This window comes from Novosphingobium sp. MBES04, from assembly GCF_000813185.1.
GTDB lineage: Bacteria > Pseudomonadota > Alphaproteobacteria > Sphingomonadales > Sphingomonadaceae > Novosphingobium > Novosphingobium decolorationis.
In genome coordinates this window covers 2,118,135-2,173,173 of the sequence record NZ_DF850488.1, presented here as the reverse complement: position 1 = coordinate 2,173,173, position 55,039 = coordinate 2,118,135, and the positions used below count along the sequence as shown (strand labels likewise).

The following is a 55,039-nucleotide window of genomic DNA, read 5'->3' as shown; positions in this document are numbered from 1 at the left end:
CGCTTGTTGGTGGCGAGCGGCTTGCCCGCCTCGACGCCAAAGCCGTTGACGATGTTGAGGACGCCTGCGGGCAGGATGTCGGCGATCATCTCGGCGAGCACGAGGATCGACATCGGGGTCTGCTCGGCGGGCTTGAGCACCACGCAGTTGCCCGCCGCCAGCGCTGGAGCAAGCTTCCAGGCCGCCATCAGCAGCGGGAAGTTCCACGGGATGATCTGGCCCACGACGCCCAGCGGCTCGTGGAAGTGATAGGCGACGGTGTCGTGGTCGATCTCGCCGATCGAGCCTTCCTGCGCACGCACGCAGGCCGCGAAGTAGCGGAAGTGGTCGATCGCCAGCGGCACGTCGGCCGCGGTCGTCTCGCGGATCGGCTTGCCGTTGTCGATGGTTTCGACCAGCGCCAACTTGTCGAGGTTGGCTTCCAGCCGGTCGGCGATTTTCAGCAGCGTGTTGGAGCGCTCGGTCGAGGAGGCTTTCCCCCAGGCGTCCTTCGCCGCGTGCGCGGCATCGAGCGCGAGCTCGATGTCCTCGGCCGTACCGCGCGCCACCTGGCACACCACCTGTCCGGTGACGGGCGAGACATTGTCGAAGTACTGCCCTTTCACGGGCGCGACCCATTTGCCGCCGATGAAATTGTCGAACTTGTCCCGGATCAGCGATTCACCCGAGAACTTGCTCATGGCCTGCTCCAGCATCCCCATATCTCCAAACGTGACCACATCGCTCTTGCGCGATTTTTCGAAGGCCACATTGGGCCGCAGGGCCGCCAGAGCCAATTGTACCATGGGACGATAGACCTTGGTCGGGGATCGGAGGGACCGGCGAACCAATGGATCCATTTTCATGTCGAAACAAATCCTCGCCCGCAAGAAACCGCCGCTCTTCTGGAAAACCGGGCAAGCGCCCCTTGCCTCCCCCCACCCGCATTTGCCAATAGCTCCCGTGAGCGCGAATATCGTCATCGGCGACGGGCCACACGGCCAGCCGACAGAGATCGACATCAAGGAACTTCTGGCGACCCGCCTGCTTGTGCAGGGCAATTCCGGGTCCGGGAAGTCGCATCTGCTGCGCCGCCTGCTCGAAGAGAGCGCCAGCCTTGTCCAGCAGATCGTGATCGACCCCGAAGGCGACTTCGTCAGCCTGGCCGAGGAATTCGGCCACGTCGTGATCGACGGCGCGGCCTATGGCGAGGCCGAGATCGTCAAGCTCGGCGCACGCATCCGCCAGCACCGCGCCTCGGTCGTGCTCGCGCTCGACGAGCTGGAAATCGACAGCCAGATGAAGTGCGCGGCCCAGTTCCTCAACGCCCTGTTCGATGCCCCGCGCGACCAGTGGTACCCCGCGCTCGTCGTCGTCGACGAGGCGCAGATGTTCGCCCCCGCCGCGGCGGGCGAAGTCTCCGAAGAGGCGCGCCGCATTTCGCTGGGCGCGATGACCAACCTCATGTGCCGTGGGCGCAAGCGCGGCCTGGCCGGCGTCATCGCGACGCAGCGCCTTGCCAAGCTCGCCAAGAACGTGGCCGCCGAGGCTTCCAACTTCCTGATGGGCCGCACCTTCCTTGACATCGACATGGCCCGCGCGGCGGACCTGCTGGGCATGGAGCGCCGCCAGGCCGAGGAAATCCGTGACCTGGGACGCGGCCAGTTCCTCGGGCTTGGCCCTGCGATCTCACGCCGCCCGGTCAAGACGCAGATCGGTTCGGTCAAGACCGGTGCCAAGTCGGTGACGCCCGGCCTCATGCCGCTCCCTGAAGCCTCCACCGAGGACATGCGCGAGCTGCTCCACGACAACCTGCACGTCGAGCCGGAAAAGCCCGACTTCGTGCGGCCCGTGCGCCGCCGCATGGAAATGGAGGAGCTCGACCAGAGCATCGCGTCGGGCCCCGCCGCCGAGGCCCTGCCCCCGCGCCCCGAACGCCCCGAGCCCGAGCCCGAGGAAAACCGCGCCGCCATGCTCGAAATCCTGAACGCGATGGCGCGCGACGAGGACAGCCTGTTCCAGTCCTCGACCACACTGTTCCAGGACTTCACGATCCGCTGCCGGATGAAGGGCATCTCGGTGCGCAGCCTTGATGCAACGATGTTCCGCCGGGGCTTTGCCGCCGCCGTCGCAGGAATCGAGGACCCTGAGGACGAACGCTGGTTCGACCTTGTGAACCTGGCCAAGCACGTCCCCGACGACGCGCTCGCCCCGTTCTACGTCATCGCCCGCGCAGCGATGGACAACGAACCGTGCCCCGACGATGACCGGCTCGCCAAGATCTACGGCACCAGTTCGCCGCGCCGCATCCAGCGCCTGCTCGATTACCTCGAAAAGGACGGGCTGATCGTGGTGCGCACCGACTTTGCGGGCAAGCGCTCGGTCGGCGTGCCCGATCTGGGCGTGACAACCGCCGCCGTCGAGGCGTAAAAGCCCTCCACATGGCCGAGATCGTCAACCTTCGCATGGCCCGCAAGGCGAAGGCCCGCGCCGATGCCCGCGCGCAGGCCGAGGAAGCGCGCGCGCGCCACGGCGCCACCAAGGCAACGCGCGAGAAGACATCGGCGGAGATCGCCCGGCTGGAGCGCACTGTCGAGGGCGCCCGCCGCGAAAAGGACACCGACTGATGCGATCGACCTACCTCGAGGCGACCGTGCGCCTCTACCACCTGAGCGATGCGATGGAGGGCGGCGCGGCCGAAACGCTGTTCTACGGTAGTTTGACGCAGGCCATGCAGATCGCCGCGCAGCAGGACGAGGCGACGCAGGAAGGCCTGTTCATCGCGACCGACAACGATGTCGTTGCCTATCTCGACCTGCTGGAAGGTTGAACGATATTTCAAGGGGCCATCGCCCCTTGACCCCAGAATCGGGAACCTCACCATTCTCAACCAACGCCGCGCGCGAAAGGTGGGGTAGACAGTTCGGGGAGCCCGAGGGCGATGGCCCTCGGAAACCTTTCTTCTACCTGCCCCACCCCGCAGGTGCCTCGGTGGCCGTGCGCGGTGGGACAGGCAGTTCGCAAGGACCGGCGATTGCCGATCTATCGGGTTCTTAGAAGCGCGCCTGCAGGCCGCCTGCGACATAGCCGTCGCCCACGTTCACCTTGGCATCGAGCATCGGCATGACCGGCATCGAGGCGGTACCGTAGGCCCGCACCGAATCGCCCATGTAGCGCGCGCCCACGCCCAGCGTGACCATCGGCAAGCTGTAGCTGGCTTCCACGCGGCCATAAGCCTTGAGGCCGGTGCCGTCGCAATGGTCGTCGTTCACCGCGACATCGTCGATGCGGCGGTAGCACACGCCATCGTCCGAGGTGTAGCGCGGGTGGTCCTTGTCGTAGATGAAGGCGCCGACCGAGGGCGTCACGGCGAAGCCGCCGTCGCGCAGGATCGGGTAGCCCACACCCAGTTCGCCGCCCCACTGGCCCTTCCACTTGGCGACATTCGCCTCGGCGGTGACCTGCGCCGCAGCGGGCGAGGCGGCCAGCAGCGATCCACCCAGGGCTGCAGCGGCTAGGGCGAGGATGTGGCGGTGCGACATGGTTCGTATCCTTTTCGGGTATGCACAAAGAGGCACACACGGCCTCCCCCGCGCATGCAGGCGGCCCTGTTGCGCATAGCGCCCCGCAGCGACAAGCAGGGCGCACGCAGCCCGTCCCGCCACCCCGTCACCTCACCGCTATCCCGTACAAAAAACGCGCCGGACCGTGGGTTTAGGTAGGGGCAAAGCCCCGGTCAGGCCATTGCGTCGAGCGCGTCGCCCACCGGCGTATCGCCATCGGTCAATTCCAGGATCACGCGCGAGAGCTGCGGGCGTTCCAGAATCCCGGCCAGAACCTGCGCCACGTGATCGCGCGACACATTGCCATAGGGCAGCGCAAGGCCCAGCGCGATCTTGCCATCGCCGCCCTCGGAACTGAGCGTGCCCGGACGCACGATCACCCAGTCGAGATCGCTCTGCGAGAGGTGCGCGTCGGTCAGCTTCTTGATGCGCATGTAGTTCTCGAGCCCTTCCTTGGGCTCGGCATCGCGCCCTGCCTCGGGAAAGGCCGAGACGAGGAGGAAGCGCGTGGCCCCCGCCTTGCGCGCGGCTGCGACGGCCTTGACCAGCCCGTCACCATCGACCGCCTGGGTGAGGTCGTAGCCCGCCCCGCCCGCGCCGGCCGAGAAGACCACCGCATCGGCGCTATCCATAAGCTCGGCCAGCTCATCGACGCTGAGCGCGGTGATGTCGCCCGCCACCGGCTTGGCGCCCTTGTCGGCGAGGATCTGCGCCTGTTCGCTCTTGCGGTGCATGGCCAGCGGCACATGGCCGGCCTCGGCCAGCAGGGGGACGAGACGCGAGCCGACCTTGCCGGCGGCACCGATGATGAAGACGTTCATGGTATTCGTTCCTGTTCTGGTGCGACAGGCAGGCGCAGCACGCCTGCCTTTTTCCGTATCCTTGCCAACCCATGTCGGAGCGCGGTGTTCCGATGACAACCATCTGGGGCGACGCGATTTCCCCTCTTGCGCCGGGTCGCGATGCCTGGCCACGCAACAGGAAGTTCCCCCCGCGCCATTGTCTCTTGGGCCCGCTTGCCATAACCGGCACCGAGAATGACACGGCTCGACCCCTTTCTGACCCAGGCCCTCGCGCGGATCGACACGGCCGGGCAGCGCCGCACCTTGCGCCCCGCCCATCTCGAAGGCGCAGGCCGGATCGTGCGCGCGGAGCGTACTCTCGTCGACTTCTCCAGCAACGATTACCTGGGGCTGGCCCGCCACCCCGAACTGCGCGCGCGCGCCATCGCCTGGACCCAGCGCCTCGGCACCGGATCGGGCGCCTCGCGCCTCGTCACGGGTACCAGCGCCGAGCAGCTGGCGCTGGAGGCGCAGATTGCCCGCTTCAAGCACACCGAGGCCGCACTGGTCTTTGCGAGCGGCTGGCAGGCCAATGCCACTGTCATCCCCGCGCTGCTGGCCGCCGTGCCGGGCTGCGTGGTCTTCACCGACCGGCTGATCCACGCCTCGATGCACGCAGGGCTGGCGAGCGCGGGCGTGCGCCAGGTGCGCTTTCGCCACAACGATCTCGACCACCTCGAAACGCTGCTGGAAAGCAAGGGCCGCGAGGCACCCGCACGCCTGATCCTGACCGAGAGCGTGTTCTCGATGGACGGCGACCGTGCCGACCTTGCTCGCCTCGCCGACATCGCGCAGCGCCACGAGGCCGCGCTCTACGTCGACGAGGCCCACGCGACCGGCGTGCTGGGTCCGGGCGGCGCGGGCCTCACCGGCGAGGTGCCCGGGCGCATCGATCTTGTCATGGGGACCTTCAGCAAGGCGCTCGGCGGCTTTGGCGCTTATGTCGCAGGCTCGCGTGTCCTCATCGACTACCTCGTCAACGCGGCGAGCGGCTTCATCTTCACCACCGCGCCGCCGCCTGCGGTGCTCGGCGCCATCGACGCCGCGCTCGACCTCGTGCCCTCCCTGGACGCCGAGCGCGCGCATCTGGCCGCTCTGGGCGACCGGCTGCGCGAAGGGCTCAGCGCGCTCGGGCTCGACTGCGGTGCCTCCAGCACGCAGATCGTGCCGGCCGTGATCGGCCCGGAAGCCGAGACTCTCGCGCTCTCGGCCCGGCTCGATACGGCCGGGTTCCTCGTCTCGGCGATCCGCCCGCCCACCGTTCCCCCCGGGTCCAGCCGCCTGCGCATCGCGCTGCGCGCCGCCCATTCTTTTGACGACATCGACGCGCTGCTGACAGCGCTCAAGGACGCCTTGTGAACCTTCTCTTCGCCCATGGCTGGGGCTTTGACGCCGCCTTCTGGGAGCCGCTCGCCGCCCTCCTGCCCGAGCACGCGCACGTGATCGACGACCGCGGCTATTTCGGCGCGCCCACCCCGACGGAAATCGAAGGCCCCTGCCTTGCCGTGACGCACAGCTTCGGCACCATGCGCGTTCTTTCCGACCCGCCGCCGGGCCTTGTCGGCATCGTCGCCTTCAACGGCTTCGACCGCTTCAGCGCGCGCACCGGCCGGGTGGGTGTTCCGGTGCGCGTGATCGACCGCATGCTGCGCCGCTTCACCCAGAGCCCCGAGACCGTGCTCGCCGAATTTCGCGCGACCTGCGGCGATACGGCGCCGGTGCCCACGCCCGTCCCTGATCCCCTGCGCGAAGACCTGCTACGCCTGCGCGACGGCGAATGCCCGACGCCTGCCGTCCCGCTCACGTCGGTCCAGGGCCGCGCCGATCCGCTCCTTGCGCGCGAGATGTGTGAGAGCGTCTTTCCACGCGGCGAAGTGCGCCGGGTAAGCCATGCAGGCGGCCATCTCCTCCCGGTCGAGGACCCGGCCTTCTGCGCCGAGACGGTGCGCGCCATGGTCGGCGCGCGGGTCGCCTGAGTCTGGCCTTGCGCGTCCCCCGCGACCAGATCGCCCGCGCCTTTTCGGGCGCCCACGGCTACGAGGCCCATGCGCCGATCCAGCGCGAGGTCGCCCGCGCACTGGCGACCCGCATCGCCGCGCTGGATCTGCCCTGTGACCTTCGCGGCCTGGAAATCGGCTGTGGCACCGGCTTCCTGACCCGCGAACTGCAGGCCGCCCACGTCACCGGGGACTGGCTCGTCACCGACCTTTCGCCCGACATGCTCGCACGCTGCCGCGCGGCCCTGGGCGAGAGATCCGGCCACCGTTTCGCCCCGCTCGACGGTGAGACCGGAACACCCGAGGGCGGCCCCTTCGACCTTCTCTGCTCCAGTCTGGCCCTGCAGTGGTTTACCGATGCGCCCGCAGCGCTTGCCCGGATGGCCGGATGGCTGGCGCCGGGCGGCCATCTTGTCGTCACCACGCTGGGGCCCGCGACATTTGCCGAGTGGCGCGCCGCGCACGAAGCGCTCGGCCTCACGCCTGGCACCCCCGCCTTTCTCCCGCCCGAAGCTTATACGCAGCTTCCCGGAGCCGACGTCACCGTCACGCACCACGTCCAGCGCAGCGCGGACGCGCGCGCCTTCCTGCGCAGCGTCAAGGCGATCGGTGCAGGCACCGCGCATGCCGCCCACACGCCGCTCACCCCTACGCAACTTCGCGAGGTCATGGCGCAATTCGACATTAACGGATCCACGGCCACCTACGAAGTCGTGACGATCCACCTGACCCGCCCCTCGATCCGGACAAGGTGATTGTACCGATGACCGACCTGCCTTCCGCCCGCCACACCCTGATCGTCACCGGCACCGACACCGAAATCGGCAAGACGGTCTTTGCCGCCGCGCTGGCCGGCGCCCTTGGCGCGCATTACTGGAAGCCGGTGCAGGCCGGCGTCGAGCCCGAGGACGCATTTGGCGAGACCGACGCGCTGCGCGTCGCAGGGCTGGCCCGGCTGGCGCGCGAAAAGATCCTGCCCGAGGCCTATCGCCTGGCCACCCCCTGCTCGCCCCACCTCGCCGCCGAGATCGACGGGGTGGAGATCGACCCGGCAGGTCTGGCGCTCCCCGCCGTGTCCGGCCCGCTGGTGGTCGAGGGCGCGGGCGGCGTCCACGTCCCCATCTCGCGGCGCGAAACCTACGCCGACCAGTTCGTGCGCTGGCGCGCGCCGGTGATCCTGGTCGCCCGCACGCAGCTGGGCACGATCAACCACACGCTGCTCTCGCTCGAAGCGCTGCGCGCCCGCGCTATCCCTGTGCTCGGGGTTGCCTTCGTGGGCGAGGAAGTGAAGGACAGCGAGGACATCATCTGCGCCATGAGCGGCGCGAAGCGGCTGGGCCGCCTGCCGCGCCTCGATCCGCTCAGCCCCGAGGCGCTGGCCGCCGCCTTCGCCGCGAACTTCAACCTGGAGGACTTCGCCCCATGAGCACGCCCCCCACATCGTCGATCTGGCACCCCTTCACCCAGCACGGCCTGGGCGAGCCGATCCCCGAAGTCACCCGCGCGCAGGGTGCGGTCCTGCACCTTGCCGACGGGCGCTCCATGATCGATGCGATCTCGTCCTGGTGGGTGACGACGCACGGGCACTGCAACCCCAGGATCATGGCCGCGATCGCCGAGCAGGCGGGCAAGCTCGACCAGATGATCTTTGCAGGCTGGACCCACGGCCCCGCCGAGGAGGTCGCCCGAGGTCTTCGCGAGATCGTGCCCGAGAGCCTGACGCGCGTGTTCTTCTCCGATTCCGGATCGACCAGCGTCGAGGTCGCCCTCAAGATGGCGCTCGGCTACTGGCACTGGCAGGGTGAGGCGCGCTCGCGCATCCTCGTCATGGAACACTCCTACCACGGCGACACCATCGGGGCGATGTCGGTGGGCGAACGCGGCGTGTTCAACCAGCCCTACGACCCGCTGCTCTTCGATGTCGGGCGCATTCCCTTCCCGGCCACAGGCTGCGAAGACGCCACGCTCGAAGCGCTCGAACGCTACTGCGCGATGGGCAACACCGCCGCGCTGATCGTCGAGCCGCTGGTACTGGGGGCTGGCGGCATGCTGTTCTACAGCGCCGACGTGCTGGCCCAGATGCGCGCGATTTGTGCACGGCACGGCGTGCTCTTCATCGCCGACGAGGTCATGACCGGATGGGGCCGCACCGGCACGCTGCTTGCCTGCGAACAGGCAGGTATCGAACCCGACATCCTGTGCCTCTCCAAGGGCCTGACGGGGGGCGCGGTGCCGCTTGCGGTGACGATGGCGAGCGAGGCGATCTACGAGGCGCACCTCTCCACCGACCGCGCGCGCATGTTCTTCCACTCCTCCAGCTACACCGCCAATCCGCTCGCCTGCGCCGCAGCTGCCGCGAACCTGGCGATCTGGCGCGAGGAACCGGTGCGCGAACGCATCGCGCAGCTGAGCGCCAGCCAGGCATCCTGGCTCGACAAGCTGGGGCAGGTCTACCACTTCGACAACGCACGAAGCCTCGGCACGATTGCCGCGCTCGACCTCAAGAGCGACGGGGCAACGGGCTACATGAACGACCTGGCGCCCCGGCTCATGGCCTTCTTCCGCGAACGCGGCGTGCTGCTGCGCCCGCTCGGGAACACGGTCTACGTGATGCCGCCCTATGGCATCACCGACGAGGAACTTGCCACCGTGTGGGACGCCATCGGTGAGGCCGTCCTGAGCTTCTGAAGCCTGGAAATCGGGCCGCGGGACAAGAAGAAGGATGATTCCGAGGGCCATCGCCCTCGGGCTCCCCATAATGTCGACCTCACCTCCCGCGCGCGGCCCTGGCTGAGTAAGGTGAGGTCGCCGATTTTGGGGTCAAGGGGCGATGGCCCCTTGAAAAAGACTTCCTTCTTGCCCCTTGGTCTTCAGCTCTCCGCCTGACGCAGCAGGCCGGATACGGGGATCGCGACGCTTGCACCTCCGGCCAGGGCCTCACCCTTGAATGTCGCCTCCGCGCCATCAGCTGACGTCACGGTGATCGCATCGCCGTTGCGGCGGAAGGTCAGGTCCTCACCGGCCAGGCTGGTGATCGTGACCGAACCCTCATCGCTGCGCCCGATTGCCCCTTCGATGTCACGGGGCGTGAGATAGCCGGGAAGCAGGTGCTGCTTGAGGAGCGCGGCCATGGCCGCTTCGTCCTCGCCCTCCATGAGGGCCTTGCCCGCTTCGCCCAGCGCGGCGAAGCTGGCGTCGTCGGGCGCCAGCAGGGTGTAGCTGGCGTTGCCCTCGAAGATACCCGCAAGGCCGGTATCGTCCAGCGCGTCGGCCACGGTCTCCATGCCGTCTGTATCGTCCAGGAGTTCGGGCACGGGGTCCGAAGCGGGCTCGGCCAGCACGGCCGCACCGGTTTCATCGGACGCCGGGGTCTCGCCCGAGCAGCCGGCCAAAGCGAGCCCGCAGGCCCCGATCAGCGTGAGCGTCCCGGCCCGAAGGCCCGAGGCGCGGTGCAAAATCTGTGTCATCTTGGGGTCTCTCCTGGGGGTCTCAGACGAGCAGTTCGATGGCGGCCTGAACCAGGCGCGAGGTCGGATCGAGCTGGTAGATGTAGCCGTCGCTGTAGCGGTAGAGCGCGTCGGGCGTGTCATAATACTGGTCGCGATAGCCGTAGGGGACGTTGTAGACGTCATAGCCGCGCGGCATCGGCTGGCCGACCGCGATGTCGCTGCCCATCAGCAGCCCCGCGATCGAATCGATGCGCGAGGAACCTGGGTTCACGCGGTAGAGCGTATCGTCGTAGTAGCGGTACGAATTGCCGCCCCCCAGGCCATAGTAGCTGTTGTAGTAGTCCGGCATCGCCACGCTGTCGTAGGTCCCCGGCCAGACGTTGCCGATCGCCAGCGCGCCCGCGAGCAGCGGGATGTAGTCGAGGATCGACGAACCCGATCCCGTGCGCACCATGTAACCATCAAGGTAACGGTAGTTGCCGCCCCGGTTGAAGCCGCTCCAGTACCAGTCGGGGCGCGACCACGAATAGCGCGGTCCCCGGTCGAGCCCGGGCGGGGTGCAGCCGTTGTACTTCTTGGCGAGGCCGGGTGGGCAGCCGTCGTAGACCCGGCGCCGGTCGATCTGCCCCCAGTCGATTGTGCGATCCCGCGTCAGCACGCGCACACGATCGTTGGTGGGCACGATGAAATCGCGTCCGCCCGGCCCGCTGTAGCTCACGCGGCGGATGTCGCCACGCTCGGGCCGATGGACCACGTTGGAAGGGTGGGCATTGCCGCGCAGCCGCGCGTTGCTGTTGCCGTTACCCGGCGCACCAGCCATGGGCGGGGCCTTGCCGTTACCCCCGCCGTTGCCATTCCCGTTCCCGCGCGCAGGGCCATTGCCCGGTCCCTTTGCGACCGCTCTGCCCTTGCCGTTACCATTGCCATTGCCCGGTGCGCCGCGGCCCTTGTCTTGCGGCCCCTTGTCGGCGCGGGCGTGCTGCGGACCGCCACCGGGCCCTTTCGCGCTGCCATTGCCGGGGCCGTTGCCACCGCCTTTACCGTTGCCTGCGCCGCGGTCGGGACCGCCGCCCCGGTTCTGGGCCTTGGCCGGACCTCCGCCCTTGTTGCCGCCCTTGTTGCCGGGGCCGCCGCCGCCATTGCCGCCGCCGTTACCCCGTTCCTGCGCGGCAGGAGGGCCACCGCCGTTGCCGCCGTTGTTGCCCTTCCCGTTGCCATTCCCGGGCTGGGCGAGCGCCGCGCCCGCCACGAGGGCGAACCCCGCAACCGTTCCGGCCAAAATCGTTTGCGCCTGCCGCATCGAAAATCTCCTTTCGGGGCCTTTCAACGCGGCAATCGCCGTGCCTGTTCCCCGCAAGGTCGCGATGCACGCGCGCCCCTGGCCCACTCCCTACCCCGAAACGGCATGCAAAAAGGGCGCCCGGATTGCTCCAGGCGCCCCACTCGGCGAACCGATTTGCCCCTCCCCGCGAAGGGGAGGGAAATGCGCGATCAGGCGCTGTAGTACATGTCGAACTCGACCGCCGAGGGCGTGGTTTCCCAGCGCAGCACTTCGGGCCACTTGAGTTCGAGGTAGGCTTCGACCTGGTCGGCGGTGAACACGTCGCCTTCGAGCAGGAACGCGTAGTCGGCCTGCAGGGCTTCGAGAGCCTCACGCAGCGAGCCGCACACGGTCGGAACTTCGGCGAGCTCTGCCGGCGGCAGGTCGTAGAGGTTCTTGTCCATGGCTTCGCCGGGGTGGATCTTGTTCTTGATGCCGTCGAGGCCTGCCATCAGCAGCGCCGAGTAGCACAGGTAGGGGTTGGCCATCGCGTCGGGGAAACGGAATTCCACGCGCTTCGACTTGGTGCCCGCACCGTAGGGGATGCGGCACGAGGCCGAACGGTTGCGCGCCGAGTAGGCAAGCAGAACCGGAGCTTCGTAACCCGGGACCAGGCGCTTGTAGCTGTTGGTGGTCGGGTTGGTGAAGGCGTTGAGCGCCTTGGCGTGCTTCACGACACCGCCGATGAAGTACAAGCAGGTCTCCGAGAGGCCAGCGTAGCCGTTGCCCGCGAAGGTGTTGTCGCCGTCGTTCCAGATCGAGATGTGCGTGTGCATGCCCGAACCGTTGTCGGTCTGGATCGGCTTGGGCATGAAGGTGGCCGACTTGCCGTAGGCCTGCGCAACCATCTGCACGACATACTTGTAGATCTGCATGCGGTCAGCGGTGGTGGTCAGCGTGCCGAAGGTCAGGCCGAGCTCGTGCTGGGCAGCCGCCACTTCGTGGTGGTGCTTGTCGCAGGGCAGGCCCATTTCGAGCATGGTGGTGACCATCTCGGCGCGGATGTCCGAGCAGCTGTCGACCGGAGCGACGGGGAAGTAGCCGCCCTTGGCGCGCGGACGGTGGCCCAGGTTGCCGGTGTCGTAGTCGCGGCCGGTGTTGGTCGGCAGCTCGACGTCGTCGATCTTGAAGCCGTTGCCGTCGTAGCCGTCGTAGAACTTCACGTCGTCGAACATGAAGAACTCGGCCTCGGGGCCGACGAACACGGTGTCGCCGAAACCGGCCGACTTGACGAAGGCTTCTGCGCGCTTCGCGGTCGAGCGCGGGTCACGGGCGTAGAGTTCGCCGTTCGAGGGCTCGACGATGTCGCAGAACACGATCAGCATCGGGCTGGCCGAGAACGGGTCGGTGTAGACGGCTTCGAGGTCGGGCTTGAGGATCATGTCCGACTCGTTGATCGTCTTCCAGCCCTCGATCGAGGAACCGTCGAACATCAGGCCGTCTTCGAGCTCGTCTTCACCCAGGACGCCCGCACACATCGTCAGGTGCTGCCACTTGCCCTTGGGATCGGTGAAGCGCAGATCAACCCATTCGATCTCCTCGTCCTTGATCTTGGCAAGGACGTCCTTTGCAGTAGCCATATGTGTGGTTCTCCAATCTTACTTTTCCGCCTCGGGAAAAGGCATAGGGGTGGATGCGCTGTCCGGGAACGCGCCGGGCCCCCTGCCGGTAGCTTTCCCGAGTATCCGACCGGCGAACCGGCCCAGAATGGTTATGCCCGGAGCCAGATGGCTCGGACGGTGTGGTTCGTGGCGCTCACAGAGCCTCGTCGTCGCGCTCTCCGGTGCGGATGCGGATCGCGGTCTCGACGGGAACGACGAAGATCTTGCCGTCGCCGATGCGTCCGGTCTGTGCCGCATCGGCAATGGCTTCGACCACCCGCTCGGCCAGCGTATCCGAAACGACGACTTCCAGCTTCACCTTGGGCAGGAAATCGACGACGTATTCCGCGCCGCGGTAGAGTTCGGTGTGTCCCTTCTGACGGCCAAAGCCCTTGGCTTCGGTCACGGTGATCCCGGATACGCCCACTTCGTGCAGCGCCTCCTTGACCTCGTCGAGCTTGAAGGGCTTGATGATAGCTTCGATCTTCTTCACGCCTGACTGGACCTTCTTGCCTTTGCGCCCGGACTGCATTCACGAGGATCCCGTCCGGGACCCAGATTCCTCGCTGCCGATCCTAACAAGAATCGTGCCATTGGATATCATACAGTCGTAGGACAACTGCGCAGGCGCGAAAAGACCGGATTTGCATGATTTGCCCTGCAAGGGTGGCTTTTTCGCAAAGTTTTAACAGCAAGGCCAGCAAGAGTGTGTGCAAGTTTCGGGCAATCGCTGCCTGAAAATTGTGCAATCGCACATCGTCGCAAAGAGAGGGGCGCTCGGCGCACGCACGTGCCCCCGGCACCAGCGCGTACGAAGGTTAACGCGCAGAGCCTTGTCGGCCCGCACGAGATGCTCTTTTTCCGGAAAGTCCCGAAGGACCCGGCGCCGATATCAGAGACGCAAGGCCGCGGTCTCGTCGAGACCGGCCATGATGTTGAGGTTCTGCACAGCCGCCCCGCTCGCCCCCTTGCCCAGGTTGTCGAGCATGGCGGCCATGCGTGCCTGGCTGCCATCCGCCGAGCCAAAGACACGCAGGGTGAGCGCGTCGCTCGGCTCCATCGCGCTGCGCAGGAGCAGTTCGCCCGGCTCTTCGTCGAGCACCGAGACGACCGGGCTACCGGCATAGAAGTCGGCCAGCGCGGCGCGCAGGGTATCGGCGCTCCCCGCCTTGTCCATCATCGCAAGGTGCAGCGGCACTTCGACCAGCATGCCCCGGTGCGCAGGCACCACGGCAGGCGCGAAGACGGGATCGTGCGCGATGCCCGAGTGCGCCTTCATCTCGGGCAGGTGCTTGTGGCCCATGGCCAGACCATAGGCACGAAAGGCAATGTCGCCCTCGTCCTCGAAGCGCGCGATGAGCGCCTTGCCGCCGCCCGAATAGCCCGAGACCGCATGGCAGACATAGGGCCAGTCGGCGGGCAGCAGCCCTGCGCGCACGAGCGGCGCGACGAGGCTGAGGAAGCCGGTGGGGTAACAGCCCGGGTTGCTGACGAAGCGCGCGCCCGCGATCGTCTCATGCCCGACAAGCTCAGGAAAGCCGTAGGCCCAGCCGGGTGCGGTGCGGTGCGCCGAAGAGGCGTCGATCACGCGCGTGGTGTCATTGCGGATCATCGCAACGGCGGCCTTTGCGGCCTCGTCGGGCAGGCACAGGATCACGAAGTCCGCATCGTTGAGCGCCTCGGCGCGCGCGGCATCGTCCTTGCGGCGCGCATCATCGAGAATGACCAGCTCGAACTCCGGGCGGGCGCCCAGACGATCGGCGATCTCAAGGCCCGTGGTTCCGGCCGCGCCGTCGATGAAGACCGTCTGTGCCATCTGCGCTTATTCTCCTGCCTGCGGCGCTTCGATCTGGTCGAGCGCCACGTAACCGACAAGGCCGTCCTCACCGATCTGGCCCCAGCTCCAGACGCCTGCAATGTCGAGCACGTTGAAGACCGCGCCATCGTCCAGCGCAGCCAGAACCTCGCCCGTCGTGGTGGGCGCCGAGACCAGCTGCGCGCCCGCCTTCGCGGTGTAGGCCACCGGCACCGCGTAGTGCGGCACGAAGCACAGACCCGCGAGCTTGATGTGCGCAAGATCGCCGCGCACCGGCAGACAGCCCGGTTCGGCGGTTACCGAAGGGCCGGTCATCGCCAGCATGCCGTCAAGCGGGAGGGTGCGTGTATAAGTGTCGTGTTCGGTCACGTTGAGGCCATCGGTGAAACGGAAGATTGGGGCGCTTATCCCGCTCATCGCAAATACGCAAGTTTCACAGGGCCCGCAGGGCAAATCGCCCTATGCCGGGCTTTACTACGGAGGCAATCGGACATGGGGTTCTGCTCTCCTTCGTTGCGCGAGGTCACACGCCTGATTGAAAAGAAGATGGTGCGGCCAACACCCCGAAGGCGCAAACCCGAAAAGGGCAAGAACGGAAGAAGGGGAACTTTTCCAAGGGCCATCGCCCCTTGACCCCGGAACTGGTGACCTCAACGGTCTCGGCAAGCTCGGCGCGAGAGCCTTGAGGTTTCGGGTATGGGGAGCCCGAGGGCGATGGCCCTCGGATACATCATTTTTGGAATACTATGCTTTTCCAAGCGCCCCCGGAAACCACGCACAAGTCGGGGGCCGCATGTCCAGTCATGCGGCCCCCTCCCTCACGCAGGGACGCGTGGCCCGGCGCTTTCGAAGAGCGCCGGGCGGTTCGGTCAGGTTCAGATCGCGAGTTCGGCTTCGACCGAGCGCAGCTTGATACGGGCAAGCGCGAGGTTGGCCTGCTTGCGGTCGAGCAGCAGGTAGGCGAACAGGCCCGCGCCCGAATCGTCAGTGAGCGGGCGGATCAGCTGGTAGTGCTCGCCCAGCGTGATGAGCATGTCCTCGACCGGGTCGTTGAGCTTGAGCAGGTCCTGCACGTTCATCTGCGCACGCATCACCTCGCTGCTGCCCGCCGCGGCAAGATCGAGGTCCCCGCCGTCGCGCATTTCGCCGACGGTCGCGATGGTCATGCCGCTCGCGCTGTCGACGAGTGCTGCGGCGATGGCGCCGTTGATGGTCATGAGTTCGGCGAGCTTGGCTTCGAAATCCATGGTGTAAATCCTTGAAAGCTGTGTCTCGGCCCGGCTGCGCGCACTCTCAGGGGCAGCGCTCGGCGCGAGAGATGGTTCGATAGGGAAAAGGTCGGGCCCGAGCGTCTCAGGCGGCAACCGTGTTGAGCGAGAGAATCGTATCGAGGCTGCGCTGGAGCTCGGCGCTCTCGAAGGCCACGACGCCGCCTGCGAAGGCTTCGGCGGTATCGTGAAGCCCCGCCAGTTCGTCGACAAGACCCGCCAGCGCGTCGTCGAGGACCGGGAGAAGGGCTTCCATTTCATGGCGAATGTCCGACTTCTCGATCAGGCTGCGCCACTTGCGCAGCAACAGGGTAGTGACCTTGAGCGTGCTCTCGGTGGCCTTGATCTGCGCCGCCATGTGCCGGGCCTGGTCGCGGTCATCGTCGAGGCTGGTGTGCATCGAATCGATCCCGTTCTCGAGCGCCTGGACCAGCGTCTGGGTGGCCGCGCTCGACGTTTCCGGGTCCTCGCGCCCGTCGATCGTGTCGGCGGCGAAGCGGCAGACCGATTCGGCCTGAAGCTGCGCAATGCTGACAGAGGCGCGCAGGCCGTGGCGCTGGACGCAGGTCTGATCGACCGCATCGAGCACGCCCTGCATGGTTGCCGCGACCTTGTGGCACTGGTCCTCCAGCGCCGGGGCGGCCTTGGCGACGTGCGGCTCGACCTTGGCATTGCCGGTGACGACGAAGCGCGCGTTGGCAACCGCCTCTTCCAGCCGCCCCAGGCTATGGACCGCCTTGGCGACCCGCGCGTCGAGCGCTTCAGCCAGATGGTCGGCGTTGGCGAGTGCGTCTGCCAGCGTACGCACCTGCCCCTCGATCGCGGCCCCCGCGTCGAGCAGCGCGCGCGCGCCGCCGGTCGCGGACGGACGGGTCGGAATGGTGACGCCGGCCTGGAAGCGCAGCTCCAGCTCGCGCGGGAGAAAGGCGTTCTGGAACGCCTCGTAGCTTGGGTACCCCAGCTTCTCGAGTTCGGCGAGGATCACCTCTTCGCCGATACGCGCCGCGCGGCCCGCGCTCTCGCCCTGCGCCATGGCCTGAACCTCGGCCTCGCGGGCGGCTTCGTAGACGGTGTGGACCGCATCGCGAATGCCCAGGTCGATCGGGCGCGCGCGCACCGAGATATAGCCCTTGCCCAGCGGCGAGACGGTCGCCAGCGCCCAGTAGCTGCTGCCGTCACCCGCCAGATTGAAGACGTAGCCGCTGAACGCGCGGCGGGCCCCGATCGTCTCCCACATCAGGCGGAAGACACCGCCCGGCATGTCGGGATGGCGGATGAGGTTGTGCGGCGCGCCGATCAGATCTTTGCGTTCAAGACGCGCCATTTCGACGAACACCTGGTTCGCCTGCTCGATGACCCCCTTGGAATCGGTCGTCGAGAAGAACAGGTCATCGAGGGCGACCTCGTGGAATGCTCCTGTCGGTTCGAATGTCATGGATGGCTCCTTGTCCCTGCGTGTTGGACACGCGGGGACTAATCCGAATCGCCATCCCCTGACTTTGATCTCACATAACTAACGATGCGGTAACCACGTCTGGAAACATCTGATAAACAGAGAGTTACACGCCGTTAACCGGCCTCCTCATAGCGGTTGCGGAGCATTTTCCAGGCCGCGCGAAGACCGAGCGCCGCACCGCCCTTGCTGCGGCCGGGCTTGGCCGAAGGGCGCCATGCGAAGGTGTCGAAGTGGACCCAGTCCACGCCCTTGGGCACGAAACGGTCGAGGAACAGCGCGGCCGTGGTGGAACCTGCAAAGCCCCCGCCGGAACCTGCGTTGTTGATATCGGCAATGTCCGACTTCATGTACTCGCGGTACCCTTCGTGAAGCGGCAGGCGCCAGCAGGCATCGTCGGTGGCGATTCCCGCTTCAAGCAGGGCATTGGCCGTGGCATCCTCGCGCGCGAAGAGCGCGGGCAGGTCCGGGCCCAGCGCCACGCGTGCAGCCCCCGTCAGCGTCGCAAAATCGATCACCAGTTCGGGCTCGTTCTCGCCCGCGCGTGCCAGCGCATCGCCCAGGACAAGGCGCCCTTCCGCGTCGGTGTTGCCAATCTCGACCGAGATCCCCGCGCGCGACTTCAGGATGTCACCCGGTCGGAAGCTGTTGCCCGCAATCGCGTTCTCGACCGCCGGGACCAGCAGATGCAGACGGACCGGCAGCTGCGCCTGCATGATGAGGCGCGCCAGAGCGAGGGCGTGGGCCGCGCCGCCCATGTCCTTCTTCATCAGCAGCATGCCCGCACTCGGCTTCACGTCGAGACCACCCGAATCGAAGCACACGCCCTTGCCCACGATGGCAATGCGCGGGTGCCTGGGGTTGCCCCATTCCAGCTCGATCATGCGCGGCGCATGGCTGCGCGCCGCGGCACGCCCCACGGCGTGGACCATCGGAAAATCATGTTCGAGCATGTCGCCCCGGGTCACGCGGATCTCGGCGCGATAGGCCTTGTGCAGGTTCTCCGCCTCGGCCTCGAGCTGGGCAGGTCCCATGTCCTCGGCGGGCGTGTTGACAAGGTCGCGCACCAGCATGACCGCCTCGGCTTCGGCGAGGATCGGCTCGATCGCCTTGACCTCGCTCGTGAGGAGCACGCGCGGGCCCTCTTCCTTGGGTTCGGAGACGTAACGGTCGAAGCGGTACTGGCCCGTGACCCAGCCGAACATCGCCGCGCCCGGCTCGCCGCCGATGCGGCGGTAGGTGCCTGCGGGCAGCGTCTCGGCCAGCCTGGCCATGCACCAGCTGGAAAGCTTGCCGGCATCGGCGACACCGGCAACGGCCATCCAGCCCTCGCCGTCGGGAAGAATGGCATGGCTGCCCGCATCGCCCTCGAAACGCTGCGCCTCGAGCGCGGTGCGCTGGGCGGCGTTGAGCCCCTTGCGGAAGGCGTCGAGACCGTCCTTGTCGACGAGGTGGAGGGAAACCGCGTTCTGGCCGCGGTCGGGCTGGATCAATGCGTTCTTGTCGCTCATGGCGCTTATCTAGACCGCAGGTCCGGCAAAGGGCAATTGCCCAATGCGCGCCCGGCCGTGCGGAGTCCCCCCAACCCCCACTTCGCAGGCGCGCGTGGTTCCCCGCGCGCCAACGCTCAGGCTGGATTCAGGTCGCCGCGTGCTTCATGGTCCCTCTTCAGCGCCTTACGGGGCACTACAAACACCGGACAGGGATTAAGGACGATGCGCGCGAAGCTGGCACTGGGATGCGCCGGAGCACTGGCACTGATGGCCGGCGGATGCAGCGGGGCCGCGGCCCCGGACGCAGGTGGAACGGCAAGCCCGCCCACGGCCTCGGACACCGCGGCCCCGTCCGCGCCGCAGGACGAGGCCAGCGCCTCCGCGCCCGAGGTGGACGATCCCACCGTCGATGTCGCGGACCTCAACCTCGAGGAAGACACCGACTCGTACGAATTCCAGTTCTCCTACCCGGCGAAGGCCGCGGCCATCCCCGAACTCAGGTCCTGGTTCGAGGCGCGCCGCAGCGCGGCACGGGCCGAGCTTGCAAGCGCGTCCAGGCGCGACCGCGAGGAGGCGGAGAAAAGCGGCTATCCATTTCACCCCCACAGCTTCGGGGCGAACTGGCAGGTGGTGACCGACCTGCCCGACTGGCTCTCGCTGTCTTCGGAGTTCTACACCTTTACCGGCGGCGCCCACGGCATGAGCGGCTTCGATGCCCGTGTCTGGAACCGCAAGACCGCAACGCTCCAGCGCGCGACCGACCTCTTCACCAGCCCCGAGGCGCTTTCGGGCGCCCTGCGCACGCGCTTCTGCAAGGCGCTCGATGACAAGCGCATCGAGAGGCGCGGCGGCCCGCTCGACCCCGAGGGCACCTTCAGCGAGTGCATCGATCCCGTGCGCCAGACGGTGCTGCTCGGCTCCTCCAACGGCGCCACCTTCGACCGCATCGGCTTCCAGATCGCGCCTTACGAGGCCGGCCCCTACGCCGAGGGCAGCTACGAGATCACCCTGCCCGTCGACGGCGCCGTGATGCGCGCGCTCAAACCGCAGTACCGCGCCAGTTTTTCGATACCGGACTGAGATCTTCTCGCATTTCGCGCCCCCTCCCGCTATGGGAGGGGCATGACCGAATACCAGACTGTGGAACCTGACGACCAAGCCGTCCTTCGCGACGGCACCATCAAGCTGCATGGCGCAGAAGCGTTCGAAGGCATGCGCAAGGCCGGACGACTCGCCGCCGAGATCCTCGACGAGATCGCCGACATGGTGCAGCCGGGCGTGACCACCGCCGCGATCGACGACAAGGTGCGCGAGATGACCCTCGATGCGGGTGCCGTTCCCGCAACGCTCGGCTACCGCGGCTACCAGCATTCGTGCTGCATCTCGATCAACCACGTGGTGTGCCACGGCATCCCGTCGGACAAGACGCTCAAGGACGGCGACATCCTCAACATCGACGTGACCCCGCTGCTCGACGGCTGGCACGGCGATTCCAGCCGCATGTACTTCTCGGGTGAGCCCTCGCTCAAGGCGCGCCGCCTGGTCGAGGTGACCTACGAGTGCCTGATGATCGGCATCGAACAGGCCAAGCCGGGCAACCACATCGGCGACATCGGCGCGGCCATCCAGCAGTACGCCGAATCGCACCGCTACGGCGTCGTGCGCGAGTTCTGCGGGCATGGCCTGGGCCGTCTGTTCCACGATGCGCCCGAAGTCGTCCACGCCGCGCGCGCGGGCACCGGCGCGGAAATTCACCCGGGCATGCTCTTCACCATCGAGCCGATGATCAACCTGGGCAAGCCGGCGGTGAAGCTTCTCAACGACGGCTGGACCGCGGTGACCCGCGACAAGTCGCTCTCGGCCCAGTTCGAGCACTCGATCGGCATTACCGAGGATGGCTGCGAGATCTTCACGCTGAGCCCGCGCGAACGCCACAAGCCGCCCTACGCCTGAGGCGGGCCTTCGGCGGCCTGTGCGCCGCCGACCAGGAACACCACGTAGCCGCGAAACCCCGCCCCGGCCTCCAGGCCAGGTGGGGCGCGCCACGCGCCGCCCTCGACCAGCCCGATGCGGTAGGCAGGCGAAGGCGCTCGAGCGAGGCCAGGTAGCGTTCGTAGCCGGGAATCGTCGCGCGGCCCTGGTAGGTCTGCACCACGATTTCATCGACGCAGTCGGCGAGGCTGGAGAGCGCATCCGCCGCACCTCCCGCGCTCCAGTCCATCAACCCGGTGATCCCCAGCTTGAAGCGCGCGGGCAGGCGCGCGCGCAAGCCTTCGAGAAACTGCGCGTACCCGGCAAGCCCGTGCGTCGCAGCGTCGAAATCGATCTGCAGGCCCTCCACCGCATTGCCCGCCGCGGCCCAGCGGGTGAGCTGGCCCAGCACCGCTGTGTAGAGCCTCTCCTCCCAGTCGAGCCGCTCGACCCGCACGCTCATCCACACGCGCGGCCCCGTCACGCGGGGAACCGCGCGCAAGGGGACGTAGCCGCTGAGGCGTGTGGCGCGTACTTCGCCCGCCAGCAGGTAGACCCGCGACGCCTCCCCCAGCCAGGGCGGAGGTGCGACGCCCGCCCACAGGAAGAAGGCGTCGTAGTCGCGCGCGCGGAGAGGGCCGTCCCGGCGTGTCCCGCAGGCCACCAGTGCGAACGCCGCCACGCCAGCGCCCAACAGCGCGCGGCGGCTTACCAGTAGAACTTGAGCTTGGTCGCCCATCGGCTCTTGGGGTACTCGCGCTTGAGGCGCTGGAACCAGGCCTTGCGCTGGCTTTCCGGGACATCGGCAGTGCTGCACGAATTGTTGCCCGAGGGCGCGTAGCACATGACCGAGCGGTAGAGCGCATAGGCGCGCTCGTCCGCACTTGCGCGCGAACCCGCCAGCACCTGCGCATAGATCGCCGCGCGGTCCGTCATTTCGCCTGCAAAGCGCGACGGCGTGCCGCCCAGTTCCTCGCGCCCGCGCCAGCGCTCACCCGCCATGTAGCTGTCGAAATCGTTGAGCCGGTAGAAGTCGCCAAGACACAGGAGTGCGCCCGGATCGGACGCATCGCGCGCCAGGTCCTGCGCCGTTTGGGCCAGCGCCGGGCAGGCGAAATCCTGCTGCCAGCGCCCGTGCGTGAAGCTGCCGAGCGGCACTGCGCGGGCCGCATCGCGCAGCCATCCCCCGATCCAGCCCTCGCGCGCAGCCCCCTGCGGCACCAACGCCCGGTCTCGCCCAAAGTCAGCAAAGTGCCCGCGCGTCAGGTCCTTGTAGAGGAGCGTCATCGCCGCGACCTCGCGTTCCAGCCTACTCGTGCCTGCCTTCGCCTGCGCGCGCAGGATCGCCCCGTCGGCGACATGTTCCAGGAGAATGGCCCGGATCTCGGGCACCTGCACGGGGCTCTTCGCGGCAAAGACCTTCGCCAGTTCGCCGCTGCGCTCCCAGTGGTGGGCAAGCGCAAGTTCGACCGCCGGACGCTGGAAACGCGGGTCCGCGCCCTTCGCCAGTTGCTCCCAGAAGCCCACCGCGTTGGCATCGCCCAAGGCCTCCAGCGCAAGCCCGCGCAGCATCTGCGCGCTGAAGGCCAGCGGCGTGTACTGCCCCTTGCGCGCATCGTCGGGCAGGAGCTTCAGGACGGCGGCATAGTCGCGCTGGACATGGAAGGCCTGCGCGGCCTGGAGATAGGTGTAGAGCTTGGGATGCCCGGCAAAGTGCGGCGCCTGCGCAGCAAGTTCCGCCGCCTCCAGACGCGCAGTGCGGCGTTCGGACATCACCGGCTCACTCGCACGCAAGCGCAAAAGGTCCCAGGTCGCGAGGCTCAGCGCGCTGTCGATGTCCCCGTCCCCGGCCACCTCGAAGAAGAGCTTGGTGTCGATTTCCTCGATCAGGTGGGCCGCTGCGGGATCCGCGGCGCTCTCCCGCGCCAGCAGCGCACCATAGGCGCGGGACAGCTCGGGCCGCTGGCCGCGCAGCCAGAAGGCCCGGCGCGTGAGCCCCCGCGCGGAGGCCACGTAGCGTCCCTCGGGATAGCTGCGCAGGTAATCTTCAAGCGCGGCCTGTCCCTGCGCGGCCAGCGCGGCATCGGTCTTCGTGTTGTCGTACCAGCCCCATTCGTCGATGGCGGGCACCTGCGCGGCGGCGAGCGCGGTGCGCGCCTGCATGTAGCGCGCGGTCTCGGCCACCCAGCCCTGCCCGCTGTCTTCGAGCCCCGCGAAAGTGGCCCGCGCAGAGCCGAAGTCCTCGGCGTAGAAGGCCCGCGCGCCCTTCAGGTAGGCCAGATAATCGCGCCCTGCCGGGCTGGTGACGGAGGCCGGCCAGGAGGGCTCCTCCCGCGTCCCGTCACACGCCGCCTTCAGGTTGGTGCGCGCGCTGACAAGCGCCCCGCGTTCGGCCTCGGGAATGGATGGCGTGCCGGCCAGGGCGGCGGCGAAAGCCTCGCCACCACTCGCCAGGGTCTGGCACAAGGTGCCGCTGTAGGCGGGCAGTGGCCAGGTCTCTTCCTCGGCCTGCACGCCGGGCCAGAAAGCGCTGCGCATGGCGTCCCAGGTCAGGAAGACATGGCCGAGCGGCGCGGTTTCCCAGGAGTTCACGGGCGTGCCGGCCTGCTTCGGGATACCGCCCCCTGCCTCCATCATCAGCCAGGCCAGGTTGGTACGGGTATCGTTGCGGGCCGAGAGGAAGGGAACGCCGGCGCACTCGTAATCGGAGAGGCCCAGGCGCCAGCTTGGCGTGCAGCCGAAGTCCCCGCTTGCCCCCGCCCCGCTCGCCAACCCCAGCGCCAGTGCCATCCCGGTGGCCATTGCCAGGGCCCTGCGCCCACTCGATCCCCGCATGGTATTCTTGCCCCTACCTGCCTGCCTGGTGTCCCCACTCGGGCAGATACCCTGCCCGGAGCCCCCCTCACAAGTCCATAGGACAAAAGAAAAGGCCCCGCTTTCGCAGGGCCTTTCCAGGTTTGTTCGGACAGCTCCGAGGTGCTGATCAGTCTTCCTTGAGGAAGGCGGGCATGTGGCCCGGATCGCCACCCTCGTTGCCACCGCGCGGACCGCGGTCGCGACCGCCATCACGGCCACCACGGCGCGGGCCACGGCGATCGCCGCCACGGCCACCGCCGTCACGATCACCGCGCGGCGCCTTGGGCGGACGGGTGTCTTCCAGCTCTTCGCCGGTTTCCTGGTCGACGACGCGCATCGAGAGGCGGACCTTGCCACGGTTGTCGATCTCGAGGACCTTGACCTTGACTTCCTGGCCTTCCTTGACGACGTCGGTCGGCTTTTCGACGCGCTCGTTCTTCATTTCGGAGACGTGGACGAGGCCGTCCTTGCCACCCATGAAGTTCACGAAGGCACCGAAGTCGACGATGTTGACGACCTTGCCGTTGTAGATCTTGCCGACTTCGGCTTCCTCGACGATGCCCTGGATCCAGGCCTTGGCGGCCTCGATCTGGTTGATGTCCGAGGAGGAGATCTTGATCACGCCTTCATCGTCGATGTCGACCTTGGCGCCGGTCTCGGCGACGATCTCGCGGATGACCTTGCCGCCGGTGCCGATGACGTCACGGATCTTCGACTTGTCGATCTGGATCGTCTCGATGCGCGGCGCGTGGGCCGAAAGCTCGGTGCGGGCCGAACCCAGAGCCTTGGTCATTTCACCCAGGATGTGCGCGCGGCCGGCCTTGGCCTGCTCGAGCGCCTTGCCCATGATTTCCTTGGTGATGCCGGCGATCTTGATGTCCATCTGCATCGTGGTGATGCCGTTCTCGGTGCCTGCGACCTTGAAGTCCATGTCGCCGAGGTGATCCTCGTCGCCCAGGATGTCCGAGAGAACCGCGAAGTCATCGCCTTCGAGGATCAGGCCCATGGCGATGCCCGAAACCGGACGTGCCAGCGGAACGCCCGCGTCCATCATCGAGAGGCAGCCGCCGCAGATCGTCGCCATCGAGGACGAACCGTTCGACTCGGTGATGTCCGAGAGGATGCGGATGGTGTAGGGGAAGTCTTCCTTGGCGGGCAGCACCGGGTGCAGCGCGCGCCATGCCAGCTTGCCGTGGCCGATTTCGCGGCGGCCCGGCGCGCCGAAGCGGCCCACTTCACCGACCGAGTAGGGCGGGAAGTTGTAGTGCAGCATGAACGACGAATACGACAGGCCTTCGAGGCCGTCGATCATCTGCTCGGCGTCCTTGGTGCCCAGCGTCGTGGTGCAGATCGCCTGCGTTTCACCGCGGGTGAACAGCGCCGAACCGTGGGTGCGCGGCAGGAAGCCGACCATCGATTCGATCGGGCGGACCTGGTCGAGCTTGCGGCCGTCGATACGGGTGCCGTCCTTGAGGATGGCGCCGCGAACGATCTCGGCTTCGAGCTTCTTCATGGTCTTGATGGCGACCATCTGGGTCTGCGCCGATTCCTCGCCGAAAGCTTCCTTGGCCTTGGCGCGCGCCGCGTTGAGCGCGTTCGAACGGGCCGACTTGTCGGTCAGCTTGTAGGCGGCGGCAACGTCCTTGCCGACGGCCTTCTTGAGCTTCGCCTTGATGTCGGCGGTGTTGTCCGACAGGTCGATTTCCCAAGGCTCCTTGGCGGCCTGCTCGGCAAGGTCGATGACCAGGTCGACGACCTTCTTGCACTCGTCATGCGCGAACATGACGGCGCCCAGCATCTCGTCCTCGGTCAACTCCTTGGCTTCCGATTCGACCATCATCACGGCGTTGCCGGTGGCGGCGACGACGAGGTCGAGGCGGCCGTTCTCGAGCGCGGCGGTCTGCTTGGGGTTGAGCGTGTATTCGCCATCCTCGAAGCCGACGCGGCACGCGCCGATCGGGCCCATGAAGGGCACGCCCGAGATGGTGAGCGCAGCCGAAGCGGCGATCATCGCAACGATGTCGGCCTCGGTTTCGCCGTCATAGCTCAGAACCTGGCAGATGACGTTGATTTCGTTGTAGAAACCTTCGGGGAACAGCGGGCGCACCGGACGGTCGATCAGGCGGCTGGTCAGCGTTTCCTTTTCGGTCGCGCCGCGCTCACGCTTGAAGAAGCCGCCGGGGATACGGCCCGCCGACGAGAACTTTTCCTGGTAGTGCACGGTCAGCGGGAAGAAGTCCTGGCCTTCCTTCACCGACTTGGCGGCGGTCACCGCGCAGAGCACCACGGTTTCGCCGTAGGTGGCGAGAACGGCACCGTCCGCCTGGCGGGCGATGCGGCCGGTTTCGAGAGTGAGGGTCTTGCCGCCCCACTCCATCGATACGGTCTTGACGTCGAACATAGAATATTCCTCAGCCCGCCGGCCCTATTGCCTGCGGGATTTACTGCCGGGGATGCCGTCCCGGTCCGGTACGGGGCCTGTCATGCCCCGAAGGCCCCTCGCCGGATTGCGAGGATACCTGTCTATTTCGGTGCCCGGGCCGGCCATCCGGCCCCGGCGGGGTCTTCCTTAGCATAACGGGGAACGCAGGTGGATAGGTCCCGTACGCCGGCCGGAAATATGAAACGGCCCGCCAGAGGCGGGCCGAAACATTTGGCTGTTACTTACGCAGACCCAGCTTCTGGATCAGGTCGTTGTAACGCTGCACGTCCTTCTTCTTGAGGTAGGCCAGCAGCGAACGACGCTTGTTGACCATGGCGAGAAGACCGCGACGCGAGTGGTTGTCCTTGTGGTGAGCCTTGAAGTGCTCGGTCAGGTTGCGGATACGCTCGGTGAGGATCGCGACCTGAACTTCCGGAGATCCGGTGTCACCCGAAACGCGGGCGTTGTCCGTAATGATTTCCGTCTTCTTTTCGGCAGTAACCGTCATGTCATTCACTCCGCGACATCTGTGAGGTTGAACCCCCGGACCACGCGGACTTCGCCGTGTGAAAGCTCCACCAGCGCGACCGGAATGGTTTCCAGCCGTGCCCAGTAGAGCCCGTCATCCTGGGGCATCCCGGTCAGAACGCGGCCCTGTCGGACCGCCCTTGCCTGCTCCGGGTCGAGGTCGATGGCCGGGATGTCGTCCAGCCCCGCCTCCAGCGGCAAGAGTAACTGCTCAAGAGGCGCGCCCTTACCGACTTCGTTCAATTTGTCCAGCGAAATCGCCCCCGAGAGGTCGAAGGGCCCGGCCTTGATCCGGCGCAGCATCGTCACCGTGCCGCAGCTTCCCAGCGCGTGCGCGATGTCGCGCGCGAGGCTGCGGATATAGGTGCCCTTGGAGACCTGCGCCTGCAAGGTCACCCCGTCACTGGCATCGAAGCCATGGATCTCAAGGGCATGGATCGTCACCTCGCGCGACTTAAGGGTGACTTCCTCGCCCGCGCGCGCCAGATCATAGGCGCGCTTGCCGTCGACCTTGAGCGCGGAATAGGCGGGCGGGACCTGGGTGATGGGGCCTGTGAACTGCGGCAGGACCGCCGCCAGCTCCTCGGCGCTGGGCAGGACATCGCTCGTCGCGATCACCTTGCCCTCGGCATCGAGGGTGTCGGTCTCCTCGCCGAAGCGCAGGGTGAAGAGGTAGGTCTTGTCCGCATCGAGCATCCGGCCCGTCAGCTTGGTCGCCTCGCCCAGCGCAATGGGAAGGACGCCGGAGGCCAGCGGATCGAGCGTGCCGCCATGGCCGACCTTGACCCCGCCCTTGAGCTTCACGTTGAAGCCCGCCTCGCGCAGGTTGCGCTTGACCGCGGCGACGGCCTGCGTGGAGCCCAGCTCCACCGGCTTGTCGAGAATGATCCAGCCATGGGGCATCAGCGCACCTTACCAAAGAGAAGTCGGGAGTTGGTCGTCATGGCGCCCCAAGAGGCAATGCACGCGGGCTTGTCAACACGGGCGGACGGCCACGCCAAGCCCGACTGGCTACGCATTGGCGTGGTCCGCAGGGATCTGACCCGAACAGCGCGGCGCCTAGCTATCGCCCGATGTCCGCCGGGTATCTGGAAAGTTGAGGCTGCGCGTGTCCCGTATCGCGCCCGCGTGCGCATCAACGATGACAAAGCGCGCGTCCTCGACGCTGTCCCAGATAATCGCACTGAAAAGAGAATCGTCCAGTTTCTGCACGGTGTCGAGCGCGTCCACGGACTTCGCGATCACATGCCTGTCCAGCTCGGGAAAAGCGATGAAGACGATGTCGAAGACGGGCCTGTCCTGGCGCATCCCGGTCTTGACCAGAGCCACGCGCCCGAGTTCGCCGACACCCCTTTCACCATAGACAGACGCGTTCGTGTCGTCTGTGATCCTTGCGATCTTGCCCGAAGACATGGCCACGTACCGGACGTTTCGGACCGCTTCGGGATCATCTGGCGATCTGGACTTGTAGACCGTGATTGTCCCCTGTGAGGTTTCGAACTCTTCTCCGGCGGGCGATGTCGCGCTCGCCGTGTCCCACGGCTCCTCAATCAACTCCCCTTGCGTCGAATTCCACCATGCGACAGCAATCGCGCCGAGGAAAACCAGGCCGCATGTGAGGAAAACGGCCAGTGCAACCTGGTTGTAAATCTGGAGAAAGTGCTTCGCTCTCATCGCCTGTCCATTCCAAGATGACCGGAATGAACTTGTGACCCACTGCCCAAATGACGGCAAGGGGTCGGCACCGTACCTTCAAGTTCTTCTGCGCAGGCAGAAGTCAAACGTGCAGATACAGTGGGCCACGGACGATCGCGCCAGGATTCGCGCCCTTCAATCCCGCAATTCTTCGCAAAACCCCGAACCGACGCCTCAGTCGCGCGAAATGGCGGTCATCCCGTCCTTGCCCATCGTGGTGCCGAGGCCCTCTTCCTTGCGGGGATTGCAACCGCATCGGCGATGAGGCGGTCCTGGTCTTCAGGAGCCATGCGCTCCCACCCGGCGCGGCCCAGCTTTTCAAGCGGGCGGTAGCGCACCTTGTACTGCATGCGCGCCGAGCCTTCGACCCAGTAACCGAGGTAGACATAACCCAGCCCCATCTCCACCGAGCGGCGGATGTGGTCGAGGATGATGAAGTTGCCCAGTCCCTTGCGCGGGCTTTGCGGGTCATAGAAGCTGTAGATCATCGACAGCCCGTCGCACTGGCGGTCGGTCAGGCAGGCGCCGACAAGGCGGCCCGGCGTCACCCCGTCCTCGGACGGTTCGCGGTATTCCACGACGTAGCTGGTGACAGGGGTATGCTCGACCATGTCGGCGTAGTCGATCTCGTCCATCGCGGTCATCCCGCCTTCGGGGTGACGTTCGGCGAGATAGGCCTGGAGCAGTTCGAACTGCTCGCTGGTGGACCAGGGGCGGCAGACGGTGACGACCAGATCGTCGTTCGCCTTGAGCGCGCGCTTCTGCGAAGAGGAGGCGGCGAATTCGCTGGCGACCACGCGCACCGAGATGCAGGCGCTGCAGTCGATGCAGGAGGGACGATAGGCGACGGTCTGGCTGCGGCGAAAGCCGATGCGGCTGAGCGCATCGTTGAGCGAATCCGCGTGCGGCCCCTTGAGCTCCGTGAACACCTTGCGCTCGCTCCGGCCCGGCAGATAGGGGCACGGCGCGGGGCTGGTCACGAAGAAGCGGGGAAATCGAACCGGTGCCGTCACGGGGGCGCTGCGTCCTCTTGTTTCTTACCTGCGTGGTCGATCAAGGCACCACGGCGGCCCCTTGTTCCGGCAAATATGCCGAAGCGTATCCGCCGTTGAAAGTGTTTTAACCACAAAAGTGGCGCAAGCGCCCCCGGGATCGCGCGAAATTCACGCCATCCCGGAGCCTTGTCCCGGATCGGGCCGGGTATCACCCCAAGTATTCACACCCAGGTGGCCGTGCGAGGCCAGGCGTTCACCCCGGCGAAAGTCCGGACGCGAAGTTCAGTCGGTCTCGACCCGGCGCACTTCGTAGCCCTCGCGGTGAAGCGCGGCGATCAGCGCGTCGAGCTGCGCCGAATCGCGCGCTTCGCACTCGATCTCGGTCACCAGCCCCTTGGCGGGAAGATGCGTGAAGATGCGCTGGTGGAAGACCTCGATGATGTTGACGTTCTGCTCGTGGAACACCTTGGCGACCTTGAACAGCGCGCCCGCACGGTCCTGCAGGCCGATGCGCAGGCGAGCAAGACGGCCCGAACGGGCCAGGTCGCGCAGCAGCACGTTGGCGAGCAGGCGCGTGTCGATGTTGCCGCCCGACAGCACGATGCCGACCTTGCGGCCCTTGAACAGGTCGCGGTTGTCCATCAGCGCGGCCAGGCCACAGGCGCCCGCGCCCTCGACCAGCGTCTTCTCGATCTGGAGGAGCAGCGCCAGCGCGCTCTCGATCTTGGGCTCGCTCACCAGCAGGATGTCGTCGAGCAGACCCTTCAGCGTGCGCGAGGTGAACGCGCCGGGCGAAAACACCGCGATGCCCTCGGCCAGCGTGTCACCGCCGATCGGCAGGTTCATGCCCTTGAGGGCGTTATACATCGAAGGGTAGAGCTGCGCCTCGACGCCGTAGATCTTCATCTCGGGCCTCAGCGCGCGCGCGGCCGTGCCCATCCCGGAACTGAGGCCGCCCCCGCCGATCGGCACGACCAGCGTGTCGAGATCGGGCACGTCTTCCAGCATCTCCAGCGCCACGGTGCCCTGCCCGGCCGCGACGTGCGGATCGTCGAAGGGGTGAACGAAGGTGTAGCCGTGCTCGGCCTCCAGCTTGCGCGCGTGGGCATAGGCGTCGTCGAAACTCTCGCCTTCCAGCACCACCTTGCCGCCCACGCTCTCGGTCTGCATGACTTTCACGAGCGGAGTCGTGCGCGGCATGACGATGGTGACCGGGATGCCCAGGCGCGTGCCGTGGTAGCTCAGCCCCTGCGCGTGGTTGCCCGCCGAGGCCGCGATCACGCCGCGGCTCTTGCGCTCCTCGCTCAGCTGCATGAGCGCGTTGAGCGCGCCGCGCTCCTTATAAGATGCGGTAAACTGGTGATTTTCGAACTTGAGCCAAATATCGGCGCCGGTAATCTCGCTGAGCGTCTGGCTGCGCATCGTGGGCGTACGGACAATATTGCCCGAAATGCGCCCCGATGCCGCGCGGACATCATCGAGGGTCAGGACCGCGTCTGCGGCCGTTTCGGCAGGCTTCGATACAGGCTGTTCCATCCGGGGGCGCCTAAAGGAATTACCGGGGAATTGAAAGGCGGCAAAGGGCCGCCTATCCTCTCGACTGGGCGCAGCGCCGTCGCACGACGGTTTGCATTTGGCCAAAACACGTTAAGGACAAGGCCATGACCGAACAGATGAGTGATGCACACGCCGAAGAGCCGCAGACCGGCGCGGAGACCACGCCGGAGCGGCCTCCCGTGGAACCGCGCAAGGTCTCCTTCATCGGCCTTGGGGTGATGGGCGGCGAAATCGCGCGGCACATTGCCGAAGCGGGCCATGAACTGACGATCTACAACCGCTCCCCCGACCGGCTCAAGCGCTGGCAGGAGGAGAACCCGGGCCTTGCCTCGCGCGTCGCGGCCAACCCCGCGCACGCCGCGCTCGACGCCGATGTGGTGATCACGTGCGTGGGCAACGACGATGATCTGGCCGACGTCGTGCTCGGCCCCAACGGGGCCTTTCGCACGATGCGCAAGGGCTCGACCTTCATCGACCACACCACCGTCTCGGCGCGCATCGCCCGCCAGATCTCGGTGGAAGCGCGCGACCTCCAGATCCAGTGTGTCGACGCGCCGATGACCGGCTCGCAGATCGGCGCCGAACAGGGCACGCTCACGCTCATGTGCGGCGGGCGGGATGCGGCCATCGAGGCCGCCCGCCCTGTCATGGAGGCCTACTCCAGCCGTATCGTCCACGTCGGCAAGGCGGGCGCGGGGCAGACCGCGAAGATGGCCTGTCAGATCTGCATCGCGGGCAACATCGCGGCCCTTGCCGAAGCGGTCCGCTTCGCGCAGGCCTCCCACCTCGACATGGACAAGGTCTACGAGGCAATCTCGGGCGGCGCAGCGCAGTCCTGGCAGATGGACAACCGCTGGTCCTCGATGGACGCGGACGAATTCGACTTCGGCTTCGCCATCGACTGGATGCGCAAGGACCTGGGGCTCAGCCTCGAGGAAGGCCGGGGCCTTGGCGTCTCGCTCCCCGTCGCGGGCCTCGTCGACCAGTTCTTCGCCGAGATCCAGGCGATGGGCGGGGGACGTCTCGACACCAGCGCCATCGTCAAGCGGCTGCCGAGGAAAAGCCGTCCGTGACATTCGCTCGCCGTGCGGTTCTGACCGCGATGCTGGGAACGGCGCTCGTCGCCGTGCCCGCCGAAGCCCGCAAGAAGAAGAAGGCCGAGGAGGTCGAAAAGCCGGTCCCCGGCACGCTCATCGACAACATTGAAGGGCTCTCGCCCGACGGCAAGGGCGGGATCGAGCACTTCGACGGCTTCCTGATCGCGCCGGACGGCCACGTCGCCGAGGTCTACCACGAGGGCGAGAAGCGCCCCAAGTACGCCGACTACCGCCTCGACGGCGAGGGCCAGGTGGTGGTCCCGGGCATGATCGACGCGCACACGCACGTCATGATGCTGGGCTTTTCCAAGCTGACCCTCGACCTGTCCTCCACACACTCGCTCGACGAGGCGCTCGCGCGCATCGCGGCCTGGACCGCCGCCCACCCCGAAGCGCCCTGGATCCTGGGCACGGGCTGGAACGAGGTCGAGTGGGGTCTGGGCCGTCTACCTACCGCCGCCGAACTCGACCGCGTCACCGGCGGCAAGCCTGCCTGGCTGACCCGCATCGACGCGCACGGGGGCTGGGCCAACACCGCCGCGCTCGAAGCGGCAGGCATCACCGCCAAGACCAAGGACCCCAAGGGCGGACGCATCGCGCGCACCGCCTCGGGCGCGCCGGAGGGCGTTCTTGTCGATGCGGCCGCCAAGCTGGTCGCGGCCAAGCTCCCCGCCCCGCGTCCCGAGGACCGCGACGCTGCGCTCGCCGAAGCCCAGCTCGATTTCCTCAGGAACGGGGTCACGGCGGTTGCCGACATGGGCACCAGCATCGAGGACTGGCAGGCGTTCCGCCGCGCGGGCGACACCGGACGGCTGCGCGTGCGCATCGTCTCCTACGCCGATTCGATTGCCAACATGGAGCTGATCGGCGGGCCCGGCCCCTCGGCCTGGGTCTACGACGACCGCCTACGCCTCAGCGGCGTGAAGCTGTTCCTCGATGGCGCGCTCGGCTCGCGCGGGGCCTGGCTCAAGCAGCCCTACGCCGACGATCCCGAAACACGCGGCCTGCCGCTTCTCTCGCAGACCCAGCTTTCCAACATGATGAGCCGCGCCGCGCTCGACCACTTCCAGGTCGCGGTCCACGCCATTGGCGACGAGGCCAACGCGGTCGTGCTCGACGCGCTCGAGGAACTGTCCTCGACCTACACCGGCGACCGGCGCTGGCGCATCGAACACGCGCAGATCCTCGATCCCGCCGACATCGCGCGCTTTGCCGCGCACGGCACCATTGCCTCGATGCAACCCCAGCACGAGGCGAGCGACCGCGCCATGGCCGAAGCGCGCCTGGGCCCAGCGCGCCTGTCCGGAGCCTATGCCTGGAAGTCGCTTGCCGATGCAGGGGCCACGCTCGCCTTTGGCTCGGACACGCCTGTCGAACCCGCGCGCCCCTTCACCGGCATGGCGGTTGCCGTGACCCGGCAGGGCGCGGACGGCCAGCCCTTGGGCGGCTGGCAACCGCAGGAGACGATCTCACGCGAAGCGGCGCTCACCGCCTACACCACAGGCGCGGCCTACGCGATGTTCGCCGAGGATCGCCTGGGGCGCATCGCCAAGGGCTACCGCGCGGACTTCCTGTTCGTGGACAAGGACCCGATGACGGTCAGCCCCGAGGCCCTGCGTGACCTCACGGTCAAGGAAACCTGGATCGGCGGCCAGCAGGCCTGGGCGGCGGAAGAGAGCGCGAAAAGCGAAGAAGCGCTGCGGCCCGAAGAAGAGGACGGCCAGGAAGGGCGGTAGTGCGAAGTTTATTTTCAAGGGGCCATCGCCCCTTGACCCCAAACTCGGCGACCTCACCGATCTCGGCCAGGGCAGCGGGCGCGACGTAAGCTCGGCAGTTCGGGGAGCCCGAGGGCAATGGCCCTCGGAATAACTCTCTTGGACCTCTGGAACGCTTACTCCGCCGCAGCCTCGACCGGATCATCTTGCGCGACCTTCGCATCGCGGCGTTCGGTGAACCACATGAGCAGCAGCGTGCCTTCGAAGAGGAGCAGCAGCGGCACCGCGAGGAGGACCTGCGAGATCACGTCGGGCGGGGTCGCGATCGCGGCGACCACGAAGATCCCGACGATGACGTAGCGGCGTGCGGCCACGGCCTGGACGCGACTGACGATCCCGGCGCGGTTGAGCAGCATCAGCAGCACGGGCAGCAGGAAGCTGATGCCGAAGGCGAGGATGAACTGCATCACGAGCGAGAGGTAGTCGCCCGTCCCAGGGAGCGCCTCGAGCTTGAGCCCGCCTGCACTGCCCTGGAAGCCCAGGAAGAAGTGGAAGGCGGTGGGCATCACCACGTAGTAGGCCAGCGCCGCGCCCATCGTGAACAGGATCGGGGTGGCGATCAGGAACGGCAGGAAGGCCTTCTTTTCCTTGGCGTAGAGGCCCGGTGCGATGAAGGCCCAGATCTGGTTGGCGATCACCGGGAAGCTGAAGAAGAAGGCGGCGAAGACCGCGATCTTCACTTCCACGAAGAAGGCTTCGTAGAGCTTGGTGTAGATCAGCTTGCCCTCGCCCGCCGGGAAGGCGGCGGTCAGCGGGCGGACCAGGAAGCCGAAGATGTCGTCGGCAAAATAGAAGCAGATGCCGAAGGCAACGCCAAAGGCCAGGAACGCGCGCACCAGGCGCGCGCGCAGTTCGACGAGGTGATCGAGCAGGGGAGCCTGCGAATCGTCGATGTCGGAAATCTTGAAGGCCATGGCGCGAATGCTCGATCAGGACGCGGGGCGGGCCGGGTCGGAGGCCGGCACGGGTTGGGGCTCGGACGTGGTTTCCGGCGCAGAGACTTCGCCAGAGGGCGTGGAGGCCGGCTCGGGCGCGGGCAGCGCCTCGGGCTCTGCCGGGGCGTCACCCTCGACGTTGTTCGCCTTTTCCGCGTCGGTCTTGGCCTTGCGCGGCGCTTCCATGTCCTCGGCGGTCGGCAGCTTGGGGGCCGCCTTCATGATCGCCTCGTTCTGTTCGCGCCACTTCTGCTCCATCTCCTCGAGCTCGGCTTCGCGTACCATCGCGTCGATCCCGGCGCGGAAGTGCCCCGTGACCTTGCGCAACTTGCCGATCCAGCGGCCAGCCGTGCGCATCGCCAGGGGCATGTCCTTGGGCCCGATGACGACGACCGCCACGATGACGACCATCAGGAGTTCCGTGGCTCCGATATCCAGCATAGCCGTATCCGGCCGTCAGGCTCAGGCCTGGTCGCTCTTGGTGGTTTCGCTCGCGCTGGGCGCGGGGTCGGCCGAGGTGATCTGCGCGGGCTTGGCGTCCGACTTGGCGGGCTTGGCCTCGTCCTCGTCCTCGTTCATGCCCTGCTTGAAGCTCTTGATGCCCTTGCCGAAGTCACCCATGATTTCGGAGACCTTGCCGCGACCGAACAGCACGAGCACGATCACCAGGACAATCAGCCAGTGCCAGATCGAGAAGCTACCCATTATCCCAACTCCAAAAATACGTGCGACCGATTCCGGCCCTTCACGGGTCATCTAGGCGTTTTCCAACTAAGTTGAAAGCCTGTCATCGTTTAGACCCGGTTCGGTCGCAGGACGGTCACCTTCTTGGGTTTCCGCTGAAATTCCGGGTCGCAATGCATCCTCTACCATAGCATCATCGACCGCTTCGAGCAGCCCCGCGGCGCGTAATTCGTCAAGTCCTGGCAATTCCTTGCGCGAAGACAGTCCGAAATGCGCCAGGAATGCGTCGGTCGTGGCGTAGATCACGGGCCGGCCGGGCACTTCGCGGCGCCCCGCCGTGCGCACCCAGCCCGCCTCGATCAGCACGTCGAGCGTCCCCTTGGCGGTCTGCACGCCGCGGATCGCCTCGATCTCGGCGCGGCTGACGGGCTCGTGGTAGGCCACGATGGCCAGGACCTCGGTTGCCGCGCGCGAGAGGCGGCGCACCTCCTCCTTCTCGCGGCGCAGGAGGTGGGCCAGGTCGGGTGCTGTCTCGAAGTGCCAGTGGCGCCCCCGCTCAACAAGCTGGATGCCGCGCCCCTGATAATGCGCCTGGAGCGCCTTAAGCGCCGGACGCACCTCGCCATCGCCCAGGTGCCGGGAGATCTGCTCGGCCGTCATCGGCGCCTCGGCGGCGAACAGCGTCGCCTCGACCGCGCGTTCCATATCGTCGGGCACAGGACTATCCGGCGCGCTCATGTCGACAGCGCCCGCACCTGGAGCGGCCCGAAGACGCTCTCCTGCACCAGTTCGACCTTGCCCGCCTTGGCCAGTTCGAGCGCGGCGACGAAGCTGGAGGCGAGCGCGGACTTGCGCAGCTGCGGATCGGCCCAGTCCTCCTTGCAAGGGGGCACGAATTCGCGCAGTTCCATCCAGTCGAGGGCAACGCCCACCATCGCCGAGACCCGCGCAATCGCGCTGTCGAGGCTCATCACCATGCGCTCGCGCACGAGATGGACGGCGGGCTGCGCGCGCAGCTTCACATCGCCATAGGCCCGCACGAGGTCGAGCCAGGAACACTGCCAGGCGTTGCGTTTCTCCACGCGCAGCCCCTCGGGCGCACCGCGCGGAAAAACGTCGCGCCCCAACCGGTCACGCCCCATCAGCCGGGCCGCCGCCTCGCGCATGGCGCCCAGGCGCTGGAGACGCAGTTGCAGGCGCATCGCCAGTTCCTCGGGGCTGGGATCGGGCTGTTCCTCCTTGGGCAGCAGCAAGGACGACTTGAGATAGGCGAGCCAGGCCGCCATCACGAGGTAGTCCGCCGCGATTTCCAGACGCATCTCGCCCGCCGTGTCGATGTAATCGAGATAGGCATCGACGAGTTCGAGGATGGAAATGCGGCGCAGGTCCACCTTCTGGCGCCGCGCGAGATCGAGCAGGAGGTCCAGCGGCCCTTCCCAGCCCTCGATCTCGATGTAGAGCGCCTGGCGGCGCTGCTCGGCGGGCGAGACCGCGTCCCACACCGCCTCGGCTTCGCCCAGCGCGATGCCGGGGTCACGCCCAACCGGATCACGCGGGCCCGATCCGCGGGGCTCGCCGCGCGAAGGCGCAGGTTCGCCGTCCCCGGCCACGCCTCAGGCGACGCCCTGCGCCAAAAGCGCCTCGCGCCGGGCAACGAGCGCGGCGTGATCGCCGGTCCCCGCACCTTCGGGGCAGGAGGCCATGGCCCTCTCCAGCCGCGCACGGGCTTCGGGCGTGATTGCAGGCAGTGCCTTCGCGATCCCGACCATGTCGTCCATCTTCGCCCAGCAGTTGAGCGCGATGTCGCAGCCCGCCGCAATGGCGCGCGCCGCGCGTTCGGGCACCGAGCCCGAAAGCGCCTCCATGTCGAGATCGTCGGTCAGGAGCAGACCATCGAAGCCGATGCGCCCACGGATGATCTCCTGCACCACGAAGGGTGAGAGCGTGCCCGGATTGTCCGCATCCCATGCGGTGTAGCGCACGTGCGCGGTCATGCCGATGGGCGCGTGCGCCAGCGTGCGGAAGGGGCGCAGGTCCGCCTCCAGCTCCTCTGCGCTGGCGGTGACGGTGGGCAGCTCCTTGTGGCTGTCGGCCAGAGCGCGTCCGTGGCCGGGGATGTGCTTGATACAGCCCACCACGCCCGCGCGCGCCAGCCCGTCGAGCGTTGCGCGGCCAAGCGCGGCCACGCGCATCGGATCATGGCCAAAGGCGCGGTCACCGATGACATCGTGCGCGCCTGCCTGGCGCACGTCGAGCGAGGGGTGGCAATCGACCGTGATGCCCGCTTGCGCAAGATCGAGCCCGAGCGCTTCGCCGTTGGCGCGCGCCGCCTCGATCGCGGTGGCGGGCGCGTGATCGTACACGCGGTCAAACACCTCGCCCGGCGGATAGGCGGGCCAGACCGGCGGCTTCATGCGCGCGACGCGCCCGCCTTCCTGGTCGATGCAGATGAAGAGATCCTCGCGGCCATGCAGATCGCGCAGCGCATCGGTCAGCGCGCGCAGCTGGGCGCGGTCGGCGACATTGCGCCCGAAGAGGATGTAGCCGGCCGGATCGGCGTCGCGGAAGAAGGCGGCTTCATCCGCCGTGAGGACGTGCCCCGAAAGGCCGAAAATCGCAGGAACCATGCCGATTTATCGCCCAATCCGCGCGCGCAGGCAAGCAAGGCCCACGCACGATGTGTGGACGAGCGCGAGGCGGATACGCCGCCCCCGCCCCCCGCGATGCTCCGCTCAGTTCTTGACCTGGCAGGCCAGACCTGCGCCGCGCATGTTCGCGCAGAGCGCTCTGGCCGCCTTGAGATCGCCCGGCACCGCCTGGAGACGGTAGACCGTGCCGATGTCGGCCTGGCCCTGCACCACACGGTGGTTCATCTCGCCAAAGGGCGCGTACTGGCCCTTCAGCGTCTGCCAGCCCTTCTCCGCCCCTTCGCGCGAGGTGTAGGCGCCGACCTGGACACCCACGCCGCTCGGTGCGGCGGGCTCTTCGGCCTTGGCGGCAGGCGCGGGCTTGGGATTGGATTGGGGCTGGGCCGCGGCGGCACTGGGCTCTTCGTCCTCCAGGCCACCGAAGCCGGGCTGGGGAAGTTCCTCCTCGGCGATCTGGGGGGTGCGCGACTCGCCTTCGGCCACCGCGAAGCTGGTGTCGCCGGTACCGCTCACGACTTCGCCGCCGGGATTCTCGGGACGGGTCTTGTAGGGTTCCTCGGGCGCCTCGATCACGCCGCCATCGGCGACGAGTTCCTCACCCGAACGCCCGGCGAGCGCCCACAGGATACCGCCGCCCAGAAGCGCAATCGCCACGAGCGCGGCCAGCAGCAGGATCGTGGTCTGGCCCATCCCGCCGCGTTCGTCCTCGTAGTCCTCATCGTCGCCTTCGAGCCAGGGCAGGCGCATCTCGCCATCGCCCAGGTCCAGCTCGCCAGCGCTCTCGGACGCAGCAGGAGCGGCCGTGCCGAAACTCGCCGCCACACCTGCAGCCGGGGCGGCGCCGGGCATGGGGAAGGGATCGTGCTCCTCGCCGAAGGTATCCGGAGCGAAGGGATCCGGACCGAAGGGGTCGGGTTCGGCACCGGGCGTCTGGGGATCGGTGCCCAGGCCATTGGCCGAGGTCCAGGCCCCTCCCGCACCTGCGCCCGCACCCAGGCCAGATCCATTTGCCGCGGACATGCCGTCCTCAGTCCTGTCCGAAGCCCCATGCGTCATAAATCACATTTCCTCCACGGCCTCGACGCCCAGAAGCGCCAGGCCGTTGCGAATGATCTGCCCCACCTGCACGGCCAGGAACAGCCGCGCGGATGTAAGGTTAACGTCCGATGCGTTAACAATCCGCTTTTCCGGACTGTCGTTACCCAGGTTATAATACCCATGGAACGCGGCCGCCAGATCGTGGAGGTAGAAGGCCACGCGGTGCGGTTCACGCGCGGCGGCGGCCGCCTCGATCACGCGCGGGAACTGCGCGAGCAGCTTGGCCAGCTCCAGATCGTCCTCGCCCAGCAGCGCGACGTGCTCGGCCGAAGCGACGGTGTCGAGATCGGCCTTGGCCTTGCGCAGGATCGACTGGATGCGCGCGTGGGCGTACTGGACGTAGAAGACCGGGTTGTCCTTGCTCGTCTCCACCACCTTGGCGAAGTCGAAGTCCATCTGCGCGTCGGGCTTGCGGGTGAGCATGGTGAAGCGCACCACGTCCTTGCCCACTTCCTCGACCATGTCGGCGATGGTGATGAAGTTGCCCGAACGCTTGGACATCTTCACCGGCTCGCCGTCGCGCAGGAGCTGGACCATCTGCACCAGCTTGATCTCGAAGGGAGTCGCCTCGCCTTCTGCCCCCGTCATCGCCTTGACCGCGGCCTTGATGCGCTTGACCGTCCCTGCGTGGTCCGCGCCCCAGATGTCGACGAGCGCGTCGGCACTCTGCGCCTTCTGGAAGTGGTAGGCGAGGTCGGCGCCAAAGTAGGTCCAGGTCCCGTCCGACTTCTTGATCGGGCGGTCCTGATCGTCGCCGAACTGGGTCGACTTGAACAGCGGCAGCTCAACCGGCTCCCAGTCCTCGGGCGTCTTGCCCTTGGGCGCTTCGAGAACGCCGTCGTAGACAAGGCCCTTGGAACGCAGCCACGCCTCGGCCTCGTCGGGCTTGCCGCTCGCCTGCAGCTCGGCTTCCGAGCTGAACACGTCGTGGCGGATGCCCAGCTGGGCAAGGTCGGCGCGGATCATGTCCATCATCGCGGCGACCGCCTTGACGCGGAACAGGGCCAGCCACTCGGCCTCGGGCGCCTCGGCGTACTGGTCGCCGAACTCTTCGGCGAGCTTCGCGCCGACGGGCTTGAGGTAATCCCCCGGGTAGAGCCCCTCGGGGATCACCGCCTCGCCAAGGCCAAGCGCCTCGCGGTAGCGGATGTGCGCCGAACGGGCGAGGACCTGCACCTGCGCGCCCGCGTCGTTGACGTAGTATTCCTTGATGACCTTGTGGCCCGCGTATTCGAGCAGGGTCGCCAGCGCATCGCCGACCACCGCGCCGCGGCAGTGGCCCATGTGCATGGGGCCGGTCGGGTTGGCCGAGACGTACTCGACGTTGACCGTGCTGCCCCCGCCCAGGGTCGAGCGGCCGTAGTCGGCGCCCAGCGCGGCCATCGCGCCCAACTCGTCGATCCACGCGGCAGGTGCCAGGCGCAGGTTGATGAAGCCCGGTCCCGCGATCTCGGCAGAGGTCACCGCATCGAGCTTCGAAAGCTCGGCGACGAGCGCCTCGGCAAGGTCGCGCGGCTTCATCTTGGCAGGCTTGGCCAGGACCATCGCCGCGTTGGTGGCGAGGTCCCCGTGGGAGGGATCACGCGGCGGCTCGACCGTGATCGCGCTTCGCTTCAGTTCGCCCGGCAAGGTTCCGGCGGCTTCCAGCGCGTCGAGTGCGGTCGAAAGGTGGCCTGCAAAGGCGGCGTAAAGGGTCTGGATCGTGGTCATGATGGCGCGCGGATAGCCCAAGTTTGCGAAAAGGGGAACAGGCCGTAGCGCCCCGATCCGCGCGCGGCCGCCCGTCCCACGAAAAAAGGCAGGCATCCCAAAGGACGCCTGCCTGTTCCCTGTCTCCCGACCCGCCGGAATCAGAGGGGCAAAGGCGGGGAGAGACAGCCGGGAGACGCAGCGGCCTCCCGGTCCATGCGGCCCGGCAGGGCCGCAACAACGCATCACGCCATCACGGATTGCCGGTTGCGGCCGACTGGATGCGCTGCATGAGGGTCGTGTCGCTGCGCGAGGCGACCGCGATCTGGTTGAACTTCTCAGGGGACAGGCCCGAGCTCTGGACGGCGCCAGCCATCTTGGTCTGCTTTTCCTCGGCCGAGACCGCGGTGTCCTTCTGGATGTTCTGGATGCTGACCGCGGCGGTGGCGAACTGCTTCACCTCCTGGTCGCTGAAATCCGCGCTCGAGGCCGCTGCGCCGGGCGCCTGCTGGGGGGCAGATTGCGGAGCGCTCTGGGCCTGGACGGCACCGCCGGTTGCGACGGCGCCAAGGGCTGCGGTGCCCGCGAGGGCAAGCTTCATGCGGTTCATGTCGTTCTCCGATCGTTTTCGTCACGTTCGAGCCTCAATCTCGGCACGCGGGCCCTCGATGCAAGCGCGCACCTGACGCCGCGTGGCTCTCCAGAGACAAAACGAAGCCGTTGACAAACAGGCAACAAATTGCGCTGGCAGGCCGTTCTCCAGCCGCGACGAAAGCAAGCAGGACAAGACTCGTTCATGGGGCCATCGCCCCGTGACCCCAGAATCGGCAACCTCCCGCATCTCAGCAAAGGCCGGGCGCGATCTCAGCAAAGGCCGGGCGCGAAAGGTGAGCCAGATAGTATGGGGAGCCCGAGGGCGATGGCCCTCGGAACTCTCCTTCGGATTGGCTAAGGCGTCCATTCCCGGCGCGACTCGCGCCCCATCCAGAGCCCTGCCCCGATGATCGTACGCAACACCCCCAGCTTCCGCGATGTATTGATCGCCACACGCGGCTCCATCCTGCCGCAGATCCTGCGTCCGCTCCTGGTGGTGCTGGCGGCCTCGGCGATAGCGTGCTGATCGGACAGGCCGCGCCGTCCTGGCTGGCCCCGCTCCACGCGATGCCCTTCACGCTGATCGGCCTTTCGCTCTCCATCTTCATGAGCTTTCGCAACACGGTGTGCTACAACCGCTGGTGGGAAGGCCGCCAGCTGTGGGGCCGCCTGATCGTCGCCGCGCGCAGTTTCGCGCGCCAGACGCGACGCTGGAGCGCGCGCACGCCGCCCCGCTGCTCGAAACGCTGGCGGGCTTCACCGCGGGGCTGGCCGCACGCTTGCGCGAGGAGGACGAGGTCGCCGCCATTGCCCGCCACGCCGCGCGCGACGCGGAGTGGACGGGCGCCCCCAACCCCACAGACGCCGTCCTGCGCGCGGTCGGCATGGGCTGCCGCGCGCTTGCCGACGCGCGCGCGATCGATGCGATCCACTACTCGGTCCTCGAAACCCAGCTCAGCGAGATGGCCTCGGTCCAGGGCGGGTGTGAGCGGATCAAGGCGACGCCGGTGCCCTTTTCCTATTCGCTGCTGCTCCACCGCACGGCGTATGCCTTTTGCCTGCTGCTGCCCTTCGCACTGGTCCCGCAGCTGGGCCTATGGGCGCCCTTCCCGGCCTTCCTCGTCGCCTACGCCTTCTTCGGCCTTGATGCGCTGGGTGACCAGCTGAGCGATCCCTTCGGCCGCGACGAGAACGACCTGCCGCTTGCCGCCATGGTCCGCACCATCGAGCGCGACCTCCTCCACGCCGCCGGTCACCACGACCTGCCCCCTGTCCTCGAACCGGACGGCTATGTGCTGACCTGAAGTGCCCTGCCCACCTGGTGCATCCTTTCGGCCACACCCCCGGCAAAAGAAATTGTGATGAAAATCGATTAACTACTCTTTTGCCGAGACGACGCCATAGCCCGACCACGAAGATCTCATGTCGAGATTTTCCTGAATCGGGGGCTCTTCCATTGAAACGCATCGCAACGACTTTCTTCCTGGCTTCGGTATTGGCCTCCACGGCGCACGCTCAGGACACCGATATGGGGGATGCCTCCAGGTCACCCCTGGCAACGCAGGCCGCACCTGCCCTCCTTCCTGCGACCCCGGCGACGCGCAACGCCGTCCTTCGCGCGGGAACCCCCATCCAGCTCCGCCTGCTTGAAGAGATCACCACCAAGAAGAAGGTCGCCAAGGTCGGCCAGCGCTTCCAGCTGGAGGTTGCCGCCCCCGTCGAGATCAATGGCGTCCAGGTCATTCCGGCGGGGTCTCCCGCGTGGGGCGAGCTCACGAGCGTGCGGAACAAGGGCATGTGGGGCAAGTCGGGCAAGCTGGAAGCCCGGCTCCTGTACTTGCGCGTCGACGGGCGCCAGATCCGCCTGACCGGGAACTTCGATGACAAGGGCGTCACCGGAACGGCCGGGGTAGTCGGGGCCATCGCGCTCGTGCCCGTGGCCGGTTTCTTCATGACCGGGACCAGCGCCGTTCTTCCCATGGGCGGCCAGGTGGGCGGCTTCATCGACGAAGACGTCGAACTTGCCTTCGCCGCGCAGCCTGTCGCCCCCCTCCAGGTCCCCATGACCCAGGGCGGCGAGACAGGTGCTGACGAACCGGCCCTCGACGCCGCGACAGTCCCCGTTTCCTGAAACCCTAGCCCGCCGGGAGCGCCCTTGCGTGCCGCTCCCGGCACCTCCCCCTCTTCAAAACCCGCGCAAAGGCGTGTAACGGCGCGCCATGTCCCATTCCGCGCCCCCACCTGCGAATCCGAAGACCTACCGGGTCAAGAGCTTTGGCTGCCAGATGAACGTCTACGACGGCGATCGCATGGCCGAACTCCTGGCCGAGCAGGGGATCACCCCCGCGCCCGAGGGCGAGGATGCCGACCTCGTCGTCCTCAACACCTGCCACATCCGTGAAAAGGCCGCCGAAAAGGTCTATTCCGACATTGGCCGCCTGCGCCGTGAGGATGGCTCCTCGCCGCTGATCGCGGTCGCGGGCTGCGTCGCGCAGGCCGAGGGCGAGGAGATCATGGCGCGCGCCCCTGCCGTGAAGATGGTCGTCGGCCCGCAGGCCTACCACCGCCTCCCCGACATGGTGAAGGCGGCCTCAGAAGGTCGGCGCATGACCGACACGGACATGCCCGCCGAGACCAAGTTCGACGCGCTGCCCAAGCGCCGCCGCTCCGGGCCCACCGCGTTCCTCACCGTGCAAGAAGGGTGCGACAAGTTCTGCACCTACTGCGTGGTGCCCTATACCCGCGGCGCGGAAATCTCCCGCCCGCACGCCGACCTCATCGAGGAGGCCAAGCGCCTTGTCGAGGCTGGAGCGCGCGAGATCACGCTGCTGGGCCAGAACGTCAACGCCTGGACCGGCGCAAACGCGAAGGGGCAGAGCGTCGGGCTCGACGGCCTCATCCGCGAGCTGGCCGAGATCCCCGATCTGGCCCGCATCCGCTACACCACCAGCCACCCCAACGACATGACCCAGGGCCTGATCGAGGCGCACGGCGATGTCGCCAAGCTCATGCCCTTCCTGCACCTTCCCGTGCAGTCGGGCAGCGACCGCGTACTCAAAGCGATGAACCGCGCGCACCAGGTCGAAAAGTACCTCACGATCCTGGAAGAGGTGCGCAAGGCACGCCCCGACATCGCGCTTTCGGGCGACTTCATCGTCGGCTTCCCCGGCGAGACCGACGCCGAGTTCGAGGAAACGCTCGGGCTGGTCGATACGGTCGGCTACGCGCAGTGCTTCAGCTTCAAGTATTCGCCGCGCCCGGGCACCCCGGCCGCGACGATGGGCGAGCAGGTCCCCATGCCCGTCATGGACGAGCGCCTGAAGCGCCTGCAGACAGCGCTCAACCGCGACCAGTACGCCTTCAACACCGCCTCTGTCGGCAAGACCTGCGAGGTCCTCGTCGAGCGGCGTGGCAAGCACCCGGGCCAATGGCTGGGCAAGTCGCCCTGGCTGCAGTCGGTCCACTTCACGGGCGATGTCGCCGTGGGCGATGTCGTCACCGTCGAACTGGTCGAAGCCGGGCCCAACTCGATCGCGGGTGCGCTGAAGGTCCCGGCCTCGGCCTGACCCTGCGACCATGACCGCCATGCCGAGGGGCGCCGACGCGCGCCAGCCGCTCGTGCTCGTCCCGGGCCTGTCGTGCGACGAGACCTTGTGGGCCGCGCAGGTCGAGGGGCTTGCCGATGTCGCCGCGCCCATGATCGGCGACACGCTGCACGACGACAGCCTGCCCGCGATGGCACGCCGAATCCTCGCTGCGGCCCCGCCGCGCTTCGCGCTCGCAGGGTTCTCGATGGGCGGCTACGTGGCGATGGAAATCTGGCGCCAGGCCCCCGAACGGATCAGCCGCATCGCCTTTCTCGACACCAGCGCGGGCGCGGACGATGCCGACGCCGCGCGGCTGCGCCAGGCCGCGATCACCACCGCGCGCAAGCGCAGCCTGGAGGCGGTGCTGCGCGGCAGCCTGCGACGGCTCGTCCATCCCGACACGGAGCGCGCCACGGCCGAAGCGGTCGTCGCAATGGCGCTTGGCGTCGGACTGGAGACCTACGCCAACCAGCAGCGCGCGATCATGGCCCGCCCCGATTCGCGCGCCGACCTTGCCCGGATCAATGTTCCAGCCCTGGTGCTGGCGGGCGCGCAGGACAAGCTGACGCCGCCCGAGCGCGCGCGCGACATTGCCGCCCACACGCCCGGTGCGCGGCTCGAACTCGTGGAGCAATGCGGCCACATGGCGCCGATGGAACAGGGCGCGGCGGTCACCGCGCACCTGCGCGACTGGCTCGCCGCCTGACGCGCCAGCTCTGGCCCCGCCTCAGGGCCCCGATTCAGGGCTGCGCGTCGGCGTCCTCACCCTCGGGCGGATTGAGATCGTCGGGCGTGATGAGCACGGTGCCCATGCCTGCCGCCTCGTCCATCCCGTCGCTCGTCGGGTTGGAAGCGTAGCGCGTTCCATCGAAAGGCACGCGGCGGATCCCCGCGGCCATGCCCCCGCCCGAAACCGAAACGGCAAGGTCGCGCCAGCCGTTGGTCGTGCTGTCGAGCACACCGACGGGGAGCTGCACCACCGAAAGATCGCCCACGATCCGGAAGCTGTCGCCCTCGGGCTTGAGCACGAGCAGGTTGCACCCACCCGTCCCGCACATCATTGCCCCGCTGGCATAGGCCAGCACTTCCTCGGTGCCATCGCCATCGAGGTCCATTTTCGCGCTATTGACGTGCACCACGCCGAGATCGCCGCCCAGTTCGTCCTCGACGTAGTTCTGCACGAAGGCCTCGGGATCCGCGACGAGCGCGTCGGACGCCCCCGCACTGGCCGTCGCGCTCGGCTCTCCGGCGGGCGGCGCATCGCCCTTGCAGCCCGCGAGCGCCAGAGCGAGGGCGAGCGCTGCCACGGGAACACCCTTGCGCGCGAGACCGAGACGAGCCGACGGAGCGGCGGACGAAGCCACGAGAGATTGGTACATGGCGTGCAGGCTATCGGCCCTGTGCGGCCCGGGCAAGCACACCCGCGCCGCGCAGGCCCCAACTCGCCGCAAAGGCGCGCCTTTTCGAGGGGGGACAAGGGAGGTAGTATTTCAAGGGGCCATCGCCCCTTGACCCCAGAATGGGCAGCCTCGCCATTCTCAGCCCCGGTAGCGCGTGGAGGGTGACTCGACAATTCGAGGAGCCCGAGGGCGATGGCCCTCGGATATATCTCTTCTGACGTTTTCGCCCTCTCCCTTTCGCATTCCCCAAATACAAAGCGGCCCCGGTGCTTGCTCACCGGGGCCGCCGTAGGGGACTCGTTGGAGAGGGCAACTTACCAGAAGAAGCCGTTGTAGACGGTGAGAACACGACCATTGCGGACGTTCACCAGGACCACGTCGTTGTTGTAGCGCACCCAGCGCGCACCGGCGTGGGGCGCCGGGAGACGATAGCGGGCGTAGTCGTTCACCCAGTAACGGCTGCCATAGTAGGCGGGCTGGAAGCGGTGCCCCACCGCAACGGGGCTGTAGCGATAGCCCGAGGGACCGCGGTAGGCCGAGCGGTGGTAGACGTTGCGGTGGCTGCGGCGGTAGTCGCGCCAGTCCTCACGCGCCTCGCGGCTTGCGCTGCGCACGTCGCGGCGCGCCTCGCGGACATCGCGGCGGTCGCCATGGCGCTCGGCCTGGCGCAGGTCACGGCGCGCCTCGCGCAGGTCGCGCTGGCTCTCGCGCGCCTCGCGGTAGCTCTGGGCCGAGGCCATCGTCGGCACCGCCAGTGTGGGAACGGCAACGCTGGCGGCAAGGGCCATCAGGATGAACTTACGCATGAAAAAACTCCTTCAACATGCAGCCGGGGTGGCGGTCTGTGCATTCAGGTTTTACGCACCCTACATGAACGAAGCGAGAGCGCGCCGTACACCTCCCGCTCAGCAGTGTCGCAGCGCTGGACAGGTCCCGGGAAACCCGCGCAAATGCGTGGGATCGCCCGCCAGATCGGAACAGCAACCCTCTGAAAATAATTCCAGTATCCGATAGATTGCACGATCTGGGCGATGCCCCGTGCGGGCTTTCCGGGCCGATTCTTTTCCACCGCCAACGCCCCTGCGATCCACCCCCCTCTTGCAAGCGGGCGCGCACAGGGCCATCTTTCGCCTTGGAAGCAAACCATCCTCATCAGAAAGGAACGCATGGCCCGTAAAGCAGCCCGCGCCGACAACGATACGGTGCACCTGAGGCCCGACACCCACCGTCGCGCCCGTGTCGAAGTGGAATTCGACGAACCCACGCTGCTGGGGGCCTTGTTCGGACAATTCGATTCCAATCTCGTGCAGGTGGAGAACCGCCTCGGCGTCTACATCGCCGCGCGCGGCAACAAGATCCAGATCGAGGGACCCGAAGACGCCGTCGCCCGCGCGCGCGAAACGGTGACGGGCATGTACCGGCAGCTCGAACAGGGCCACCAGGAGCTTGATTCGGGCGCAATCGAGGCGCTCATCTCGATGTCGGCCGAACCCACTCTCGATGGCATCATCACCGGCGATGCCGACAACGGCGGCAAGGGCCCGCCGATCATGATCCGCACCCGGCGCAAGACCATCGTGCCGCGCTCGACCACCCAGATCGAGTACATGCGCGCTCTCGCCAAGTCGGACGTCATCTTCGCGCTCGGCCCGGCGGGCACGGGCAAGACGTACCTCGCGGTCGCGCAGGCCGTCTCGCAGCTGATGACCGGCTCGGTCCAGCGCCTGATCCTCTCGCGCCCCGCGGTCGAGGCGGGCGAGAAGCTGGGCTTCCTGCCCGGCGACATGAAGGACAAGGTCGATCCCTACCTGCGCCCGCTCTACGACGCGCTCTACGACTGCATGCCGCCCGAGCAGGTGGAACGCCGCCTCGCCAGCGGCGAGATCGAGATCGCGCCGATCGCCTTCATGCGCGGGCGCACGCTGGCCGATGCCTTCGTCATCCTCGACGAGGCGCAGAACACCACGCGCGAACAGATGAAGATGTTCCTCACCCGCTTCGGCCAGAACAGCCGGATGGTGGTGTGCGGCGACCCCAAGCAGGTCGACATCCCCGGTGGCGACCGCATGTCGGGCCTCGCCGATGCCGTGACCAAGCTCGAAGGCGTGGACGGGATTGCCGTCACCCGCTTCTCCGCCGCCGACGTCGTGCGCCATCCCATCGTGGGCCGCATCGTCGAAGCCTACGAGGGCCCGCTTTCGCAGTACGACGAGGACTAAGAAGGGAAGGAAGAGACGATTCAAGGGGTCATCCCCCCTTGACCCCAGAATGGGCGACCTCACCATCCTCGGCCAACGCAGTGCGACAGGGGTGAGCCAGACCATTCCGGGAGCCCGAGGGCGATGGCCCTCGGAACGTCCCTTCCTTGCTCCCTGCCAAGCGCCCTTGCAGTTTGCGCACAGACCTTTCGGCCTGGATTATTGCCTTGCGCTTTGTGACCTCAACGTGACGCGCGCCCTGCAATATCGATTGCAAAAAGGGCCGAGTTCCCGCTTTTCCCCGCTCGACCCGGGCGCATTGGAGCGCTAAGGGGCGGCGATGGAACTCGAGATCGACATCGAAGCCCCCTGGCCCGGCGACACCGATTGGGTGGACCTGGCCGAACGGGCGCTCGAGGCGCTTGTCCAGGTGGCTCCCGAACTGGGGCACGAACGGCTGCTTACCAGCGTTCTGTTCACCTCGGATTCGCAGGTGCACACGCTCAACCGCGAGTGGCGCGCCAAGGACAAGCCCACCAACGTTCTTTCCTTCCCCATGCTGGAACGTGTCGAACTGTTGAATTTACAGCAAGACGGCCCGCCCGAAATGCTGGGTGACATCGCTCTCGCCGCAGAGACCTGCGCGCGCGAAGCAAGTGAGAAAAACGTTTCTATTCAGGAACATGCAACACACCTCCTGATCCACGGCCTGCTTCACCTGGCGGGCCTCGACCATGAGATTTCCGACGCCGATGCCGAGGCCATGGAGGCGCTCGAAACAAAGGCACTTGCGATTCTTGCCATTGCCGACCCATATGGGGACCGCAACTAACCTTCGAGGGATACCCAATCACGATGGCCGAAAATGGCCGCCACACCGACCCAGGAGACGGGGACAGTACCGGCACGCTCTGGCGTGCATTCCGCAAACTGTTCCAGGGGGACGCCGACCAGTCGCTGCGCGCGCAGCTGGAAGACGTCATCAACAACCATGAGGGCGAGACCGACGCAAACGGAGCGCCCAGCGGCGACCTGTCGCCGCTCGAGCGCCAGATGCTGCGCAACCTCCTCCACTTTTCCGAGCACGATGCCGACGACATCGCGATCCCGCGCGGCGAGATCGTCGCGATTGCCGCCTCGGCCAGCTTTGACGAAGTGGTCGAGGCCTTTGCCGAGCACGGCCATTCGCGCCTGCCGGTCTATGGCGAATCGCTCGATGACGTGAAGGGCATGATCCACATCAAGGACGTGTTCCCGATCCTCGCGCGCGGGGAGCCGGCCCCGGCCGACTGGACCAGCCTGCTGCGCCGGCCGCTGTTCGTGCCCCAGTCGCGCGGCGCGCTCGACGTGCTGGCCGACATGCGCGCCCAGCGCGTGCACCTCGCCGTCGTCATCGACGAGTACACCGGCACCGACGGCATCATCACCATCGAGGACCTCGTCGAGGAAATCGTCGGCGATATCGAGGACGAGCACGACGAGGCCGCCGAGGAATGGCTGGTGCCGCTCGAGAACGGGGTCTGGGACGCCGATTCGCGCGCCGAGCTTGAGGATGTGGCCGAGCGCATCGACCCGCGCCTTGCCGAGATCGAGGAAGCCGTGGATACTCTGGGCGGCCTGGCTTTCGTCCTCGCCGAGCAGGTCCCCCAGGTCGGCACGATCCTGGAGCACGACAGCGGCTGGCGCATAGAAATTACCGACGGCAACGAGCGGCACGTCACGAGGCTTCGCCTCCACCCGCCTCTCGAAGAGCCCGTCCGAGAGGAAGACTGAGAGTACCCATGCACACCGGCGCACTCCCGCGCGCGGTGAACCGAAGCGAAAAGACCAGAGACATTGCCCGTACGTCGACTTCCCCCACTGCGCGCGCTTGAAGCGTTCGTCCGCGTCGTCCGCCTAGGTTCCGCCAAGGCCGCCGCGAACGAGCTCGCGCTCAGTCCGTCCGCCCTCTCCCGCCGTGTCGCCGCTCTCGAGGACTTCACCGGCAAGCGTTTGTTCACCCGTCAGCACCAGGCGATGAAGCTGACCGACGAAGGCCAGGCCTTCTACAACGTCGTCGGCCCCAAGCTCGAGGAGCTGGCCGAGGCGGTGGAATCGCAGATCGACCGCGGCCAGGTCCTGCGCCTGCACCTGGGCGTCCCCTCGCTGTTCGGTGGCCAGCGCCTGTTCCCGCGCCTGCCCGAGCTGCGCAAGCTGCACCCGCGCCTGCACATCGACATCGACACCGGCACGCACCTCGAAGCGCGCGTGGGCGACACGCTCGACGCCGCGGTGATCCTGGCCAAGGAACCCGACCCGGCCTTCTACCGTGTCCAGCTTGACCACAACAAGGTCTATGGCATCGTCTCGCGCGAGATGGCCAACGACCTGGGACCGCGCCCGGACAAGGACAAGCTCTCCAAACAGACCTTCCTGATCCACCAGGACCTGCCCGACAGCCTCGATGCGTGGAAGAAGGCGATCGGCCTGCCGGACCTGGAGCCCGCCTCGGTCGACAAGTTCGACTCCGGCCAGCTCGTGCTCGAAGCCGCCGCGCAGGGGCTGGGCATCGCGATCATGCACGATGATCACTTCCGCCGCTCGAACGACGGCCGCCTGGCGCGCCTCTACGACATCGATGTGGAAAGCCCCTACCGCTACTGGTTCGTGTGCCGCCCCAAGGCGCTCGAAACGCGTCCCGTGCGCATGTTCCACGAGTGGCTGCAGCAGGCTGGCCTCTAAGACTTCCGGGCCACGGCCCGAACACCGCAAGCCCCCCCTTACGTCCGTCAGGCCGGATCAGCGCGATCCGGCCCGTCGGTCTATCCCTCGCCGCAAGCGCCCGTCTTGCCCAGCGCGCCCAGCGCCACCAGAGCCGGGGCAAGCAGGAACCCGGTGACGAATCCGCCCAGATGGGCCTCCCAGGCGAGCCCCGAGGCGGCCTCGAAGAGCACCGGCACCCCGCCCAGCGCGCAGACCGCCCAGAACTGGGTCCGCGCCATGGCCAGCACCTCGCGCCCCATCGCCACCGAGCAGACCTCGCCCACGCCCGCGGTCATCGCCTTGTGCCGGGCAAGAAAGCCGATCAGCCCGAACACGACGCCCGAGGCGCCCAGCAAGCCCTCGCCTCCCGCGCGGTGGAGCGCAAGATAGGCCAGCCCCCCGGCCAGCCCGCTGGCCTCGAAGAGCAGGCCAAGGCGCAGCCAGGCGCACAGCCCCCCGCCCAGCCGATGCACCGCCAGCGCGGCCAGCGGCACGAAGGCAAAGGCCGTGATCGCAAGGTGCAGCGCGGAGGCATGGGCGAACATGTGCATCTGCAGCGTGGCGAGGTGCCCCTCCCCGAGCGCCTCGCGCGAGACCCGCCAGGCCAGCATCCGGTCGGTGTCGAACAGGCGCACGACGAAGACGTAGGCCATGAAGCCCAGCAGCGCCCAACCGGGCGCATAGTCCTGCCAGGCAATCACGGGGCCAGAGCGCTCCTCCCGCCCGGCCCCGCAATCCTCTGCGCGTATGTGCACCGCCACCCGTTCGCTGCTCATCACACCCTCCATCCAGGGGCGAGGATACCAAGCGATTCGCCGCAAGGGGTGTGTTCTGGATCACGCCCACGAAAAAAGGGCGCCCCCTCAAGAGGAAGCGCCCTTTTTCAGCGTATCCGCCCCCCGCATGGGGCGCGGATGCGGCCCGCACTCTTACGAGAGCGCGGCCTTCACGATCTTGCCCGGCTCACGCGGCGGCTCGCCCTTGGGCAGCGCGTCGACGTGATCCATGCCTTCGACCACTTCACCCCAGACGGTGTACTGCTTGTCGAGGAAGCGCGCATCGTCGAAGCAGATGAAGAACTGGCTGTTGGCCGAGTGCGGGTAGCTGGTGCGGGCCATTGAGCACACGCCGCGCACGTGCGGCTCGGCGCTGAATTCGGCCTGCAGGTCGGGCTTGTCCGAACCGCCCATGCCGGTGCCGTTGGGGCAGCCGCCCTGCGCCATGAATCCGGGGATCACGCGGTGGAAGAGGATACCGTCGTAGAAACCTTCCGAGGTCAGCTCCTTGATGCGCTCGACGTGACCGGGGGCCAGGTCGGGGCGCAGCTTGATCTTGACGTCGCCGCCTTCGCCGTTGCCGGTGTCGAGCGTGAAGGTGAGAAATTCATCAGCCATCGAAAACTCCTGTCGCCGCGCGGATGCGGGCCATTAGGTGGGCTGGCAGGCCGCGCGGGGGCGGGCGCCATGTGAACCGGCCCCCGATATAGGCGATGGTGCGCCGTTGTCACGTTCCGCGCGGCCAGCGTGCACGAAATTCATCCGCGCCGGGGGGAACTGTTGCAATTGCGAAATTGCCGCGTAGACCCGCCCCATGAGCGATACGGATCTCAAGGACGAACGCATCGAGGACGCGGATCTGCGCGACGAGAGCCTTGCTGCGTCCGAATTTCCCGAGGATCCGGACGGTGAGCCTGAAACCGAGAGCGAAAGCCTCGACGAGGACAACCGCCTCAAGGCCGACTACGTCCGCGCGGTCAAGGACGCCTTGTGGGAGGAAGACTTCGACCGCGTCTACGAACTGGTCGAACCGCTCCACCCCGCCGACATCGCCGACCTGTTCGAGCTGGTCGATGCCGACGAGCGCCCGGTGCTGGCGCGCTCGATCCGCGACCTCATGGGCGTGGAGGTCATCGCCGAGCTGAACGACTGGGTGCGCGAGCTCCTCGTCGAGACGCTGCCCGCCGAAGTGGTCGCGGGCTTTGCCGGCGAGCTCGACACCGACGATGCCGTCGCGATGCTGGAGGACCTCGACGAGGACAACCAGCGCGCGGTCCTGGCCGAGATGGAGCCGGAAGACCGCGCGGCCATCGAATCGGCACTGTCCTACCCCGACGAATCCGCCGGGCGCATGATGAGCCGCGAGTTCGTGGCCGTGCCCGAGACGATGACGGTGGGCGACCTCATCGATTTCCTGCGCGAACACCGCGAACTGCCGACCGAGTTCTGGGAAGTGTTCATCGTCGATCCGATGCACCGCCCGATCGGCACCTGCCTCCTGTCCTGGATCCTGCGCTGCCCGCGCAACATCCCGCTCTACGACGTGATGAAGCGCGAGCAGACGCTGATCCCGGTCGACATGGACCAGGAAGAGGTCGCGCTGCGCTTCCAGAAGTACGCGCTGATCTCGGCCGCGGTGGTCGACACCTCGGGCCGCCTGATCGGCCAGATCACGGTCGACGACGTGGTCCACATCATTTCCGAGGAAGCGGGCGAGGACGCCCTGCTCCTGTCCGGCGCGGGCGATGGCGACATCAACGAGCCGATCCGCGACGCCTGGTCGGGCCGCGTGCGCTGGCTGATCGCGAACCTGCTCACCGCCACGCTCGCCTCGGCGGTCATCGCCATGTTCGAGGACACCATCGCGGCCATGGTCGCGCTCGCCACGCTCATGCCGATCGTGGCGGGGCTGGGCGGGAATGCGGGCACGCAGACGCTGGCCGTCACCGTGCGCGCGCTCGCGATGAACCAGCTTACCCCGAGTAACGCCTGGCGCGCGGTCCGGCGCGAGATGACCATCGCGCTTCTGAATGGCGGCACGGTCGCCGTCATCATCGGCCTCGCGGTCTCGCTGATCTTCGGCAACCCGATGCTGGGCGGAGTGATCGCCGCGGCCATGATGACCAACATCGTGATTGCGGGGATGGCGGGCGTGCTGATCCCGCTCGCGCTCGAACGCCTCAACGCCGACCCGGCGATCTCGTCCTCGGTCTTCGTGACGATGACGACCGATTCGATGGGCTTCCTCGTCTTCCTGGGCCTGGCCACGATGTCCGGGCTGGTGGGCTGAGCGCACACGCAAGAACCGTGTTGGCGTTCGCGCCCATCCTCCCTATCTAGCCTGTCATGCCGCTGCACATGACGAAGATTGCCTTTGCCGCCCAGAGCCCCGCCGACCTGCGCGCCTGGCTGGAAAGCCACGCGCCCTTCGGCGAGGCGCGCCTCACCACCCGCTACGTGCCCAAGCGGCAGGAGGAGATGGTCGGCGGCTCGCTCTACTGGATCTTCGAGCACGCGCTCATCGGCCGCTCGCCGATCCTGGGCTTTGAACAACGCGAAAGCGACGGGCGCTGGCACATCCGCCTCGAACCGCGGCTGATCCCGGTCGTCACCAAGCCCAAGCGCGCCCACCAGGGCTGGCGCTACCTCAAGGACGAGGACGCCCCGCGCGACCTCACCGATGGGGAAGACAGCGGTGACATCATGCCCCCCAAGCTGGCGCGCGAGCTGATGAAACTGGGGCTGGTTTAAGGCGTCGTTGAACATCGGAAAGCCGGGTTTCAAGACGAAATGAGGACGTCAGAAGGATGATTCCGAGGCTATTGCCCTCGGGCTCCCGATACCGTCGACCTCACCTCTCACCAGCTGCGTGGGCCGAGAATGGTGAGGTCGCCCATTTTGGGGTCAAGGGGCGATGGCCCCTTGAAAAATGACTTGCTTCTATTGTCCTTCCTAAAGCTTCACATCTTTCCCGATCATTCCACCGGACCGCGATCCAGCCACCACTTGA

At 67.1% G+C, this 55,039-nt stretch carries 56 protein-coding genes and 1 pseudogene (2 of these 57 only partly in view); 23 read left to right on the top strand and 34 right to left on the bottom strand.

Annotated features, from left to right (window positions below):
- A protein-coding gene (gene adh, locus MBENS4_RS09620) for an aldehyde dehydrogenase (RefSeq protein ID WP_039392140.1) crosses the window boundary here: on the bottom strand, window positions 1-695 show its start. It extends 826 nt beyond the left edge of the window; 695 of the gene's 1,521 nt are visible here — the first part of the coding sequence; it begins with the start codon at window positions 693-695; its stop codon lies off the left edge, out of view.
- A 247-nt stretch (window positions 696-942) separates the two neighbouring features.
- On the opposite strand from adh, the gene MBENS4_RS09615 reads away from it, so the two are divergent.
- Genes MBENS4_RS09615 through MBENS4_RS09605 form a run of 3 tightly spaced genes read left to right on the top strand, consistent with a single transcriptional unit; the run spans window position 943 to window position 2,809 of the window.
- Entirely contained in the window at window positions 943-2,409 is a 1,467-nt protein-coding gene (locus tag MBENS4_RS09615; protein ID WP_039390415.1) for an ATP-binding protein, read from the top strand.
- Window positions 2,410-2,420: 11 nt separating this feature from the next.
- Entirely contained in the window at window positions 2,421-2,606 is a 186-nt protein-coding gene (locus MBENS4_RS09610) for a DUF4169 family protein (protein WP_039390414.1), read from the top strand.
- Window positions 2,606-2,809 (top strand): hypothetical protein, encoded by a 204-nt coding sequence (locus tag MBENS4_RS09605; protein ID WP_039390412.1) that lies wholly within the window; start codon window positions 2,606-2,608, stop codon window positions 2,807-2,809. The genes MBENS4_RS09610 and MBENS4_RS09605 overlap by 1 nt, the downstream gene beginning before the upstream one ends.
- Window positions 2,810-3,032: 223 nt before the next feature.
- Here the strand turns inward: MBENS4_RS09605 and MBENS4_RS09600 are convergent, their stop codons facing one another.
- Complete coding sequence (locus tag MBENS4_RS09600) at window positions 3,033-3,521, bottom strand: hypothetical protein (RefSeq protein WP_052322158.1); 489 nt, start codon at window positions 3,519-3,521, stop codon at window positions 3,033-3,035.
- A 194-nt stretch (window positions 3,522-3,715) separates the two neighbouring features.
- The gene (locus MBENS4_RS09595) at window positions 3,716-4,363 is read right to left on the bottom strand and encodes an NAD(P)H-binding protein (RefSeq protein WP_039390410.1); all 648 of its coding nucleotides are present in this window, start codon (window positions 4,361-4,363) and stop codon (window positions 3,716-3,718) included.
- A 216-nt stretch (window positions 4,364-4,579) separates the two neighbouring features.
- Between MBENS4_RS09595 and bioF the strand changes: the two genes are divergently transcribed.
- The 5 genes from bioF to MBENS4_RS09570 are packed head-to-tail and all read left to right on the top strand — an operon-like array spanning window position 4,580 to window position 9,069.
- Window positions 4,580-5,743, top strand: a complete 1,164-nt coding sequence (gene bioF / locus MBENS4_RS09590) for an 8-amino-7-oxononanoate synthase (RefSeq protein WP_039390408.1) — start codon at window positions 4,580-4,582, stop codon at window positions 5,741-5,743.
- Window positions 5,740-6,360 carry an alpha/beta fold hydrolase gene (locus MBENS4_RS09585; protein ID WP_039390406.1) on the top strand — a complete coding sequence of 207 codons (621 nt, stop codon included), beginning with the start codon at window positions 5,740-5,742 and terminating at the stop codon, window positions 6,358-6,360. Before bioF ends, MBENS4_RS09585 begins: the two co-directional genes overlap by 4 nt.
- An 8-nt stretch (window positions 6,361-6,368) precedes the next feature.
- Window positions 6,369-7,136, top strand: a complete 768-nt coding sequence (locus MBENS4_RS09580; protein WP_039390404.1) for a methyltransferase — start codon at window positions 6,369-6,371, stop codon at window positions 7,134-7,136.
- A gap of 8 nt (window positions 7,137-7,144) precedes the next feature.
- Window positions 7,145-7,807, top strand: a complete 663-nt coding sequence (gene bioD, locus MBENS4_RS09575; RefSeq protein WP_039390403.1) for a dethiobiotin synthase — start codon at window positions 7,145-7,147, stop codon at window positions 7,805-7,807.
- On the top strand, window positions 7,804-9,069 hold the full coding sequence (locus MBENS4_RS09570) for an adenosylmethionine--8-amino-7-oxononanoate transaminase (protein WP_039390401.1): 1,266 nt from the start codon (window positions 7,804-7,806) through the stop codon (window positions 9,067-9,069). Before bioD ends, MBENS4_RS09570 begins: the two co-directional genes overlap by 4 nt.
- 182 nt (window positions 9,070-9,251) lie before the next feature.
- On the opposite strand, the gene MBENS4_RS09565 is transcribed toward MBENS4_RS09570, so the two are convergent.
- The 9 genes from MBENS4_RS09565 to MBENS4_RS09525 all read right to left on the bottom strand — a co-directional run bounded on the left by MBENS4_RS09565 (window position 9,252) and on the right by MBENS4_RS09525 (window position 18,800).
- The gene (locus MBENS4_RS09565; protein ID WP_039390399.1) at window positions 9,252-9,848 is read right to left on the bottom strand and encodes a fasciclin domain-containing protein; all 597 of its coding nucleotides are present in this window, start codon (window positions 9,846-9,848) and stop codon (window positions 9,252-9,254) included.
- Between the two features lie 22 nt (window positions 9,849-9,870).
- Window positions 9,871-11,130, bottom strand: a complete 1,260-nt coding sequence (locus tag MBENS4_RS09560; protein ID WP_039390397.1) for a hypothetical protein — start codon at window positions 11,128-11,130, stop codon at window positions 9,871-9,873.
- 191 nt (window positions 11,131-11,321) lie between these two features.
- Window positions 11,322-12,731: a type I glutamate--ammonia ligase gene (glnA, locus tag MBENS4_RS09555; RefSeq protein WP_039390395.1), complete on the bottom strand. Its 1,410-nt coding sequence runs from the start codon at window positions 12,729-12,731 to the stop codon at window positions 11,322-11,324.
- A gap of 175 nt (window positions 12,732-12,906) precedes the next feature.
- Window positions 12,907-13,245 carry a P-II family nitrogen regulator gene (locus MBENS4_RS09550; protein WP_039392137.1) on the bottom strand — a complete coding sequence of 113 codons (339 nt, stop codon included), beginning with the start codon at window positions 13,243-13,245 and terminating at the stop codon, window positions 12,907-12,909.
- A gap of 399 nt (window positions 13,246-13,644) precedes the next feature.
- Window positions 13,645-14,568 carry an N-acetyl-gamma-glutamyl-phosphate reductase gene (gene argC / locus MBENS4_RS09545; RefSeq protein WP_039390394.1) on the bottom strand — a complete coding sequence of 308 codons (924 nt, stop codon included), beginning with the start codon at window positions 14,566-14,568 and terminating at the stop codon, window positions 13,645-13,647.
- 6 nt (window positions 14,569-14,574) lie between these two features.
- Entirely contained in the window at window positions 14,575-14,985 is a 411-nt protein-coding gene (locus MBENS4_RS09540; protein WP_242404853.1) for an SH3 domain-containing protein, read from the bottom strand.
- A 458-nt stretch (window positions 14,986-15,443) separates the two neighbouring features.
- Window positions 15,444-15,815 (bottom strand): hypothetical protein, encoded by a 372-nt coding sequence (locus tag MBENS4_RS09535; RefSeq protein ID WP_039390392.1) that lies wholly within the window; start codon window positions 15,813-15,815, stop codon window positions 15,444-15,446.
- Between the two features lie 106 nt (window positions 15,816-15,921).
- Window positions 15,922-17,271, bottom strand: a complete 1,350-nt coding sequence (locus tag MBENS4_RS24050) for a PAS domain-containing protein (RefSeq protein ID WP_052322157.1) — start codon at window positions 17,269-17,271, stop codon at window positions 15,922-15,924.
- A 134-nt stretch (window positions 17,272-17,405) separates the two neighbouring features.
- Entirely contained in the window at window positions 17,406-18,800 is a 1,395-nt protein-coding gene (locus MBENS4_RS09525) for a leucyl aminopeptidase family protein (RefSeq protein WP_039390390.1), read from the bottom strand.
- Between the two features lie 204 nt (window positions 18,801-19,004).
- Here MBENS4_RS09525 and MBENS4_RS09520 point away from each other — a divergent pair, with 204 nt between their 5' ends.
- Window positions 19,005-19,862: a PdaC/SigV domain-containing protein gene (locus MBENS4_RS09520; protein WP_039390388.1), complete on the top strand. Its 858-nt coding sequence runs from the start codon at window positions 19,005-19,007 to the stop codon at window positions 19,860-19,862.
- Window positions 19,863-19,904: 42 nt separating this feature from the next.
- A complete protein-coding gene (gene map, locus MBENS4_RS09515; protein ID WP_039390386.1) occupies window positions 19,905-20,735 on the top strand; it encodes a type I methionyl aminopeptidase in 831 nt (276 codons plus the stop codon).
- Here map and MBENS4_RS09510 read toward each other — a convergent pair.
- The 8 genes from MBENS4_RS09510 to MBENS4_RS09475 all read right to left on the bottom strand — a co-directional run bounded on the left by MBENS4_RS09510 (window position 20,692) and on the right by MBENS4_RS09475 (window position 30,785).
- Window positions 20,692-21,435, bottom strand: coding sequence for a DUF3142 domain-containing protein (locus MBENS4_RS09510; RefSeq protein WP_199904363.1), 744 nt, complete (start codon window positions 21,433-21,435; stop codon window positions 20,692-20,694). The two genes, map and MBENS4_RS09510, sit on opposite strands and share 44 nt — an antisense overlap.
- Before the next feature lie 26 nt (window positions 21,436-21,461).
- Entirely contained in the window at window positions 21,462-23,555 is a 2,094-nt protein-coding gene (locus MBENS4_RS09505) for a hypothetical protein (RefSeq protein ID WP_052322156.1), read from the bottom strand.
- 181 nt (window positions 23,556-23,736) lie between these two features.
- A complete protein-coding gene (pnp, locus tag MBENS4_RS09500; RefSeq protein ID WP_039390384.1) occupies window positions 23,737-26,010 on the bottom strand; it encodes a polyribonucleotide nucleotidyltransferase in 2,274 nt (757 codons plus the stop codon).
- A gap of 259 nt (window positions 26,011-26,269) precedes the next feature.
- Window positions 26,270-26,539, bottom strand: a complete 270-nt coding sequence (gene rpsO, locus MBENS4_RS09495) for a 30S ribosomal protein S15 (protein ID WP_039390382.1) — start codon at window positions 26,537-26,539, stop codon at window positions 26,270-26,272.
- Between the two features lie 5 nt (window positions 26,540-26,544).
- On the bottom strand, window positions 26,545-27,462 hold the full coding sequence (gene truB / locus MBENS4_RS09490; protein WP_039390380.1) for a tRNA pseudouridine(55) synthase TruB: 918 nt from the start codon (window positions 27,460-27,462) through the stop codon (window positions 26,545-26,547).
- Window positions 27,463-27,618: 156 nt separating this feature from the next.
- Window positions 27,619-28,233, bottom strand: coding sequence for a hypothetical protein (locus tag MBENS4_RS09485; RefSeq protein WP_039390379.1), 615 nt, complete (start codon window positions 28,231-28,233; stop codon window positions 27,619-27,621).
- 215 nt (window positions 28,234-28,448) lie between these two features.
- A complete protein-coding gene (locus MBENS4_RS09480) occupies window positions 28,449-29,267 on the bottom strand; it encodes an arginyltransferase (RefSeq protein ID WP_039390377.1) in 819 nt (272 codons plus the stop codon).
- A 264-nt stretch (window positions 29,268-29,531) separates the two neighbouring features.
- Window positions 29,532-30,785: a threonine ammonia-lyase gene (locus MBENS4_RS09475; protein ID WP_039390375.1), complete on the bottom strand. Its 1,254-nt coding sequence runs from the start codon at window positions 30,783-30,785 to the stop codon at window positions 29,532-29,534.
- A 125-nt stretch (window positions 30,786-30,910) separates the two neighbouring features.
- On the opposite strand from MBENS4_RS09475, the gene MBENS4_RS09470 reads away from it, so the two are divergent.
- Window positions 30,911-31,879 (top strand): NAD(P)-dependent oxidoreductase, encoded by a 969-nt coding sequence (locus tag MBENS4_RS09470; protein WP_255352646.1) that lies wholly within the window; start codon window positions 30,911-30,913, stop codon window positions 31,877-31,879.
- Window positions 31,880-31,908: 29 nt separating this feature from the next.
- Window positions 31,909-33,639, top strand: a complete 1,731-nt coding sequence (locus MBENS4_RS09465) for an amidohydrolase (protein WP_084592142.1) — start codon at window positions 31,909-31,911, stop codon at window positions 33,637-33,639.
- Between the two features lie 155 nt (window positions 33,640-33,794).
- Here MBENS4_RS09465 and tatC read toward each other — a convergent pair whose 3' ends face one another.
- From tatC to MBENS4_RS09420, 9 genes are all read right to left on the bottom strand, one after another.
- Window positions 33,795-34,592, bottom strand: a complete 798-nt coding sequence (gene tatC / locus MBENS4_RS09460) for a twin-arginine translocase subunit TatC (protein ID WP_039390374.1) — start codon at window positions 34,590-34,592, stop codon at window positions 33,795-33,797.
- 15 nt (window positions 34,593-34,607) lie between these two features.
- A complete protein-coding gene (gene tatB / locus MBENS4_RS09455; RefSeq protein ID WP_039390372.1) occupies window positions 34,608-35,054 on the bottom strand; it encodes a Sec-independent protein translocase protein TatB in 447 nt (148 codons plus the stop codon).
- Between the two features lie 21 nt (window positions 35,055-35,075).
- Entirely contained in the window at window positions 35,076-35,318 is a 243-nt protein-coding gene (locus tag MBENS4_RS09450; RefSeq protein ID WP_039390370.1) for a twin-arginine translocase TatA/TatE family subunit, read from the bottom strand.
- 66 nt (window positions 35,319-35,384) lie between these two features.
- Window positions 35,385-36,035 carry an SMC-Scp complex subunit ScpB gene (gene scpB / locus MBENS4_RS09445; RefSeq protein WP_039390368.1) on the bottom strand — a complete coding sequence of 217 codons (651 nt, stop codon included), beginning with the start codon at window positions 36,033-36,035 and terminating at the stop codon, window positions 35,385-35,387.
- On the bottom strand, window positions 36,032-36,817 hold the full coding sequence (locus MBENS4_RS09440) for a segregation and condensation protein A (RefSeq protein ID WP_239026613.1): 786 nt from the start codon (window positions 36,815-36,817) through the stop codon (window positions 36,032-36,034). The genes scpB and MBENS4_RS09440 overlap by 4 nt, the downstream gene beginning before the upstream one ends.
- A gap of 93 nt (window positions 36,818-36,910) precedes the next feature.
- Window positions 36,911-37,924, bottom strand: a complete 1,014-nt coding sequence (nagZ, locus tag MBENS4_RS09435) for a beta-N-acetylhexosaminidase (RefSeq protein ID WP_039390366.1) — start codon at window positions 37,922-37,924, stop codon at window positions 36,911-36,913.
- A 105-nt stretch (window positions 37,925-38,029) separates the two neighbouring features.
- Entirely contained in the window at window positions 38,030-39,001 is a 972-nt protein-coding gene (locus tag MBENS4_RS09430) for an SPOR domain-containing protein (RefSeq protein ID WP_242404852.1), read from the bottom strand.
- 3 nt (window positions 39,002-39,004) lie between these two features.
- On the bottom strand, window positions 39,005-40,753 hold the full coding sequence (gene argS / locus MBENS4_RS09425; RefSeq protein WP_039392126.1) for an arginine--tRNA ligase: 1,749 nt from the start codon (window positions 40,751-40,753) through the stop codon (window positions 39,005-39,007).
- Window positions 40,754-40,985: 232 nt separating this feature from the next.
- Window positions 40,986-41,342, bottom strand: a complete 357-nt coding sequence (locus MBENS4_RS09420; RefSeq protein WP_052322153.1) for a DUF4168 domain-containing protein — start codon at window positions 41,340-41,342, stop codon at window positions 40,986-40,988.
- A 390-nt stretch (window positions 41,343-41,732) separates the two neighbouring features.
- Here MBENS4_RS09420 and MBENS4_RS27285 point away from each other — a divergent pair, with 390 nt between their 5' ends.
- The 5 genes and pseudogenes from MBENS4_RS27285 to MBENS4_RS09400 all read left to right on the top strand — a co-directional run bounded on the left by MBENS4_RS27285 (window position 41,733) and on the right by MBENS4_RS09400 (window position 45,619).
- Window positions 41,733-41,852 (top strand): bestrophin family ion channel, encoded by a 120-nt coding sequence (locus tag MBENS4_RS27285; RefSeq protein WP_304413562.1) that lies wholly within the window; start codon window positions 41,733-41,735, stop codon window positions 41,850-41,852.
- Window positions 41,853-41,893: 41 nt separating this feature from the next.
- Window positions 41,894-42,630 (top strand): annotated as a pseudogene (locus tag MBENS4_RS09415) (bestrophin family protein).
- A gap of 224 nt (window positions 42,631-42,854) precedes the next feature.
- Window positions 42,855-43,457: a hypothetical protein gene (locus MBENS4_RS09410; protein ID WP_242404851.1), complete on the top strand. Its 603-nt coding sequence runs from the start codon at window positions 42,855-42,857 to the stop codon at window positions 43,455-43,457.
- An 88-nt stretch (window positions 43,458-43,545) separates the two neighbouring features.
- Window positions 43,546-44,892, top strand: a complete 1,347-nt coding sequence (gene miaB, locus MBENS4_RS09405; RefSeq protein ID WP_039390364.1) for a tRNA (N6-isopentenyl adenosine(37)-C2)-methylthiotransferase MiaB — start codon at window positions 43,546-43,548, stop codon at window positions 44,890-44,892.
- Between the two features lie 10 nt (window positions 44,893-44,902).
- A complete protein-coding gene (locus tag MBENS4_RS09400; protein WP_242404850.1) occupies window positions 44,903-45,619 on the top strand; it encodes an alpha/beta fold hydrolase in 717 nt (238 codons plus the stop codon).
- 34 nt (window positions 45,620-45,653) lie between these two features.
- On the opposite strand, the gene MBENS4_RS09395 is transcribed toward MBENS4_RS09400, so the two are convergent.
- Both MBENS4_RS09395 and MBENS4_RS09390 read right to left on the bottom strand, forming a co-directional pair.
- Window positions 45,654-46,220, bottom strand: coding sequence for a hypothetical protein (locus tag MBENS4_RS09395; protein WP_052322152.1), 567 nt, complete (start codon window positions 46,218-46,220; stop codon window positions 45,654-45,656).
- A 407-nt stretch (window positions 46,221-46,627) separates the two neighbouring features.
- Complete coding sequence (locus MBENS4_RS09390; RefSeq protein ID WP_039390362.1) at window positions 46,628-47,119, bottom strand: RcnB family protein; 492 nt, start codon at window positions 47,117-47,119, stop codon at window positions 46,628-46,630.
- A gap of 360 nt (window positions 47,120-47,479) precedes the next feature.
- Between MBENS4_RS09390 and MBENS4_RS09385 the strand changes: the two genes are divergently transcribed.
- The 4 genes from MBENS4_RS09385 to MBENS4_RS09370 all read left to right on the top strand — a co-directional run bounded on the left by MBENS4_RS09385 (window position 47,480) and on the right by MBENS4_RS09370 (window position 51,232).
- Entirely contained in the window at window positions 47,480-48,532 is a 1,053-nt protein-coding gene (locus MBENS4_RS09385; protein ID WP_039392118.1) for a PhoH family protein, read from the top strand.
- Between the two features lie 319 nt (window positions 48,533-48,851).
- Window positions 48,852-49,343, top strand: coding sequence for an rRNA maturation RNase YbeY (gene ybeY / locus MBENS4_RS09380; protein WP_039390360.1), 492 nt, complete (start codon window positions 48,852-48,854; stop codon window positions 49,341-49,343).
- A 23-nt stretch (window positions 49,344-49,366) separates the two neighbouring features.
- On the top strand, window positions 49,367-50,284 hold the full coding sequence (locus MBENS4_RS09375) for a hemolysin family protein (protein ID WP_039390358.1): 918 nt from the start codon (window positions 49,367-49,369) through the stop codon (window positions 50,282-50,284).
- Between the two features lie 63 nt (window positions 50,285-50,347).
- A complete protein-coding gene (locus MBENS4_RS09370) occupies window positions 50,348-51,232 on the top strand; it encodes a LysR substrate-binding domain-containing protein (RefSeq protein ID WP_052322151.1) in 885 nt (294 codons plus the stop codon).
- Window positions 51,233-51,312: 80 nt separating this feature from the next.
- On the opposite strand, the gene MBENS4_RS24045 is transcribed toward MBENS4_RS09370, so the two are convergent.
- Together MBENS4_RS24045 and MBENS4_RS09360 are read right to left on the bottom strand one after the other, a co-directional pair.
- On the bottom strand, window positions 51,313-52,029 hold the full coding sequence (locus MBENS4_RS24045) for a rhomboid family intramembrane serine protease (protein ID WP_159108039.1): 717 nt from the start codon (window positions 52,027-52,029) through the stop codon (window positions 51,313-51,315).
- A 153-nt stretch (window positions 52,030-52,182) separates the two neighbouring features.
- Window positions 52,183-52,647: a peptidylprolyl isomerase gene (locus tag MBENS4_RS09360; RefSeq protein ID WP_039390356.1), complete on the bottom strand. Its 465-nt coding sequence runs from the start codon at window positions 52,645-52,647 to the stop codon at window positions 52,183-52,185.
- A gap of 196 nt (window positions 52,648-52,843) precedes the next feature.
- Between MBENS4_RS09360 and mgtE the strand changes: the two genes are divergently transcribed.
- Window positions 52,844-54,319, top strand: a complete 1,476-nt coding sequence (gene mgtE, locus MBENS4_RS09355) for a magnesium transporter (protein ID WP_039390354.1) — start codon at window positions 52,844-52,846, stop codon at window positions 54,317-54,319.
- A gap of 56 nt (window positions 54,320-54,375) precedes the next feature.
- Window positions 54,376-54,780 (top strand): DUF1489 family protein, encoded by a 405-nt coding sequence (locus MBENS4_RS09350; protein WP_039390352.1) that lies wholly within the window; start codon window positions 54,376-54,378, stop codon window positions 54,778-54,780.
- A gap of 224 nt (window positions 54,781-55,004) precedes the next feature.
- On the opposite strand, the gene nudC is transcribed toward MBENS4_RS09350, so the two are convergent.
- Window positions 55,005-55,039: the end of an NAD(+) diphosphatase gene (gene nudC / locus MBENS4_RS09345; RefSeq protein ID WP_052322149.1), read on the bottom strand. It continues 907 nt past the right edge of the window; 35 of the gene's 942 nt are visible here — the last part of the coding sequence; its start codon lies off the right edge, out of view; its stop codon occupies window positions 55,005-55,007.

What these genes read in the sequence shown, in the direction of transcription:
- MBENS4_RS09610 (WP_039390414.1), top strand. Translation starts at nt 2,421, where the DNA reads ATGGCCGAGATCGTCAACCTTCGCATGGCCCGCAAGGCGAAGGCCCGC.
- MBENS4_RS09605 (WP_039390412.1), top strand. Translation starts at nt 2,606, where the DNA reads ATGCGATCGACCTACCTCGAGGCGACCGTGCGCCTCTACCACCTGAGC.
- MBENS4_RS09600 (WP_052322158.1), bottom strand. Translation starts at nt 3,521, where the DNA reads ATGTCGCACCGCCACATCCTCGCCCTAGCCGCTGCAGCCCTGGGTGGA.
- MBENS4_RS09595 (WP_039390410.1), bottom strand. Translation starts at nt 4,363, where the DNA reads ATGAACGTCTTCATCATCGGTGCCGCCGGCAAGGTCGGCTCGCGTCTC.
- bioF (WP_039390408.1), top strand. Translation starts at nt 4,580, where the DNA reads ATGACACGGCTCGACCCCTTTCTGACCCAGGCCCTCGCGCGGATCGAC.
- bioD (WP_039390403.1), top strand. Translation starts at nt 7,145, where the DNA reads ATGACCGACCTGCCTTCCGCCCGCCACACCCTGATCGTCACCGGCACC.
- MBENS4_RS09570 (WP_039390401.1), top strand. Translation starts at nt 7,804, where the DNA reads ATGAGCACGCCCCCCACATCGTCGATCTGGCACCCCTTCACCCAGCAC.
- MBENS4_RS09565 (WP_039390399.1), bottom strand. Translation starts at nt 9,848, where the DNA reads ATGACACAGATTTTGCACCGCGCCTCGGGCCTTCGGGCCGGGACGCTC.
- MBENS4_RS09560 (WP_039390397.1), bottom strand. Translation starts at nt 11,130, where the DNA reads ATGCGGCAGGCGCAAACGATTTTGGCCGGAACGGTTGCGGGGTTCGCC.
- glnA (WP_039390395.1), bottom strand. Translation starts at nt 12,731, where the DNA reads ATGGCTACTGCAAAGGACGTCCTTGCCAAGATCAAGGACGAGGAGATC.
- argC (WP_039390394.1), bottom strand. Translation starts at nt 14,568, where the DNA reads ATGGCACAGACGGTCTTCATCGACGGCGCGGCCGGAACCACGGGCCTT.
- MBENS4_RS09540 (WP_242404853.1), bottom strand. Translation starts at nt 14,985, where the DNA reads ATGAGCGGGATAAGCGCCCCAATCTTCCGTTTCACCGATGGCCTCAAC.
- MBENS4_RS09535 (WP_039390392.1), bottom strand. Translation starts at nt 15,815, where the DNA reads ATGGATTTCGAAGCCAAGCTCGCCGAACTCATGACCATCAACGGCGCC.
- MBENS4_RS24050 (WP_052322157.1), bottom strand. Translation starts at nt 17,271, where the DNA reads ATGACATTCGAACCGACAGGAGCATTCCACGAGGTCGCCCTCGATGAC.
- MBENS4_RS09525 (WP_039390390.1), bottom strand. Translation starts at nt 18,800, where the DNA reads ATGAGCGACAAGAACGCATTGATCCAGCCCGACCGCGGCCAGAACGCG.
- MBENS4_RS09520 (WP_039390388.1), top strand. Translation starts at nt 19,005, where the DNA reads ATGCGCGCGAAGCTGGCACTGGGATGCGCCGGAGCACTGGCACTGATG.
- map (WP_039390386.1), top strand. Translation starts at nt 19,905, where the DNA reads ATGACCGAATACCAGACTGTGGAACCTGACGACCAAGCCGTCCTTCGC.
- MBENS4_RS09505 (WP_052322156.1), bottom strand. Translation starts at nt 23,555, where the DNA reads ATGGCCACCGGGATGGCACTGGCGCTGGGGTTGGCGAGCGGGGCGGGG.
- pnp (WP_039390384.1), bottom strand. Translation starts at nt 26,010, where the DNA reads ATGTTCGACGTCAAGACCGTATCGATGGAGTGGGGCGGCAAGACCCTC.
- rpsO (WP_039390382.1), bottom strand. Translation starts at nt 26,539, where the DNA reads ATGACGGTTACTGCCGAAAAGAAGACGGAAATCATTACGGACAACGCC.
- truB (WP_039390380.1), bottom strand. Translation starts at nt 27,462, where the DNA reads ATGCCCCATGGCTGGATCATTCTCGACAAGCCGGTGGAGCTGGGCTCC.
- MBENS4_RS09485 (WP_039390379.1), bottom strand. Translation starts at nt 28,233, where the DNA reads ATGAGAGCGAAGCACTTTCTCCAGATTTACAACCAGGTTGCACTGGCC.
- MBENS4_RS09475 (WP_039390375.1), bottom strand. Translation starts at nt 30,785, where the DNA reads ATGGAACAGCCTGTATCGAAGCCTGCCGAAACGGCCGCAGACGCGGTC.
- MBENS4_RS09470 (WP_255352646.1), top strand. Translation starts at nt 30,911, where the DNA reads ATGACCGAACAGATGAGTGATGCACACGCCGAAGAGCCGCAGACCGGC.
- MBENS4_RS09465 (WP_084592142.1), top strand. Translation starts at nt 31,909, where the DNA reads ATGCTGGGAACGGCGCTCGTCGCCGTGCCCGCCGAAGCCCGCAAGAAG.
- tatC (WP_039390374.1), bottom strand. Translation starts at nt 34,592, where the DNA reads ATGGCCTTCAAGATTTCCGACATCGACGATTCGCAGGCTCCCCTGCTC.
- tatB (WP_039390372.1), bottom strand. Translation starts at nt 35,054, where the DNA reads ATGCTGGATATCGGAGCCACGGAACTCCTGATGGTCGTCATCGTGGCG.
- MBENS4_RS09450 (WP_039390370.1), bottom strand. Translation starts at nt 35,318, where the DNA reads ATGGGTAGCTTCTCGATCTGGCACTGGCTGATTGTCCTGGTGATCGTG.
- scpB (WP_039390368.1), bottom strand. Translation starts at nt 36,035, where the DNA reads ATGAGCGCGCCGGATAGTCCTGTGCCCGACGATATGGAACGCGCGGTC.
- nagZ (WP_039390366.1), bottom strand. Translation starts at nt 37,924, where the DNA reads ATGGTTCCTGCGATTTTCGGCCTTTCGGGGCACGTCCTCACGGCGGAT.
- MBENS4_RS09430 (WP_242404852.1), bottom strand. Translation starts at nt 39,001, where the DNA reads ATGACGCATGGGGCTTCGGACAGGACTGAGGACGGCATGTCCGCGGCA.
- argS (WP_039392126.1), bottom strand. Translation starts at nt 40,753, where the DNA reads ATGACCACGATCCAGACCCTTTACGCCGCCTTTGCAGGCCACCTTTCG.
- MBENS4_RS09420 (WP_052322153.1), bottom strand. Translation starts at nt 41,342, where the DNA reads ATGAACCGCATGAAGCTTGCCCTCGCGGGCACCGCAGCCCTTGGCGCC.
- MBENS4_RS27285 (WP_304413562.1), top strand. Translation starts at nt 41,733, where the DNA reads ATGATCGTACGCAACACCCCCAGCTTCCGCGATGTATTGATCGCCACA.
- MBENS4_RS09410 (WP_242404851.1), top strand. Translation starts at nt 42,855, where the DNA reads ATGGGGGATGCCTCCAGGTCACCCCTGGCAACGCAGGCCGCACCTGCC.
- miaB (WP_039390364.1), top strand. Translation starts at nt 43,546, where the DNA reads ATGTCCCATTCCGCGCCCCCACCTGCGAATCCGAAGACCTACCGGGTC.
- MBENS4_RS09400 (WP_242404850.1), top strand. Translation starts at nt 44,903, where the DNA reads ATGACCGCCATGCCGAGGGGCGCCGACGCGCGCCAGCCGCTCGTGCTC.
- MBENS4_RS09390 (WP_039390362.1), bottom strand. Translation starts at nt 47,119, where the DNA reads ATGCGTAAGTTCATCCTGATGGCCCTTGCCGCCAGCGTTGCCGTTCCC.
- MBENS4_RS09385 (WP_039392118.1), top strand. Translation starts at nt 47,480, where the DNA reads ATGGCCCGTAAAGCAGCCCGCGCCGACAACGATACGGTGCACCTGAGG.
- ybeY (WP_039390360.1), top strand. Translation starts at nt 48,852, where the DNA reads ATGGAACTCGAGATCGACATCGAAGCCCCCTGGCCCGGCGACACCGAT.
- MBENS4_RS09375 (WP_039390358.1), top strand. Translation starts at nt 49,367, where the DNA reads ATGGCCGAAAATGGCCGCCACACCGACCCAGGAGACGGGGACAGTACC.
- MBENS4_RS24045 (WP_159108039.1), bottom strand. Translation starts at nt 52,029, where the DNA reads ATGAGCAGCGAACGGGTGGCGGTGCACATACGCGCAGAGGATTGCGGG.
- MBENS4_RS09360 (WP_039390356.1), bottom strand. Translation starts at nt 52,647, where the DNA reads ATGGCTGATGAATTTCTCACCTTCACGCTCGACACCGGCAACGGCGAA.
- mgtE (WP_039390354.1), top strand. Translation starts at nt 52,844, where the DNA reads ATGAGCGATACGGATCTCAAGGACGAACGCATCGAGGACGCGGATCTG.
- MBENS4_RS09350 (WP_039390352.1), top strand. Translation starts at nt 54,376, where the DNA reads ATGCCGCTGCACATGACGAAGATTGCCTTTGCCGCCCAGAGCCCCGCC.